This window comes from Snodgrassella sp. ESL0324 (assembly GCF_013344955.1).
Lineage (GTDB): Bacteria > Pseudomonadota > Gammaproteobacteria > Burkholderiales > Neisseriaceae > Snodgrassella > Snodgrassella alvi.
In genome coordinates this window covers 1-57,671 of the sequence record NZ_JAAEDS010000008.1, presented here as the reverse complement: position 1 = coordinate 57,671, position 57,671 = coordinate 1, and the positions used below count along the sequence as shown (strand labels likewise).

Genomic DNA, 57,671 nt, shown 5'->3' with positions numbered 1-57,671 from the left:
ACTACATCGGGAGCCTCACGCAGTGCACTTTGCATAGCATTATCCCAGCTCAGCGTATCTACGCCTACCTCGCGATGAGTAATAATGCTTTTCTTAGGTTTATGAACATATTCAATCGGATCTTCAATAGTCAGAATATGGCCGGCAGAATTAGCATTGCGATAATCCAGCATAGCAGCCATAGTAGTGGATTTACCGCTACCGGTAGGACCGGCAAGAATAATCAGCCCGCGTTTTTTCATTACCAGCTCGTCTAGCACCGGTGGGAGAAAAAGGCTTTCAGTAGTTGGAATATCGGTGGTAATCCGGCGCAGTACCATGCCTACCCGACCTTGTTCATGATAGGCATTTACCCTGAAGCGCACGCCATTTTTAGCAATAATGGAATAGTTCAGATCCAGTTCTTGGATAAACCGCTGACGTTGCGCCATGGTCATGGTTGACATAGCAATTTTGGCAGTTTCATCAGCAGTTAAAGGCTTAGTAGGCGCCGGTGTGATCTTACCATCAATTTTCCATGATGGCGGGAATCCTGGACTGATAAAGATATCAGCAGCATTTAAACGCACAGCTTCCACAGCCATTTTTTCCAGTACCGGATGAAGGTGGATAGTTTCCCGTTCCAGAGTAAGGGAAGCATGAGAACTGGCAGAAGCTGCTGCACTGATATCTGGTGTATGTGAATCTGTCATTGTGCTTGTAGGTTTTGTCATTGTATTGATTTCAGAAGTAACGGAAGTCTTTGCAGGAATACGTTCTGCAACCGGTACAGATACAGCTTTTTCAGTTTGTGATACCGCTGTAATAGCAGATTTTGTCATATTTCCGGCAGTTGCTGTTGTAGCTTTTGTATTCGGCGCTGAAATTTGGTTTGCTGTCGTTACCGTAACCTCTTTTGCAACAGCATTAGACTGCAAAACCGGTTGTTCTGTTGTCACTGTGGATGTATTGGCAGCTGTACCGGAAGCAGAAGTATCGGCAGCCCCGGTTGCTGCAGGATGTTGATAATGATTAACCATATCTGCAAGTAAATCAGATAAAGCGGATGACTCCTCAGCAGAACCTTTCAACGTACCCATATCAATACACTTTCCTATATAAAAACAACAAACAATTAGCCTACCATCTGATCCGGACTTACTGCTTTGGCACGTGCAACATCTATACTAATACGGTTTTCACGCACTAATTGCTGTAAACACTGATCGAGTGTCTGCATTCCAAATTTCTGACCAGTTTGTAAAGTAGAGTTGATCTGAGCAATTTTGTTTTCTCGAATCAGGTTACGTACTGCCGGATTACTGATCATAATTTCATGTGCTGCCACACGGCCGTTACCATCTTTGGTTTTAAGCAGAGTCTGAGAAATCACTGCCTGCAAACTTTCTGATAGCATAGAACGAACCATTTCTTTTTCGCCTGCAGGGAATACATCCACAATACGGTCAACGGTTTTAGCAGCACCTGTGGTATGCAAAGTACCAAACACCAAGTGACCTGTTTCGGCAGCAGTTAAGGCCAAACCAATCGTTTCAGGGTCACGCATTTCGCCTACCAGAATCACATCCGGATCTTCACGCAATGCCGAACGCAGGGCATTGGCGAAACTATGAGTATGCTGATGCAGTTCACGCTGATTTACCAACGATTTTTTACTTTGATGTACAAACTCAATCGGGTCTTCAATTGTTAGAATATGACCGGCATCATTATTATTGATGTAGTCGATCATTGCTGCTAGTGTAGTTGACTTACCGGAACCAGTAGGACCGGTTACCAGTACCAACCCGCGCGGCAGTTCTGCAATTTTCTGAAAAATTGCCGGAGCCCTCAGTTCTTCAAGTGTAAGAACTTTACTCGGAATGGTACGCATAACGGCTGCAGGACCGCGTTCAGTATTAAAGGCATTCACACGGAACCGCGATACATTGGGCAATTCGAACGAAAAGTCAGTTTCCAGGTTTTGCTGATATTCCTTGCGCTGATAATCGTTCATGATAGAAGCAATCATTTTGCCTACTTCTTCTGCACTCAGTTCAGGCAGATTGATACGGCGGATATCACCATTAACGCGTATCATGGGAGGCAGACCAGCACTCAGATGCAAGTCAGAAGCTTTATTTTTAACGCCGAAGGCCAATAAATCGGTTATCTGCATATTTACTCCATTATGCTTGCCTGCATGATACAGGCACAAAATATGGTTCTTATTTTAATCAAGTTGTCGTATCTTTAAAATGAAAATATTTGTCACTATGTCAAAATTTTTACAAATATACTTAGATTTAATCAGAAAAATTGAAAAACACCATTAATTATGAAAAATACAGACATCTTAATTCAACACTGGCAACAGGTACTGGCAAACATAAATGATGTCTGTCGGCAAACTGCGGCACCACAGCCGGTACAGCTGATTGCTGTCAGTAAAACCTTTCCCGCCAATGATATCATTACTTTATATGAGGCTGGTCAGCGTGATTTTGGTGAAAACTATATTCAGGAATTCAGCGAAAAAACCAGTCAGCTCGCTGAGCCGGATATTGTCTGGCACATGATAGGGCATATTCAGTCAAATAAAAGCCGAATTGTGGCAGAACGGGCACACTGGGTACACACTATTGATCGTGAAAAAATTGCCCGGCGGCTGCATGAGCAGCGTCCTGAATATTTACCGCCCCTCAATGTCTGTATTGAGGTGAATATTTCAGCAGAAAGCAATAAACATGGTATTAGCCCAAATAAAAGCGAATTACTGACACTGGCTAATATGATCAGCGAATTACCGCGTCTTAAACTGCGCGGACTTATGTGTGTAGCCAAGACCGGTAGCACAGACACTGAATTACAACAACAGTTCCATCAGATGCAAAACCTGTTACAGTACTTGCACCAGGCCGGTTTTGCTGTTGATGTATTATCAATGGGTATGAGCGCGGATTTAAGTATTGCTATAGCTTGCGGAGCTACTCATGTACGGGTAGGCAGTGCAATTTTCGGGCAGCGCAACTACACTCAAACAGAAAATAATTCTTAGAAATAAAATTATGCCGGTAAGGATTTCTTACCGGCAGCACAAAAATTATCATCATTATGATAAATATATAAATCAATCAGGCTATTTTCTCAGCCTGAAAGCGATGTGCAGGATGAGCTATTTCTTCCTGAGCAGCGACCACCTGCAACTCATACTGCCGGCGTTTCAGAGTTTCCAGCATAACGCCGTATACTGCAGCAGTAGTATGCTCAAATGACTCCAGCAAGGTCTTACCGGACAGATAGTCAGCCAGAAAAATACCACTGGTCATATCTCCCACACCTACCGGCTGCCGCTCACCAAAATCCACCAGTGGCCGGTGAATATGCCATGCTTCCTCAGCAGTGACCAGCAGCATTTCAAAACAGTCTGTCTTATAGCCGGCACGGCTCAAATGTTTCACCAGAACCACCCGCGGACCTTTATTGCATAAAGCGCGGCAGGCTGCAACTGCTTCCTCCACATTATGAATACGTTGTTTGTTGTTCAATTCTTCCAGCTCAAACAGATTCGGCGCAATCATATCACTCAGCGGCAAAGCCACATCACACAAAAATTCAGCTACGCCACCTGCCACAATACAGCCTTTTTCCGGATGTCCCATTACCGGATCACAAAAATAAATGGCTTGCGGGTTAGCTTGTTTCACTTTTCTGACAATATCAGTAATCGCATTGCCTTGCTCAGCTGAACCCATATAACCACTTAGTACAGCATCACAATTTTTTAATTCATCAATTGCAGCAATACCATCTGCAATATCCAGTAAATGTGCAGCCGGCATTACCATACCTTTCCATTGCTTGTACTGAGTATGGTTAGAAAACTGTACTGTATTTAATGGCCAGACATTGACACCTAACCGACGGATAGGAAAAACAGTAGCACTGTTACCTGCATGACCAAATACCACGTGAGACTGAATTGAAAGTATATTTTTCATAATAATGCCATTTACAATCCGGTGAGTGTTTACCCGGCGGGTTTCATAAAAACCTGATAATCAGCTAAACATGCTAAACGAAACTGATTATACTCAGATTATATTGGTTCGGATAAATCATTACTTATATCTACATCCCAGCCCGGAATCTTGCTTTTCATACCTGTATACACACTAATTACGACATAATTTGTCCGGATTTATCTCAAGTATTGCAAAAACAATACGATATAAAATTTATTTACATAATACTCAGATATTCATCTAACAGCCAAACCTTGTATTTTATTTTTCTTAATATTTATTGGTTTTATACATTCAGAATACATACTGCTTATCATGACCTGAATAATACAGATTCTGATTGCAGAATATAAACCAGACAAGAGTTGAATTGAATTAAACTAAAAACAATTATTTTTATTACTGAAATAAATTACAACCTTTAAATTACTTCAAGGGCATAAATATTTGTATTTACTAAATCTGATAATTGTAGTGAGTAAATAAGACTAATTCATAAGCAATAAAAAACGAAAAAGCCAGCTTTAAAAAACTGGCTTTTTTTGGTTATTAAACTATCCGGTTCAATAACTCTGTTTATTTTCTATTAGAAATAGAATTTAATATGCTACTGAATCATACCTTAGTTGTCTTTATCGTCCAGAGCAGCTGCCTTTCTGACTAATTTTACAAATTCAGCGCGGTAGCCCTGCTTGTCCTCACCTTTGGCATTATTTGCCCAGCTTGCTATCTGCTGATAAGATGTTTTAGACAATTCAGGATTATTACGCAATTTTTGTCCGTATGCAGCCACAGCGGCCATAAACCGTGTTTCTACTCCGGCGCTAGCAAAAGAACTGACCAGAGCTTTCTTTTCTATAGGCAGGGAAGCCAGTTCACTTTTTTGACCATGTGGTGCTTTCCAGCGTAATTTAAGAAAAGCAATTTCATTATTGTTTGCATTTATAGCTGTTGCAGATTTTTTGCTCTGATAACGTAAAGGATCAATACTTGGTTTACCACCGGCCAGCGTCAGTTCATATAAAACCGTCAGCTTTTTCCCCGCACCAATGTCACCCGCATCAACTTTATCATTATTAAAATCTTCCTGCTTTAACTGCCGTTTTTCATAACCAATCTGGCGATACTCGAGCACCTGAGCCGGGTTAAATTCGATCTGAGCTTTGACATCTTTAGCTACCGTAACCAAAGTGGCACTCATCTCCTCCTGCAATACCTTTTGTGCTTCTTCGAGGCTATCGATGTAGCTGTAATTACCATTACCTGCATCAGCAATCTGAACCATCATTGCATCATTGAAATTATCATCACCAAAACCAAGTGTAGATAATGTTATACCCTTTTCTTTTTCTCTGCTGACAAATGCTTTCAGCTCTTCTGTGCTATTAATACCAACATTAAAATCACCGTCAGTAGCCAGCAATATCCGGTTGATTCCACCGTTTACTTTGCCCCGCTCTGCCATCTTGTAAGCCAGTTGCAGCCCTTCTCCGCCAGCAGTACTGCCTCCGGCTTCAAATTTATCAATAGCAGCCAGAATTTTGGCTTTATTACTACCAGAGGTGGGTTCCAGTGCCACTCCGGCACTTCCGGCATAAGCAACAATAGAAACCTTATCTTGCGGCCGCAGTTTATTTACCAGTAATTTTAATGATTCTTTGAGCAAATCCAGTCTGTCTTCACCATACATCGAACCGGATGTATCTACCAGAAAAACAAGATTCGACGGGGGTAATTGATTAAAATTGACATCATTTGCCTTAATATTAACTCTTAACAGAACCTTATCTGTGTTCCATGGACTGGGTGCGAGCTCATAACCGGCAGAAAAAGGAGAACCTGTTATTGACGTTAATTTCTCATTCGAAGTACTTGGAAAATAATTAATAAATTCTTCTACTCTCACTGCATCAGGATGCGGCATCCAGCCATGTGCAATAAACCGTCGGCTATTTGCATAACTGGCTGTATCCATATCCAGACTGAATGTACTAACAGGTTCAGTAACTACCTGTTTTACCGGGTTATCAGAATAATTTTTATATTGCGCAGTATCCGGCTGCTGAGTTTCAAATACAGCCCTTAAGCCTGGACTCTGATAGTCTGCCCCCCTGAATCCTATTCTGGAATTATACTCCACGCTGGACGAAGATGGTTTACTCTTCCTAAGAGACAGGCTTTCCTCAGAAAACGAAGTTTTATATCCTGCTGACATGTTTGCATAGTAACCATCTGATTGATTACTGGTGCTATCCGTACTACTAACCCTATCCCTACTACTGGTGCCAGCCGTATTACAAGCACTCAGTATGCTGGTTAATAACACCAAGACTAAACTATAAGAAGCCTTACGACCTATTGCTTTTATTTTTAACATAAATATTCTTTATTTATCAGATAAAAATACATTATTAACATAACAGTCAAATTAACACCAGTAATTTTATTTGTTTCTTTTCAGCTTTAAAATCAATAAAATCAGTAGAATAAGATATTAATTAATTAATATTCAGCTGCTGAATCTGAAGATGCAATCCATATTGACTTTATCCTTTACACATTGAACCTATAATTAAGCTAATATTGAATATAAAAGTTTTTACAAACCAATATTGTTTAAATTTATTCAATTAAGACAATATTATCGATTAAGTTAATTATTTTTAATAAAAACTGAGGAAAATCTTATGAACGTATATTTTCTTGGCGGTGGCAATATGGCAACAGCTATCGTAGCCGGTATGACTCAGCAAGGCGGTTATGAGATTGAAGTAATTGACCGTAATCAGAATAAACGACAATATCTAAGCGAACGATATCAGGTACGTACTAGTGCTAAATTAACTGAACTGGCAGCCACAGATATCCTGGTACTGGCAGTTAAACCGCAAGATATGCAGCAGGCTACTACCGGTATCCGGCTTAACGGCGCGCTTGTATTAAGCATAGCAGCAGGCTTAACAATAAGTACTTTAAGTCAGTTTCTGGGTAATCACCAGCGTATTATCCGTATTATGCCCAATACCCCCTGCCAGATTGGTCAGGGAATCTCAGGTATGTATGCATCGGCAGGCATAAGTAAAGCAGACAAAACCATAGCAGAAAATATCATGCGCACAACAGGCGAAGTAGTATGGCTGGAAGAAGAAAGTGGCATTAATCGTATCGCTGGTATCAGTGGCAGTGGTCCGGCCTATGTCTTCTATTTTCTGAATGCCCTGCAACAAGCTGCCATACAACAGGGTTTCAGCCCTGACGAAGCACACCGTTTAACACTTGGTACATTCAAAGGTGCTGTAAATCTGGCAGAACAGTCTGGCACCGAATTTGCTCAACTACAAAAAAATGTAACATCTAAAGGTGGCACCACATTTGCTGCGACTTCAGTTTTTGACCAGCATCAGCTGACACAGGTTGTAATTGACGGTGTTGCTGCCAGCGTTGTGCGAGCAGAAGAAATGCAGCAACAACTTGCACCTTTTTAAAAGTTATTATTTTGATATAGAGTCACATTAATTAGATTATTTTGACCTAATTATTAAAAATTTCAAGCGTTTTTATGAAGTACATTAAAAAGTATATTTTTAACATATTCACTTATAATGTACTTCATTTATTGATATTTTATCTTGTTTATATTAAGTATTTAAAAATACTTCAATGTTAATCGACTAATCCAAATCTATATTTCTGGCTTTTACTTAACAATAATCTGTTTTACATATTTAATTTATTGGTTTTGATTAATTAGTAAAATTAAAATACTTTCTCTCTATGCAATTATTGGCACTGTATTAATCATCGATAAAAATACATCAAATATAGTAATCAGCAAAACAAATGTACTCTTGTGAAAGGTATAAAATGAATAAAATAACAATACATGATTTGATTATTAAATATAGTTAAAGTAAACCAATATTTACTCGGTGTGCAGAGGAAAAATTTTAATAGCTGCTACAGATATGCTTTAAAAGTCAAAGCAAAATTCAAAACCAAGAAAAGCTGCTCATCTCATAGCACTGCAATTCAGATTAGATTTTTAGACTATGAATTCTGCCCACAATCAATGGATTTTATTATTACAGCGGTAAACCCGACTTTAAATAAAAAAATCATATTTATCAAATATCATTATTTATCTCTTATATTGTATACAATATAATCTTAAGTCAGAATTTGTTTGTTCAAATTTTTCCATAATATAATCCGCCCGAATCTTTTTCTATAAAAAGAAAGTTCAATATCCGTCGGACATTAAAGGCAATATGTGATTAGTAAAACATTATTTTTATTAGCCAGTGCACTGAGTATTATATGCTGGGCCCGGCTTCTGTTACAGTGGGCTAAATTACCTTTTCTGCATCCTCTGGCTCAGTTTTGTGTACGCAGTACCAACTGGCTGGTACACCCTCTGCGTAAAATTATACCGCCATTGTACCAATGGGATATTGCCTGCATTCTGGCTACTGTCATTATTTATTACCTGGCATGTACGCTAAATCTGTTTATCAGCCTTAGATGGGTATTACCGGATATTCGCACTATTGCAGCCAGTCTGGCTCTTTGCATTCTGTTTTCCCTGAAAGCACTGTGCTATGTATTATTCATCGGGCTGGTAATAAGAATGTTTTTAAGTCTGAGCAAACCTTATTCAGTACTGCTATTTACCTTGCAGCGTATTTATGCTCCATTAACCCGTCCGTTTGCCTTTATGCGTATTGGTAAATATGATTTTTCTGCGACAATTATTCTGCTTGTGCTCTGGCTTTGTCTAGAATGGTGGCTGCCGCAGGCAAGCAGTAAGATTTCATACTGGCTGATATTCGGATAATGTTGTCGAATGCAAAATTATTAATAAATTATAAAAACATGCTATTATGCCCGAACTTTTTTAACAGCCTGAAATCCAGTATCTGTTATTTTCAAATCCAGATTAAGCTGTCAGTTCCTGAGCTAATTGCTTAATCGAGCTATGCAAAAGAAAGACTGTACAATGGCCAAACTCACAGAACAAGACATCCAGGCCTGGAATGGCCCTGAAGAAGAATACATGAATGAAGAACACCAAGCTTTCTTCCGTGATTTGCTGTTAAAACTCCAGGATGAGCTGATTCATAATGCCAACAATACGGCCGGACATTTACAGGAGCAGGCTACTACGCCTGATCCTGCAGACCGCGCAACACTGGAAGAAGAATATGCATTAGAACTGCGCACCCGTGACCGTGAACGTAAGTTATTAAGTAAAATTCAGGCTTCATTGCGTCAACTAGACGAAGGCGATTATGGCTTTTGTCAGGATACCGGCGAACCTATTGGTCTGAAACGACTACTCGCTCGCCCTACTGCAACTTTGTCGGTAGAAGCACAGGAACGGCGCGAACGAATTAAAAAACAGTTTGTTGATTAATTTATCTGTTATAGATTAAAAACGCTTTCCTGCCGGAAAGCGTTTTTGCATTATTGCTACATATCATCATTGCAATAATGCATGCCTCACCGCTGATTTGCCTAAATATTAACTGCTGCTAATTATTTGAAATTAATTCAATAGAAATCATAAAATGTTGATATAACAGCGATGTACAGGTTAAGCATAAAAAGTACAATCCCGCGGCTGAATAGCCTCAGAAACAGTATTTTCCCTGCGCCAGCAAAGCTTTCACAGGTGCAAAATCCTGCCGGTGCTGTGGCAGTACACCAAACTGCTGCAATGCAGCAAGATGTGCGGCTGTACCATAGCCTTTATGACGGGCAAAACCATACTGCGGATAACATTTATCCAGCTCATACATCTCTGCATCACGTGCCGTTTTGGCCAGAATAGAGGCGGCAGAAATAGCGGCTATTTTGAGATCGCCTTTAACTACTGCTTCTGCCGGCAAAGTCATATCAGCAGGTATGCGATTGCCATCTATCCACACTTTAGCCGGCTGAATATGTAAACCGGCTACAGCACGAGCCATGGCACGCATAGTTGCAAACAGAATATTAAACTGGTGTATTTCTGCCACGTCTGCTGCAGCTACAGACCATGCAGTTGCCTGCTGCTTAATTAATATTGCCAGCTCATCACGCTTTTTCTCGGACAATTTTTTTGAATCAGTAAGACCGGGTAAATCATAACCTGCCGGTAAAATAACTGCTGCTGCATATACACTGCCAACTAACGGACCACGACCGGCTTCGTCTACACCGGCATGGCTGGGTAATACCATCAGCTCTGTATTCATAATTGCCCCGTTGCATGCTGCAATACCGCCTGTGCAGACAGTTCATCAGTATTCAAACGCAGCTGCTGATGTAGTGCTGAAAAGTCTGCCTGCAAATCCTGTACTTCCTGTGGCGATTCGTACCAGTGAATCACAGCCTCTGCCAGTTTTTGTGGCGTTGCATTACTTTGCAGTAATTCAGGTACCACACTTCTGTCTAACAGAATATTAGGCAATCCAACATACGGCACTTTAATTTTATGTTTGACATATGCATAGGTTAAAGGTGAGATTTTATAGCTTATTACCATAGGGCACTGGCATAAAGCCACTTCCAGCGTGGCCGTACCGCTGGTAACCAGTGCCACATCGGCTGCCTGACAGGCCATTTCTGCATGTGCAGACATTAAACGTATCGGCAATTTTTGCCATACCGGCTGAGCCAGGATATCCTGCATACGCTGCCGTGTTGCCGCCGTAGCCAATGGTAGTAAAAACTGAGCCTGAGGATAACGCTGGTGAATAATTTCAGCAGCCTGTAAAAAAATCGGTGCCATGAAATCAATTTCACTGACCCGGCTGCCCGGCATTAAAACAAACACTGGAACCTGTTCAGACAGTTTCAGCTGCTGCCTTTTCGCCTTTCTGTCAATAACCAGTGGCAAAGTCTGAGCAAGAGGATGTCCGACAAAACGTGCCCGTCCGCCTGCCTGCCGGTATAGTTCCGGTTCCATCGGAAACAGGCATAATACCTCGTCCACCTGTTTAACAATCTTTTTTACCCGTTTACGCCGCCATGCCCAGACAGACGGACTGACATAATGTACGGTAGCAATACCGGCCTGTTTTAAACTTTCGGCAACACCCAGATTGAAATCCGGTGCATCAATACCGACAAATACCTGTGGTCTGATTTGTTTCAGTGAACGAATCAGGCCGCGACGAATGGCCAGAATTTCCGGTAGTTTTTTGACAACTTCAACAAAACCGCGTACTGCCAGTTTTTCCTGATCATAGAGACTTTGTATTCCGGCTGCCAGCATCCGCGGTCCGCCAATACCAACGAACTGTACCCGCGGATATCGTGTACGAATTGCATTCATCAAATGGGCACCCAGTAAATCACCAGATGCTTCGCCGGCACACAAGGCTATGGTTAAAATGGGAAGTTCAGTTGCAGCTTTATTCATAGCAGGATAGCAGTTTTATAAGCAACTATTATAGTAAGACGTAATAGATAGCAAGTTTAGCAGGCGATAGTGTATTCCCGAAGGGTACCATAAAAATTAAAAGCCCAAGCAAACGGCTTGGGCTTTTATATTGGGGTGGCTGATGGGGCTCGAACCCACGACAACTGGAATCACAATCCAGGGCTCTACCAACTGAGCTACAGCCACCATAAAACTTTTCAAACTTTGGTGCGCCCGACAGGAATCGAACCTGTAACCCCCGGCTTAGAAGGCCGGTGCTCTATCCGGTTGAGCTACGGGCGCGTACTCTCAAATCTATCCGGACAAGGATTCGGTCGATATGGTCGGGGTGGTGGGATTCGAACTCACGACCCTCTGCTCCCAAAGCAGATGCGCTAACCAGACTGCGCTACACCCCGACGAGAGAGGCGAACTATACAGCCATGAAAAACTATCGTCAAGAGGTAAAGTAAATTTTTTTGCCATATTTTTGAAATATGGCTGATTTATATGAATGGCTATATACAAAAGCAGATGAAACCGCTTAAAAAAAATGCGACAATGCTATTCTTGTAAATATTAGCTGACAGCTACCTGCCATCGGCATAATCTTTTTCTCTGGAATTTTCTCATGACCGCTCAACTCATTGATGGTAAAAAAATTTCTCAACAAATCCTGCAAGAATTAACCATTCGTGTACAGCAGCGTCTGGATAATCAGCTACGCCGCCCCTGTCTGGCTGTGGTTCTGGTTGGTGAAGATCCGGCCAGTACAGTATATGTACGCAATAAAAAGCGTGCCTGTGAAACCATTGGCTTTGAATCCCGCAGTTACGAGCTGCCTGTACATACCACAGAAGCCGAATTACTGGCCTTGATTGACGAAATGAATGCAGATAATGGTATAGACGGAATTCTGGTGCAATTACCACTGCCTGCACATATTGACAGTCAGCAGGTACTGGAACGGATTGTGCCTCATAAAGATGTAGATGGTTTTCATCCGTATAATGTTGGCCGGCTGGCGGTAAAAACGCCACTAATGCGTCCGTGTACACCTAAAGGGGTAATGACATTACTGGATGCCTGTCAGGTACCAGTCACCGGTAAAAAAGCTGTTGTAGTAGGCGCTTCAAATATTGTCGGCCGGCCACAGGCGTTAGAATTACTTCTGGCACGTGCAACAGTCACAATCTGTCATAGCGCCACCCGGAATCTGGCACAGGAAGTTGCTGCTGCTGATATTGTGGTTGTAGGCGTCGGCATTCCGAACTTTGTTAAAGGTGAATGGATTAAACCCGGGGCTGTAGTAATAGATGTGGGAATTAACCGTCTGGAAAACGGACAGTTGTGCGGGGATGTAGAGTTTGATGCAGCCAGAGAACGTGCTTCTATGATTACACCGGTACCGGGCGGAGTAGGCCCTATGACCATAGCTACCTTAATGGAAAACACATTGAAAGCAGCAGAAATTCACGATACAAAACAATCGTGACGTTATCGGCAAAGCTATATTGTGTATTGATTACACAATAATATCAGCCATCATACAAAACAACAAACATGTTTGCTTGGTAAAATAGACATATCAGTCTTCTGGTCTGTACTTGATTATGATGCGATAGAATGGCTGCCGATTAAAATAGCTATCCTTATTTACAACCCTAATTGTGGTATTAACCTGATGTATCAATTTTTTCTGGACGCCTGTGCTGCTCTGCGCCTGCGCTTTTATCCCAAAACACATTATCGTTACAATCCATTAATCTTCGTTACCGTTTTACTTGCGCTTGGTCTGCTGAATATGGCCAATATGTCACAGATTCTGGGACGGCAAACCGGTATAACTATCTTTGTCATTGTGTTAACAGTGGTGCGCTGGGGTGTTCTGAGCATGGCAATGGAGATCATTCTGGGCTATTACAATAAGCAGCCAGGACACTGGTATGGTTATGTACTGGCCACTGAGGTGCTGATCCTGCCTACACTGGCCACACTATACTGGCCACAGGTATTAGCCGCTCCGGGGTCTTTATGGCTGCTATGGACATTGGTAGTACAGATCTTTGGATTTGTCCGCATCAGTCAGCAAAATATATTTAAAGTATTTTTGGGATACATTATCTATTTCTTAATTACCTGTCTGGCCGGAGGCATACTGCTATTATTATTCAGCGCCATGAGCTGGGTGGATATTAACAGCATGTCAGATGCATTTCGGCAAATGCTGGAAGCACAGTCAGCTGGAACAGGTATGCGCTGATACAGATGTGGAAACAGGCCGGTTCAGCTATAATACAAGATGTTTTTGGTACGGTTTAAACCATTTCGCTCTGTACATCCCGAATTTGCCTGATTGGTTTTGTTGATTTAAAAAGGAATAAGCATGACGTTAAAAGTTGCCATTAATGGTTATGGCCGTATTGGCCGCCAGGTATTGCGTGCAATCTATGACTATAACTTGAGCAACCAGTTGGAAATTGTTGCGGTAAATGCCAGCGGTTCACTGGAAACCAGTGCCCACCTGACAAAATTTGATACGGTTCATGGCCGTTTTGCCGCAGATGTTTCATCTGATAATGATGCTTTAATTATTAATGGCGACCGCATCCGTTTTTTTTCTACCCGTAACCCGGCAGAATTACCCTGGGGTGAACTTGGTATCGATCTGGTGCTGGAATGTACCGGTGCTTTTACTACCAAAGAAAAAGCCAGCATTCATTTACAAAGTGGTGCTAAAAAAGTTCTGATTTCCGCACCCGGCGGTGCCGATGTGGATGCTACCGTGGTATACGGAGTTAATCATCAGGTATTAACACCGGAAATGACAGTAATATCCAATGGTTCTTGCACAACCAACTGTCTGGCTCCGGTGGCAAAAGCCATTAACGACGAACTGGGAATGGTAAAAGGCTTAATGACAACCATTCATTCATTTACCAATGATCAGGTACTGACTGATGTTCGCCATAAAGATTTACGCCGTGCCCGCAGTGCTGTTGAAAATCTGATTCCGACCAAAACCGGAGCAGCCAAGGCTGTAGGACTGGTATTACCGGAATTACAGGGTAAGTTTGATGGCTTTGCAGTACGTGTTCCCACAATTAATGTTTCACTGGTTGATTTAACGTTTGAAGCCGCCCGTAACACCAGTGTCGAAGAAGTTAATGCCATAGTTAAAGCAGCCAGTGAAGGCAGTATGAAACATATTCTGGGCTACAATACTCTGCCATTGGTTTCCACCGACTTTAATCATACAACTCAGGCTTCGATATTTGACAGTACATTAACTAAAGTTACCAATGGTAATATGGTAAAAGTACTGGCCTGGTACGACAATGAATGGGGTTTTAGCTGCCAGATGCTGAATACTGCACGTGCTATGTTTGGCATGGAAGTTACACCACTCGCTTAACCCGTTTTACCAGCAGAAGTACAGGCTGTCTGAATCCGCTTATACAGGCTTCAGACAGCCTGAACCTATTGTGGCAAACAGAATCAGTACCTGTTTGCCATACAAACACCAGAACAAATTCAACCAAGTTAATATTAATCTTGGCAATTTTTCTCTGACAGACAACGCTGATATTTCTTTTCCGCTTCATTGAGGCACAAATTATGCTTAACTATCATTTGCAACCCCATTCTCTGACTCAGCATCTGTGGCAAGTACGCCTTAGTTTTACACAACTGGATAATCAGAATTTCAGTCTGAGTTTACCCAGCTGGGTACCCGGTAGTTACATGATTCGTGATTTTGCCCGTCATATTGTCACTTTATCGGCCAGTTGCAACAATACACCGGTATCAGCTGAACAGATAAATAAAAATACCTGGGCTTGCAACGGACAGACAGGTAACTGGGAGATCACTTATCTGGTATATGCTTTCGATACTTCAGTGCGCGGTTCTTTTTTAAATACTGAACGAGGTTTCTTTGACGGAGCCTGTCTGTTTTTACGGCATAATCAGCGTGAACAGGAAAACTGCCAGTTAATCATTACTGGCCTGCCTGAAAACTGGGATATTGCCACTACCATGCCGCAAACATCACAGTCCCATGTCTATCAGGTAAATAATTACCGCTCTTTAATTGATTATCCGGTGGAAATGGGCTATTTGCTGCGTCTGCCATTTAGTGCAGGCGGCATTGAACATGAAATTGTTATCAGCGGCCATTTCTCATCTTTTGATCAGCAGCGTCTTGTAGATGATGTAAGCAAAATATGTGCCAGTGAAATTGCTATGTTTGCCGCACCGGCACCGTTTGACCGCTACAGCTTTTTACTTTTTGTCGGAAATGGCATTTATGGCGGACTGGAACATAAATCCTCCTCTGCCCTCATGGCCGACCGGCATGATCTGCCGCAAAAAGACGGAAAAAATACCGACGCTTATATTACATTACTGGGTTTGTTCAGCCATGAATATTTTCATGCATGGAACGTAAAATCTATTATTCCTTCTGCATTTTTAAACAGCAAACTGGATGATGAAGCTTATACACAGCTGTTGTGGGCTTTTGAAGGTATCACTTCCTATTATGATGACTGGTTTCTGGTACGCAGCGGTGTGATTACACCAGAACAGTATCTGCAATTACTGGCCAAAACCATTACCCGTGTACAACAGGGTGCCGGCCGTTTAAAGCAAAGTCTGGCAGATTCCAGCTTTACTGCATGGACAAAATATTACAAACAGAATGAAAACAGTGCCAACAGTATTGTCAGCTATTACCAGAAAGGCGCACTGGCAGCTCTGTGTCTGGATCACTATATCCGCCAGCATACCGGCCAGCAAAAAAATCTGGATGATATTATGCGTGCCCTGTATCAGGACTGGCGTCAGCGGGGTATGGGGCTGGCGGAAAATGAATGGCTGAAAATAGCCCAGCAAGCTACCGGAACAGACTTAACTCAGGTTTATCAGCAATACATTATGACCACGGCAGACTTGCCTTTGACAGAACAATTACAGCAGGCTGGTGTACAGCTCCACTGGGCTGCCTTGCCTCGCCAGCATGGTGGCGCATATGTTGAGCATTATTCCGTTGCCGAACAGCCCAGTGCAGATCTGGGTGCCCGTGTTCAGCCAGCCTCATTCGGAGTCAGCCTGCAACAAGTATTTAATCAAGGCAGTGCCGAGAATGCAGGTATGAGTGCCGGTGACCAGCTGATTGCTATTAATGATGAAATTATTACCGATTTTAATAAGCAATGGGCACGTATTCATGTTGGTGAAACAGTACGGATACATTTCATCCGTGACGGTTTACTGCGACAGACTACTTTACTGGCACAGGCAGCATTAGCTGATACTGCGTTGCTGAGTATTGATAATGCATTGCTATTACAGCGTTGGTTACAGCCACAGCCTTAAATTCATCCGCATACTTTTACCGTTATCTTTCTCTGGTTTTAGAATGACAAGAATAGCAAACATTTTTTTATGGTGCTGCGTGTGTTTCATTATCAGCAGTTGTCAGTCTTATGCTAATTCTAATCAGTTACCCGGCAATTTTTATAAAGTATCTGATAATGTATACCGATCTGAACAACCCTCTTTAAAAGAGGCTGAACAGCTTAATAAAATAGGGATTGAAACAATAATTAACTTGCGTTCATGGCATAGTGATCAGGACAAAATTGCTAATACGGACATGTCTGAAATCCGGATTGATATGCGGGCTGAGAATATAACCGATGAAAAAATCATTCAAATTCTTAAAGCTATTAAAAACTCGCCTAAACCAGTATTAATTCATTGCTGGCATGGCAGTGATCGCACAGGAGTAGTTATTGCAATGTATCGGTTAATTTTTCAGAATTGGACTAAAAAACAGGTTATCGAAGAATTAATGAAGCCGGAATTGAATCATCATTACAAGATTTATCCAAACATACAAAGATATATTGAAGATGCTGATGTTGAAAAAATTCGTCAGGCTGTATTTGAATAATTCCATGATGGAATGAATTAAAAGTATAGTATCAAATTAACAATCTGATTTGATCAAAACTCAAAGTGATATTGATTTTTATACTGGGAATATTGTGTATTCATGTCTGCCGATTTAAGTATAACTCTCGTTCTGCCGGGTTTATTATGGCCGCATCAGGAAGCTGCGGTACCTGACTTACAGCTACCAGCACTGAATACCCTGCGGCAATGGAGCAAATATACATTACAAACCATAAACAGAAGTCAGTTATATCAGCAATATCTGTGGGAAGGTTCATGGGTTCAACAGGCTCAGCAGCAATTAAACCTAAACCCGGAATATTGCTGCTTTATTGTCACACCTATAAACCAGACAGCCGGCATGCATCAGCTTCAGTATCTTGACGGAAATGCGCTTGGTCTGAATCCAGAAGAGGCAAAATCTTTCTGTGAAGTTTTGAGTACATGGTTACAGCCAGATGGCTGGCGGTTTTCTCCGGTCAGACCGGATTTATGGCTAGTTATTACGCCACAGGTACTTGATTTTACCCTGTCATCTTTACTTGATTTGTCAGGCTGCATAGACGGTACCGCCAAACCTTCGGGTAAAGATGCAACTCTGATTCTGCAACAGCAAACTGAGCTGCAAATGTTGCTGTATCAGCATCCATTGAATCAGGAGCGCAGCACACGCGGTCTGCCCACGATTAATGGTTTATGGTTTGAAAAAGACCTTATTGGCACAGCAAAGCACGACACACTACTTTATACCAATAGTTCGTGGGCATTGCATGCGCATGAATTACCGCTAAATTACGCAGCATTAATGGATACTCTGTCAGATTCAGGCCAGCAGGAAATTGTATTGTTTAATGATAGTTTATGCTTACCAGTAAATCAGGGTGATGTTTATACCTATGCACAAATAATGCATCAATGGGAACAAGACTGGTGGCAACCTTTGCTGTCAGGATTAAAAAACAGACATATCAGCCAGCTGAATATCCGATGTGAAGCCGGATTGCTTCAGATTCGCAAGCCCAGATTTCGTTTGTTCCGGACTAAAACCCAACCTTTTACCGGATTAAATTTATGAAGCCGGCACATATTATTACCCGTTCGGTAGATACTGATGCTCTGCAAACTCTGCTTGCTCAGGGTGTTGATCCTCTGCTTGCCAAACTGTATGCAACACGAGCAATTAAAAACAAAAGTGAAACTGAATACAATTTATCTGCGCTGTTACCGTTTCAGAATTTGAAAAATATTCAGGCCGCCAGTGAACGACTGGCTCAGGCAATCGAACGGCAGGAAAAAATTCTGATTGTTGCCGATTATGATGCAGACGGAGCCACAGCATGTGCCTTAGGGATGCGCGGATTACAGGCAATGGGAGCGCAAACCGATTTTTTCGTCCCCAACCGCTTTGAAAATGGTTATGGCTTAACTGAACAGATTGCTGAGCTTGCAGCTCAGGCAGGTACGAACCTGCTGCTTACCGTGGATAATGGTATCGCCAGTGTAGCCGGCGTACAACGCGCACAACAGCTAGGCATGGACGTCCTGATTACTGACCACCATCTGCCGGGTGAACAACTGCCTGAATGTATTATTGTTAATCCTAATCAACCAGATGATCAATTTCCCAGTAAAGCATTGGCTGGTGTGGGTGTGATGTTCTACGTACTAATGGCTTTGCGTTACCATCTGCGCCAGCAAAACTGGTTTAGTAAACATCCGGAACCTAATCTCGCTCAATGGCTTGATCTGGTGGCACTGGGCACCATCGCCGATGTGGTACCTCTTGATCAGAATAATCGCCTGCTGGTAACTCAGGGACTCAGACGAATTAAAGCTGATAAAATGCAAGCAGGAATACGCGCCTTGTTTGCAGTGGCCAAACGCAACCCGCAACAGGCACATGCATTTGATCTGGGTTTTGCTATCGGACCCCGTCTGAATGCTGCCGGCAGACTGGATGATATGAGTCTGGGTATAGCCTGTCTGTTGAGCGATGATATGGAAAGTGCAACCGATCTGGCCGAACAACTGAATGATCTGAACCATGAACGTCGTCAGATTCAGCGCAGCATGCAGGATGAAGCTAATCTACAACTGGCCGGCTTCAATACAGAAAACAGCTATAGCATCGTTGCTTATCATGATAACTGGCATCAGGGAGTAACCGGAATTTTAGCAGGCCGGTTACGCGAAACCTTTCATCGACCTAGTATTGTTTTTGCTCAGGCGGAAGATGGTACATTACGCGGCTCCGGCCGGTCTATTACCGGTTTACATCTGCGTGATGCACTGGATATGGTCAGTAAACGCCGGCCGGATATTATCCAGAAATTTGGCGGACATGCTATGGCTGCAGGCTTAAGTATTTCCGAAATACATCTGGCAGTTTTCCAAAATGAATTTGAGGCAGTCTGCCGGCAACTCATCCGGCCGGCGGATTTAAACTATACGTACCAGACTGATGGTTCATTAGACAATCAATATCTGAACTTAGCCACAGCACAGCAATTGGCGGCTCTGGTATGGGGCCAGAATTTTCCTGAACCCCGTTTTTGCGATGAATTTAAAGTAATCAGACAACAAATAGTGGGTACCGGCCATATTAAAGCAGTGTTACACAAGAACAACTGTGAATATGAAGTTATGTTTTTCCGCTGTACAGCCACCTTACCGGAACATATTCGCGTGGTTTACCGGCTAATTGCCAACCAGTGGCACCAGCAAATGGAATTACAGTTATATGCAGATTACTGGGAAATTTGTAATTAAACCGATATATAGGCTGTTTAAATACACAAATTCACTTATAATTAGCACAATTAAACATTAACATGAATTTACTCTGGTCTTTTATCTGATACAGGTTAGAAAAAAGTGTGCTGTATGCAGTAATATTTCAGTCAAACCTGAACAGGTACAGCATTTACCAGAATGTAAACTCAGAAGTTATGGAGACGGGAATTAATTTGTATGAGTCTTGGACTGATCAGGGTTTTATATAAGCACCAGATTATTGACGCAGAAAAAGCAGAAAAACTGCGTCAGGAACTGGAACAGAAACGTCCGGTTATACCGGCACTACTACAATCTGGAGCCATCAATGCTGATAAACTGGCCAGCTTTCTGTCCGGTGTATTCGGTATTCCTTACCTGAATCTGGAGCCATATAATCAAAGTCTGGTACCGCTGGATTTAATTAATCTGAAAATAATGCAGCAATACATTTGCGTGCCGCTATTCAAGCGCGGTAATCGACTGTTTTTAGCTGTATCTGATCCTACATCAATTCAGCATTACCAGAAAATTGCCACAGATGCCGGCTGCGTACTGAATCTGGTTATAGTCCGCGATAGTCAGTTACGCCAATTACTGGAAAATCTTGGTCAGGAATCCACCAACCTTCTGGAAGATATGGATTCAATTGGTGACTCCAGTGCTGTAGAAAATAACGCCATGTCTGCAGATGACGAAGATGGCGAAAATGGACCAATTGCAAAATTTGTTTTTAAAATACTTGGAGATGCATTAAACAGCGGCGCATCAGATATCCATTTTGAATTTTATGAAGAAATGGCACGAGTACGCTTTCGCGTTGACGGACAGTTGCGTGAAGTGGTACGTATGCCACTGAATATTCGCAGCCAGATCGCTTCACGTATTAAAGTAATGGCCAAACTGGACATTTCTGAAAAACGTATTCCTCAGGACGGACGTATTCAGATTCAGTTCCGTAAAGGTGCCAAGCCAATTGATTTCCGTGTCAGCACACTGCCCACTCTGTTCGGGGAAAAAATTGTAATGCGTATCCTGAATTCGGATGCGGCTACTCTGAATATTGAACAACTTGGTTTTGAGCCATTTCAGAAGGAATTACTGCTTGAGGCCATCCACCGGCCATATGGTATGGTGCTGGTTACTGGCCCTACCGGTTCCGGTAAAACCGTATCACTGTATACCTGCCTTAATATTCTTAATACCGACAGTGTTAACATTTCCACTGCTGAAGACCCTGCGGAAATTAACCTGCCTGGTATTAATCAGGTAAATGTTAATGATAAACAAGGACTGACATTTGCTGCAGCGTTAAAATCATTTCTGCGCCAGGATCCGGATATCATTATGGTGGGGGAAATCCGTGATTTGGAAACCGCAGATATTGCCATTAAAGCTGCACAAACCGGCCATATGGTATTTTCAACTCTGCATACCAATAATGCCCCTGCTACATTATCCCGTATGCTGAATATGGGCGTTGCTCCGTTTAATATTGCCAGCTCAGTAAATCTGATTATGGCACAGCGTCTGGTGCGGCGTTTATGTACCTGCAAGGCACCGGCAGAGCGTCCGCCTGAATTTGCACTGAAAAAAGCAGGTTTTTCAGATGAAGATCTCGCCAAAGAATGGACATTTTACCGGCCGGTCGGCTGTGAAAGGTGTAAGGGCAAAGGTTATAAAGGACGTGCCGGCGTATATGAAGTTATGCCGGTCAGTGATGAAATGCAACGTATTATCATGAATAATGGTAATGAAGTAGATATCAGCACTCAGGCGCTCAAGGAAGGTCTGGTCGATTTACGCCATGCCGGTTTACTGAAAGTGATGGAAGGCATTACGTCTCTGGACGAGATTCTTGCAAGCACTAATGATTAAAACTGATTGTTCGCCTATACAATTAAGTCAATACTGTGAGAGAACACTATGAATAAACCCGTAGCAGTATCCAAAACCAAATCCTCCGGTACCAGTTTCAGTTTTGAAGGCAAAAACCTTAAAACTGAACAGATTGTACGCGGAGAAGTTGTCGCGAAAGACGAAGCTGATGCACGCGCCAAGCTAACCCGGCGTCAAATTCGTGTAATACAGATTGCTAAGGTCAAAAAACAGCGCCAAAAGAAAATCAGTCAGGCAGATATTACCGTCTTTACCCGGCAATTATCCACCATGATGAAATCCGGTCTGCCTATGATGCAGGCTTTCGATATTGCAGCCAAAGGCCATTCCAACCCGGCAATGACCCAGCTACTGTTGCAAATCCGCTCTGATGTTGAGCAAGGTACATCTCTGGCAGAGTCTTTTGCCAAACATCCGAAATATTTCGATCATTTTTACTGTAATCTGGTGCATGCGGGTGAGGCCGGTGGTGTACTAGAGGCTATTCTTGACAAGCTGTCGGTATATAAAGAAAAAACTCAGGGTATCAAGAAAAAAGTTAAAAGTGCATTAACCTACCCAGCTGTAGTTGTAGTTGTTGCAATTGCACTGGTAATCGTCATGATGATGTTCGTATTACCTTCATTTGGTAAAGTTTACGAGGGTATGGGCGTACCATTACCTGGTTTGACTCAGTTCATGATGAATATTTCCGATTTCTTTGTACATTACGGCGTATTTGTCATCATCGCACTGATAGGTGGCGCAATTGGCTTATTTAAGTGGTATCAGAACTCAGATGATCTGAAAAAACGTTTTGACTATATGCTGTTAAAAATGCCTATTTTCGGCCAAATCGTTCGTAAAGCCACCATTGCACGCTGGTCTCGTACAACAGCAACTCTATTTGCAGCAGGCGTACCATTGGTAGAAGTTCTTGATTCAGTTGCCGGAGCCTCCGGTAATATTCGCTATGAAGAAGCTACTCAGGAAATCCGTGCCAAAGTTAATCAGGGTATTTCTCTTACCTCAGCCATGCAGGCAACAGAGTTGTTTCCGAACATGGTGATGCAAATGGCTTCAATCGGTGAAGAATCAGGTTCTTTGGATGATATGCTCAATAAGGCCGCAGAATTCTATGAAGAAGATGTAGATACTGCCGTTGCACAACTGTCTTCATTGATGGAACCGATTATTATGGTTGTACTCGGTGGTATTGTCGGGATAATTCTGGTTGCCATGTATTTACCGCTATTTAATATCGGTAATGCCGTAGGTTAATACCTGATGTTAACTGATACTCTGTTTTTTAGCGTCATTGCATTAATATCGGGATGTGCTGTTGGCAGTTTTCTGAATGTAGTAATCTATCGTTTACCTATTATGATGGAACGAAGCTGGCAGGCAGAAGCACGAATGGCATTGCAACTGCCTGCAGAACACACCAGTCGCTTTAATCTCTGTGTTCCGCATTCAGCCTGCCCGCACTGTCAGCATAAAATCCGCTGGTGGCAGAATATACCTCTTGTCAGTTATATACTGCTACGCGGACGCTGTGCTTCATGTTCAGCATCCATCAGCCCGCGCTATTTTTGTGTAGAATTATTAACCGGTATTGCATTTGCTGCAGTAGTCTGGCGTTATGATGTCACACCTGTTGCTGCGGGCGGTCTGATACTGACTGCCGCACTGATTGCACTGACTTTTATAGATGCCGAAACCCAGCTGTTGCCTGACCAAATCACCTTACCTCTACTCTGGCTGGGTTTACTGTTTAACTGGTATTGTGAATTTGTTCCCTTAGCTTCTGCTGTCTGGGGTGCTGTATCGGGCTATCTGAGTTTGTGGTCACTTTTCTGGTTATTCAAACTACTAACCGGTAAAGATGGTATGGGTTATGGTGATTTTAAACTACTGGCTGCCCTTGGTGCGTGGATGGGCGCTTCTGCATTGCCTTTAATTGTATTTATGGCAGCAATTGTCGGTATTATTGCTTCACTAGTTCTCAGAGTTGCCCGCAGCCAGCCTATGGCTTTTGGTCCGGCACTGGCCATTGCAGGCTGGATTGTGTGGATGACAAACAGTCAGATTAATCAGTTGATTCACTGGTGGCTGCGTCTTTCCGGGTTTAGTACATGACGTTCTGGATAGGTCTGTCCGGTGGCATAGGTAGTGGAAAATCTGCCGTAGCAAGCTGTTTTACTGCTCTGGGCATACCAGTACTGAATGCAGATGAAATCGCACACCAGCTTACTGCTCCTGGTGGTCTGGCGTTACCTGAAATCCGTAGACAGTGCGGGAATAATCTATTTCTTACTGACGGCAGTCTGGATCGGCCAAAACTGCGTAATTGGGTGTTTGCCGATTCACAGAATCGTATTCTGCTGGAAAATATTCTCCATCCGTTAATTCTGCAAAGTCTTCAGCAAGCAAAACAGCAAATCGTTTTGAATCAGCATTTTGGAATTATTGAAATTCCTTTACTGGCAGAAAAACCGGAATTTCAACAACTGGTACAACGTATACTCATTATCGAAGCACCGGTTAACATATGTATTCAAAGAGTTCGGCAGCGCAGTAATCTGGACGAATCAACAATCCGTGCTATCATGGCGCAGCAGGCTGACAGTAATAGCCGGAAAGCCATTGCCGATGACATCATTATCAACGATGGCAACTGGGAGGAACTTAACCGGAAAGTTATCCAGCTGCATCATTTCTATCAAGCTCTAACACCAGCCAAGTTATGACAGATATTATCCATTTCGAACATCCTTTGTCTGAGCGCGTCCGTAATTTCCTGCGCATAGCACATCTGTTCAAACACTTCCATGAAGTAGTGATACGCAGTGAAATCTGGGCACATCATTGTGCATTATTCTCACTATTCGAAATCATGGAAGCAGCAGCACGTGCCGAATTGAAACTGGATATTCTGCAAGAACTGGAACGACAAAAAAGTCTGGCCAGACAACGTGGTGAAGAAGGTAAAAATGTCCTGGTAGATATACAAACTGCAATTACAAATCTGCAAAGTGTTCAGCAAAAATTCGGACAGCATTTGCGCGAAAATGAATGGCTGATGGCAATCAAGCAGCGCATGTTCGTACCCGGCGGTACCAGCCCATATGATTTGCCTTCCTATTATTACTGGCAACAAAAAAAACCGGCAGAACGTGAATTACAGTTACGCCAGTGGATCCAAAGTCTGTTACCTACTTATGAAGCCATCAAACTGCTACTGGAAATTCTCCGTCAAAACAGTCTGTCTGTAGACTGTCTGGCAACAAGCGGAAGTTATCAGCACAACAGCCTTGGACAGAACATTCATCTACTGGGTATTAATGTTTCCCAAAATGCCACTGCACTGCCAGAAGTATCTGCTAATAAATATTTTACCCATATTCGCTTTTTACAGGCATCACAACAACAGGCACGTGGCCAGGTTTTAAATACTGATATACCATTTACTCTGGTCATGTGCAGCTTTGATCCGGTAATCAAATAATGACTGAAAAAATCACCACTGTTATTTGCCCGATATGCGGGAAAAATGTTGACTGGACTCCGTCCAATCGCTTTCGTCCGTTCTGTTCAGAGCGTTGCAAAATGATTGATCTGGGAGCATGGGCTAGTGAAAATTATAATCTGCCAGCCGATGAAGATCAGCCGCTAAGTGAAGAAATAACACCATCAAAGCATTGATAAACAGCGGCAAATATCACTTATAACCTTACAAATATTCAATTTTATGACTTCCCCTGCTCTTTGTATTAAACAAGCAGTAAAAACCTATGCTAATGGTTTTACTGCTTTAAAAGGTGTCAGCTTTAGCGTCCAGCCCGGTGAATTTTTTGGTTTACTCGGTCCTAACGGTGCCGGCAAAACTACTCTCATTTCCGCAATGGCCGGACTAAGCCGCCTGACTTCCGGACAAATCAGCATTTGTGGTCATGATGTACAACTGGAAGCAAACACTACCCGTAAACTTCTGGGTGTCGTTCCGCAGGAACTGGTTTTCGATCCTTTTTTTAACGTACGTGAAGCACTGAAATTTCAGTCCGGCTATTTTGGTCTGCGCAATAACGATGACTGGATAGATGAAATTATCTCCGGTCTCGGACTGACAGATAAAGCCGACACGAACACACGTAATCTGTCTGGCGGGATGAAACGCCGCGTTATGGTTGCTCTGGCTTTAGTACACCGGCCGCCTGTTATCGTACTGGACGAACCCACAGCCGGAGTAGACGTAGAATTACGTCAGAATCTGTGGCAGTTTATTACCCGGCTGAATACAGACGGTCATACCATTATTCTAACCACACATTATCTGGAAGAAGCACAATCATTATGTAATCGCATAGCCATGCTGAAACATGGTGAAATTGTCGCACTGGACAGCACACGCAACTTACTGGATACCGAAACAGAATTACGGCTGGCATTAACTACAGATCAAACATTACCGGATAATTTACGTCATTATCTGATTAAAGAAGATGATAATAACCATTATCTGCTCAAACTCGCTGACTACAACCAGCTAACAGCCTTATTACAAATTCTGCAGACTCAGAGAATTAACGTTATCAATCTGAATATTCTGGAAAACGATCTGGAAAACGTCTTTCTGCGCCTGACCAGTGACCATGCGAAAGGCACAAAATGAGTACAATTGGTTGCTACACCCTTTTTAAAAAAGAAGTATTGCGATTCTGGAAAGTAGGTTTTCAAACTTTATCTGCTCCTATCCTCACCGCCTTGCTGTATCAGCTGATATTTGCTCATGTAATGCAGGGGCGTCCTGATATATTACCGGGAGTCAGTTACAATGTATTTCTGATACCGGGTCTGGCTATGATGTCTATGCTGCAAAATGCTTTTGCCAACTCATCTTCCAGCCTGATTCAGTCACGGATTACCGGTAATCTGATATTTATTCTGTTGCCTCCATTGGGTACCATTGCTTTCTTTTGCGCTTATGTCGGCGCTTCCATCCTGCGCGGACTGATGGTAGGTATTGGAGTCATAGCAGTAACAGCTTTTTTCGGATTAACCATGCCACATCATATCGGCTGGATCATAACATTTGCACTGCTCGGATGTGCCATTATGGGTATGTTTGGCTTACTTGCCGGCATTGTTGCAGAAAAATTTGATCAGCTGGCCGCTTTTCAGAACTTTCTTATCATGCCTTTAACATTTCTGTCCGGTGTATTCTATTCCATCAACAGCCTGCCTGAATTCTGGCGTTCACTCAGCCATTTCAATCCGGTTTTTTATATGATTGACGGCTTCCGTTTTGGTTTTTTCGGCCAGAGTGATTCCTCTCCCTGGCTTGCACTAACGGTAGTCGGCAGCTTTGCCTTCGTTTTGTGTATTCTTGTCTGCGGCATCCTGAAATCAGGCTGGAAATTACGCAATTAGACATAGCAAAACGCTATAATAGCCGCCTTACTAATAACTATTCCGGAGCCCGTTATGTTAACACCAGAAGAAGTTAAAACCATGATTGCAAACCTTCTGCCTTGTGAATATCTTGAGGTTGAGGGCGATGGTCATCATTTCTTTGCCCGGATTGTATCCAGTGCCTTTAACGGAAAAAACCGTCTGGCACGCCATCGTATGATTAAAGACGGGCTGGCGCAGCAGATTGCAAGTAATGAATTACATGCACTATCCATTACCACTGCCGCCACTCCTGACGAATGGGCTGTCAAACAGCATTAATCCGGCAAATAGACACTATTGCCATAATTGAGAATCCATATGGAAAAATTAAAAATCCGTGCTAACGGCGCATTACACGGTGAAATTGTTATTTCCGGCGCTAAAAATGCCGCTTTACCTTTGTTATGTGCCTCCTTACTGACTCGTGATACCCTGCATCTGACCAATGTGCCCATGCTACGTGATGTTAAAACCACCCAAAAACTGTTACAAGGCATGGGAGCACGTGTACTTACAGATAATATTCAGGAATTTGAAATAAACTGTAACAGTATCAATAATACCTGTGCACCATATGATCTGGTTAAAACCATGCGTGCATCTATTCTGGTACTGGGTCCCACACTGGCACACTTTGGTGAGGCTCAGGTCAGTCTGCCGGGAGGCTGTGCCATCGGATCGAGACCGGTAGACCAGCACCTCAAAGGACTTGAAGCCATGGGGGCAGAAATCAGTATTGAGCATGGTTATGTCAAAGCCCGGGCAAAACGTCTGCAAGGTGCACATATTGTTATGGATATGGTTACCGTAACCGGTACAGAAAATCTGTTAATGGCAGCAACTCTGGCAAACGGAACAACTATTCTAGAAAATGCTGCCATGGAACCGGAAGTTACCGATCTTGCTGATTGCCTGGTTAAAATGGGTGCCAATATTCAGGGAATAGGTACACCGACTCTTACTATTACCGGAGTAGAAAAGTTACACGGATGCAGTCACCGTGTCGTTCCCGACCGCATAGAAGCTGGAACTTTTTTGTGTGCAGTGGCTATGACCGGCGGCAAAGTCGTTCTTAAACATGCTGCACCTAAAACCATGCAGGCCATTCTGGAAAAACTAAGTGAAGCCGGCGCAATTATTGAAGCCGGTGAAGACTGGATCAGCATCGACATGCAACAGCGTCCCAAAGCTATCGATATCCGCACCCTCCCCTATCCGGCATTTCCTACCGATATGCAAGCACAGTTTATGGTAATGAATAGTATTGCCAGCGGTAACAGTAAAGTAGTAGAAACCATTTTTGAAAACCGTTTTATGCATGTACCCGAACTTAATCGCATGGGTGCCCGGATATCCGCTGAAGGTAATACTGCCATTGTGGAAGGTGTGGAACAATTATCCGGTACAACTGTTATGGCTACCGATTTACGCGCTTCTGCCAGTCTGGTACTTGCCGGTCTGGTAGCCAGTGGTGAAACTACTGTTGAACGTATTTATCATCTTGATCGCGGCTATGAAAATATAGAACAGAAGCTAGGCGGTGTGGGCGCAATTATTGAACGTGTCAGCGACCACTAATCATCAGTAAATCGCACCGACATATCCGCATATATATCCGGATATGTCCTTTTATACATTACAAAGCAATTAAAATTCAATTTGTCATATTTTAAATTTCATAAATATATTAAATAAATTAAAAATAAAATTAATTATGCATAATTTTTAATAAAAAACAGATATTTACATAATAAAAAATCATATTATTTTAAAAAAAAATATAGATTATTTGATATAAATCAAATTTTATACCGGTTATACAGAGTATATATACCCTCAGATTATGATACATAAAGCTTTGATTTATAATGATTAAAACTTAAACATCATAATTAGCGCTGATTCTGACTAGTCAGCAAACTTTATTTAAGAATATAAACTTTAATCAAGGAGATTCAGGATTATGGAAACTTTAAACAATTTATACAGACAGCAAAATAATTCCCAGCCAAGAACTGAAATAAACTCTCTGAAATCAGCAGCTTTTGCAGAAAGTCCTAATTCAGCAAACACTAATGGTCTTATTCAGGGTAATGACTGGGTAAAAGACAGATACGTATTCAGAAACGGCCACGGACAACATACTATCAGTGATCAGGGATATGATAGTTCTGACTCTTATTGGCAACAACAACGCAATGATATTGTTTTTGAAAATATCAATTCCGCTGAGGCATTATTTAAACGCTCCGGTAATAATTTGATTATTTACACTAATAACTCCAGAGACTCTATTATCTTAAATGATTATTTTGACTATAATAAAAACAGCCGCGCTTTTAACTTCATTTTCAATGATAAAACGATAACCTACGAAAATCTGAAGAGTGATTATACCTTTAGTGTAAACGGTGATAATAATGACAATATCATTAATGGCTGGCAGGGTAAAGATCTACTGTATGGAGGTAATGGTAACGATACTCTTAACGGCAACGACGGCGATGATACTCTCTACGGCGATGCCGGCAATGATATCTTAAATGGTGGTAATGGTAACGACACCCTTTATGGCGGTACCGGTAATGATACTCTGAATGGAGCTGATGGCGACGATATTATCAACGGCGATGATGGAGAGGATATTCTCTATGGCGATGCCGGTAATGACCAGCTCAATGGGGGTTACGGCAACGATACCCTGAGCGGAGGTAATGGCAACGATATTCTTAATGGTGATAGTGGAGATGATATTCTCTACGGCGATGCCGGTAATGATGTGCTTAATGGCGGTTACGGCAATGATACGATAACTGGCGGCACTGGTTTTGATATTCTCAATGGTGGCTATGGTAACGATATTCTCAATGGCGGCGATTACGAAAAAGATCAGTATATCTTCCAGCGGGGACATGGGCAGGATATTATCAATGATAAAGGGGATGATTACGCCATTTCTTACTGGCAACAGAAACGCAATGATCTGGTCTTTCAGGGTGCCAATTCAGTAAATGCCCTATTTACCCGTGCCGGTAATGATCTGATTATTCGTGCCTACGGCACTACTGATTCCGTTACTTTGCCGGATTATTTTGATTTGAATAAAAGCAGCCGTGCCTTTAACTTTATCTTTGATGATAAAACCATCACTTACGAAAATCTCAAAACCGATTATGGTATTACATCCAATGGTGATGCCGGTGACAATACCCTTATCGGCTGGGTAGGTAAGGATATTATGAACGGAGGTAATGGTAATGATGTCCTGTGGGGTAGAAATGGTGATGATATCCTGAATGGCGGCGATGGCAATGACGAACTCAACGGAGAAAACGGTGACGATATTCTTAATGGCGGCTACGGTTATGACACATTAAATGGTGGTGCCGGTAATGATATTCTTAATGGCGGAGATTTTGAAAAAGATCGTTACCTGTTCCAAAAAGGGCACGGACAGGACATTATTAATGATATGAGTAAACCTAATCAGACTTCTGCAATTAATGACCTTGTCTTTCAGGGTGCGAAATCTGCGGATGCTGTCTTTACCCGCTCTGGCAATAATCTGATTATCAGTGCTTATGGCTCAAATGATTCTGTCACCTTAATTGATTATTTTGACTATATATTAGGCAGTAGCGCAAATAGTAAAATAGATAGTAGGTTAGACAGTCGCGCATTTAATTTTATCTTTGATGATACAACGATCACTTATGAATATCTCAAAAATAATTACACCTTTACTGCTAATGGCAATGATCAAAATAATATTATTAGAGGCTGGGAAGGCAAAAATATTCTGAATGGTGGTGCCGGCAACGATACATTATATGGTGATGGTAGTAATGATATTCTTATCGGCGGGACAGGTAATGACATACTCTATGGAGGAGGCGGACAAAAAGACATTTTTCAGTTCGAAAAAGGACACGGACAAGACATTATCGGTCGAGGGGTTTTTGCCAGTGATACAGCAAACAGTAATGATCTTATCTTTAAAGGAGCCTATTCAGCCAATGCTGCATTCAGCCAGTATGGAGATGATTTGATTATCCATGCCTATGGTTCTGATGACTCTGTTACTATAAATGGTTATTTTCTCGGTAGCAATAATCAGGCTTTTAATTTTATTTTTAATGATAAAACCGTTAATTATCAGTATATAGAAAATAATTATATCCTTACTGTCATAGGAGATAGTCGTAGAAACTACCTATCTGGCTGGGAAGGCAAAAATATTCTTTATGGCGGTGCCGGTAATGATGTTATATATGGAAATAAACAAGATGATATTTTAAACGGCGATGACGGCGATGACTATTTAAACGGCCAAGATGGTAACGACACTCTTAATGGTGGTGCTGGTAACGATAGATTAGATGGTGGTCATGGTTCTGATATCCTCAATGGCGGTGCCGGCAATGATATTCTTGATGGTGGCTACAATGAAAAAGACACTTATGTGTTTCAGCGCGGACACGGACAGGATATCATCCAAGAAAGTTATTATATCAATGAATCTGTAGAAGTGAATGACGTTATATTCGAGGGAGCAAATTTTGCAAATGCAGTATTTATCCGCTCTGGTGATAATCTGGTTATCCATGCCTATGGTAGCGATGACTCTGTTACTATAAATAATTATTTTTACAAAAATGGTTATCTTTATCCTAATAGTAATAGCCATGCTTATAATTTTATTTTTAATGACAAAGTAATTACGTATTCCGACCTTGTTAATAACGATTACTCTTTTACTGTTATTGGTGATAATACCAATAACAATATTTATGGCTGGGATGGTAAAAATATTCTTAGCGGCGGTGGCGGTAATGATTTTTTATATGGGCAAAACAAAGATGATGTTCTGAATGGAGATGATGGCGATGACGAACTCAACGGAGCAGATGGTGACGATATACTTAATGGTGGTGATGGCAATGACAAATTATATGGCGGTAGAGGTTCTGATGTTCTGATCGGAGGTACAGGCAATGACATCCTAAACGGTGGTTATAATGAAAAAGACACTTACCTGTTTCAGTATGGTCACGGACAGGATATTATCATTGAAGGATACAATGGTAACCAGCCAGTATATGCTAATGACGTTATTTTTGAAGATGCCTATTCTAATGATGCCTCTTTTACCCGTTCCGGAAACGATTTAATCATACATGCCTATCACTCCAATGACTCTGTCACCATAACTGATTATTTTACTAATCCACAATCTTATAATTTTATTTTTACAGATAAAACTATCGATTATGAATATCTTAAAAATAATTACACTTTTACGCCCACGGAGATTATTAATAAAACAATAACGGGTACCAATGGTGACGATATTCTGAACGGAGGTGTGGGTAATGATACTCTCTACGGGCAAAGTGGCAATGATACTCTGAACGGAAATGATGGCAACGATATTTTATGGGGCGGAGACGGCAATGATATCCTGAATGGCGGTAACGGCAATGATACCTTATGGGGCAATAGTGGTTATGACATACTGAATGGTGGCGCCGGTAATGATATCCTGAACGGAGGTGACAGAGAAAAAGACCGTTATCTGTTTCAGCGCGGACACGGACAGGACACTATCAATGATACTGGACGTACTGAATATTTAAATGAGGTTGATGATATCGTTTTTGAAGGTGCCAATTTTGCCGATGCAGTTTTTATCCGTTCGGGCAAAGATTTGATTATCCGTGCCTATAGAACTGAGGATTCTGTTACCCTGACTGATTATTTTACTAATAATTTTACTAATGCGTTCAATTTTATTTTTAACGATAAATCCATTGATTATCAATATATCAAAAATAATTTCACTTTTACTGCAGATGGTGATGATACTGATAACACAATCAAAGGCTGGAGAGACAGTAAAAATATTCTGAATGGCGGTGCCGGTAATGACATTCTGAACGGAGCAGATAAGGATGATGTTCTGAATGGCGGTGATGGCAATGATAGTTTGTATGGTAACGGCGGCAGTGACACCCTTAATGGTGGTGCCGGTAATGATTTTCTTGATGGAGGTGCTTCCGTAGATCGTTATTTATTTCAGCGCGGACACGGACAAGACACTATTAATGATAACTTTCCCTTCGATGATGTTAATGAAGTCGTTTTCCAAGGTGCTAATTTTGCTGATGCCGTATTTACCAGCTCTGGCGAAAATCTGATTATTCATGCTTACGGTTCAAATGATTCTGTCACTATTAATGATTATTTCTATAATGGCACTTATAAACCGGCCAAAGCTTATAAATTCATTTTTGAAGATAGAATTATCACCTATCAAGATTTTCAGAATTATTATACCTATATTACCTATGGTGATAGCAGTAATGACACAATTAATGGTTGGGAGGGCAAAAACATTATCAGTGGCGGTTATGGTAATGACAAGCTATATGGTCAAGACAAAGATGATATTTTGAATGGTGATGATGGAAATGATATTCTAAATGGTAAAGACGGAAATGATATTCTGAATGGCGGTGATGGTGATGATAACCTACATGGAGGCAGTGGCTTTGATATACTGAATGGCGGTGCCGGTAACGATTATCTGGATGGTGGTATGTATGAAAAAGATCGTTATCTGTTTCAGCGGGGTCACGGACAGGATATTATCGATGATAGGGGGAATGATATATCCAGTGAATATAATGATATTGTTTTTGAGGGAACAAATCTTACCAATGCTGTATTTAGCCGTTCTGGTTATGATCTGATCGTGCGGGCATATGGTACTAATGATTCTGTAACTTTGAGTAGATACTTTGATTCTAGTGCACGAGCCCATTCTTTCAACTTTATATTTGATGATAAAACCATCAGCTATCAAGATATTATTAAAGGAAATTACTTGTCTGCCCAAACCGGTAAATCCGGCTATGGTCTAACTTCAAAAAGTTTACTTAACCGTGATTTATTGACCAGAAATTCTACTCCTGTAGCAAATGAAAGTCCGGCTGTAGCCACTCAGGCTCAGCAACTGGCTTCAGCTATGTCCGGTTTTACCGCCAGACATGATAGTTCTCTTTCCGGCATGCCGGATCAGATACAACAATTTGTTCAGAAAAATAATTTTGCTGCCTATTGGGGCACTTAAATCATAGATGATTTAATTAAAGCGGCTACCGAATATCATTTCGGTAGTCGTTTTTTTATTTATTCAATATTGATTGTGATAATTTTTTTGAATTATATCTTTATTGGTATTGATAGCTTAGCTGCCATTTAATTAATCTTTTTTCTGCAGATAAAAAATACCTACGATTAATATTTACTAACTTAAAATATTTGAAATTATATAAATAAAAACACATATATAACCGAGGCAGATTTTATTCTAATTTAATTATTTAAAGGCTTTCCGAATAAAATTAATCTAACTAAATCACGTAATCCACCATCTCCGGCAATCTGAACATAGTCAACCGCTGAGGTCTGAACCATACTGTCTGAGCCGGCTGCAATGACAGCGTACGAAACTCGGCCGGCGACAGCCATACCTGTATACGCTGATTATTATCCTCCCGGCGCAACCATAACCTTATTTGTGCACCGATAGCATGTATTTTTTCTACGCATGCACTGGCAATTACATTATCCTGAATATGAGTTAATACCTGTACTTCCTGAGGCCGGATATAAACAGCTACATTCTGACGGGCTTTTTCTCCTGTGGTAATAGGTTCATGATAATGCCCCAGACACAATTGTCCGTGTTCAATACAGGCATCTTCAAATACATTAACCTCACCCAGAAACTCGGTAACAAATACATTTTCAGGATTATCATACAAAGATGAGGCAGCTCCGCTTTGCTCAACTTTTCCCTGATTCATCACTACTATCTGGTCGGCCATTTCCAGCGCCTCTTCCTGATCATGTGTAACCAGTACACTGGTAATCCCCAGCTGATGATGAATTTCCAGCAGCCACTGGCGTAATTCCTTGCGCACCTTGGCATCCAGTGCACCAAACGGCTCATCCAGCAGCAGCAGCTTTGGTCTTGTAGCCAGAGCACGTGCCAGAGCAATACGCTGGCGCTGACCTCCGGATAGTTGCTGCGGATATACTTTAGCCAGCCAGTCAAGCTGCACCAGTTGTAATAATTCATGCACCCGGGCAGCTATTTCTGCTTTATTCGGGCGAATGCGTTTAGGCAGTACCTGTAAACCAAAAGCCACATTATCAAATACGGTCATATGTCTGAATAAGGCATAGTGCTGAAACATAAATCCGACCCGGCGCTCACGCACATGCAGATTACTGACCTCATCATCAGCAAAAAACAGCTCACCTGAATCTGCGCGTTCCAGCCCGGCAATGATGCGTAACAAGGTGGTTTTTCCACAACCGGACGGACCAAGCAATGCCGTCAGTGAACCGGTTGGTACCTGCAGATTAATATTCTGCAAGGCATGATAATCACCATAATATTTATTTAATTGTTTAATACGAATACTCATAATCGCTACCCAGCACGGTACTTTACTTATTCAGTCGCTTACTGCAATCTGCTCGCGCCGTGCATCTTTGAACAAACGTGTCTGCCGCCAGTCGAGATACTTCTGTAATACCAGCGTGCATAAAGCCAGCAAGGCCAGTAAACTGGAAACAGCAAATGCCCCTACCATGTTGTATTCGTTATACATCATCTCTACCAGTAAAGGCATTGTATTGGTTTCACCGCGGATATGGCCTGAAACCATGCTGACAGCCCCGAATTCACCCATTGCACGGGCATTAGTCAGAATAATGCCGTAAACCAGAGCCCATTTCAGATTGGGTAATGTGACACGCCAGAACATTTGCCAGCCACTGGCACCCAGTATCAGTGCAGCCTGTTCTTCACTACTTCCCTGAGCCTGCATTAAAGGGATGAGCTCACGCGCCACAAAAGGGAAAGTAACAAACAGAGTCGCCAGCACCATACCCGGTACTGCAAAAATAATCTGTATTCCATGTGTTTCCATCCAGCCACCGAACCAGCTGTCACTACCGAAGAGTAAAACAAACATCAGACCCGCCACGACCGGTGAGACTGCAAATGGCAGATCCAGCAAGGTTGTCCATAACTGTTTACCACGAAATGAAAAATGGGTTAACAACCAGGCCATTGCCACACCTAGTATCACATTCACTGGCACAACAATAACAGTAATCAGCAAGGATAAACGAATGGCAGAGAGTGCCTCTTCATCAGTCAAAGCAGCCAGATACAATTGCCAGCCCTTTGCCAACGCAAAACTGAATACCGATAACAGCGGCAAAAGTAACAGCAAACCTAGACACAGCAGCGTTATGCTTATCAGCAAGTAGCGCAGCCAGCGCGGCTCGGTAAGCAACTCATTGGTTTTAACTGTGCTCATCAGTATCGCCCCTGCATACGCCGGCTCAGACGCCATTGCCACAAATTCAGCATAAACAAAATGGTAAAGGAAATTATTAGCATAAATAATGCGACTGCTGCCGCTGCAGGCAAATCAAATAATTCAAATTTACTGACAATAATCAGCGGCAGAATTTCTGATTTAAATGGCACATTACCGGCAATAAAAATTACGGAACCGTATTCTCCGGTAGCGCGTGCAAAAGCCATACCTGCCCCCATTACCAGTGCCGGCAAAACTTCCGGCAGCAGTACCCTGAATACAATGGTTAATCTGGAAGCGCCCAGAATAGCCGCAGCTTCTTCATATTCTCCTGATAATTCTGCCAGCACTGGCTGTACTGCGCGTACGACGAATGGCAGGCTTACCAGCAACAATGCCAGCCAGATACCTGCCGGTGTAAATGCTATCTGCAATCCAAACCGGGTTAATAACGCACCTATCCACCCTGTAGGTGCATATAAGGTAGCCAAAGCCACCCCTGTTACTGCAGTAGGTAAAGCAAACGGCAAATCCACCAATGCATTAACCAGATCCTTACCCCAGAAGTGGTAACGTACCAATACCCATGCCACCAAAGTTCCCAGCAGCACACTGGCCAGCATTGCCAGTAAAGACATTTTCAAAGTCAGCCATACCGCAGCAAGTGTCCTTGGTTCAGAAATGACTTGTATAAAACCATGCCAGCCCAGATCAGTAACAGTCCATACCAGCATCGTAAATGGCAACAGCACCAGTACTGACAGCGATAACACACTTATGCCGAGACTAAGCGAAAAACCGGGCAGTACAGATGGCTGTTTTAAAAACAGCATAACCTTCTCTCCCACAGACCTGGCAGGCACAAACAATACCGGTAGCTGTATCAGACACACCGGCACACATTGGAAGCATCCTGTTCGGGCTATGTTCCAAGCGCAAAATACCAACCACAACAAGAAAATGAATTAACAAGTCAAAAAAAACAGAATGTAAAAATAAATTCAATCATTCCGTTAAATCAGAATCAGCCAACAATATAAAAGGCTGTTTGGGTGATTGAGAAAGAATATATTTTTGTAACCTAAGAAGCTGAGGTTATAACTCTTATCAAATCAGTAGTATTGCCCGTACCATCACCACGTAATATCATGGACACAGGTTATTCAACATAAACACAAGTCTGCAAAAGCGAGAACACAATGCCAACATCACTTCTGGACGAGCGTAAAGATGCGCCCTTGTCGGCAGATATCAAATTCCTGACTGAAGCACTATTTAACGTCCTGCAAAATGAAACCACAGCTACTGTACAAACTGTATTGCGCCAGCTCCTCAGTGGTAATCAGCCACAAACCATCATTCAACAGGTGGTGCCTACCCTGGATTTACAACAACAGCAAGATTTGATTCGTGCATGCAGCCTGTTTGCACAAGTACTGAATATTGCCGAAGATGCCCACCATGAACGGCGGCGACAGGCATATGAAAATGACAGACAGCATCCCGGACGCACCAGTTTTACTCATGTTATCAACCAAATTCAGCAACAGCAGATTAGTGCTGCGCAACTGGAACAGATTTTGCAGCAAACCAGTATCAGTGCAGTGCTAACCGCTCATCCGACTGAAGTACAGCGCCAGTGCATTCTGTGCTTTCAGCGTCATATCCGCACTATTCTCAGTGAATATGACCATTCTGATCATCACTATAACGAACAGCTAAAGCAACAGGCTGAAGCTATTCTGCTGGCTTTATGGCAGACTGATGAAACACGCCATTTCAAAATCAGCGTAAGTGATGAAATTTATAATAGCGTTACCTATTTTCCATTAAGTTTTTTTAAAGCGGTACCAGCTCTTTACCGCAAACTGCAACAGCAGCTCACCAGCGCATATCCGCAAATAACTCTTCCTGATGTACTCAGTATCGGTGGCTGGGTTGGCGGAGATCGTGACGGTAATCCGTATGTTAATGCAGATACTTTACAGGAAGCTTTCATCTTTCAGGGTGATACTTTGTTAAAGCATTATCATCAATGTCTGGATGAGCTGCACCAGCTGCTGCCGCTTTCTTCTCGTCGCGTTCAGATTGACAGCAGCGTGTATCATATGGCCGAGCAGTCACCGGACACCGCAACGGCTCATAGCGAAGAACCATACCGCCGTGCTCTTACCTATATACAGGCACGCCTGAATGCCACCTCACGGCAACTGAATATTGCTCCACACAACCAGCATCATGGTCTGCCTCCATATAAACAACCGGCGGAACTTTTGCAGGAGCTTAATAATATAGCCAGCTCTTTACAACAAAATGGCAGTGCCCTGCTCACACAAGGCAAACTGGCGGACCTGATTCGTTCTGTTTCCCTGTTCGGTTTTCATCTGATGTCCATCGACTTGCGTCAGCATGCAGCCAAACATGCCGAAGTTGTAGCCGAGCTGTTTACACACGCCGGTCTTGAAACATTTGAGACATTAAGTGAAGCAGCCAAACAGCGCGTTCTGTTACGTGAATTAAGCACCCAGCGCCCGCTATACAGCCCTTATATTCAGTATAGTCCGCACACCATGCGTGAGCTGGCTATATTCCAGACTGCGGCGAATATTAAAAATAACTATGGTGAAAGCGCTATCAATCAGTGCATTATTTCTAACGCCGAAACCGTTAGCGATATATTGGTGGTAGCGTTATTGCTGAAAGAAACCGGTTTACTCAGCATCAGTAATGAGAAACCGACCAGCCGGATTAATATTGTTCCTCTGTTTGAGACCATTGATGCCTTGCATAATTGCATCAGTATTATGGATAAATTGTTTAATCTGCCCTGGTATCGTGCTTTTTTGCGTAGTCGTGATAACCTGCAGGAAATTATGCTGGGCTACTCCGACAGTAATAAAGATGGTGGTTATGTAACCAGCCAGTGGTCACTTTATCAGGCTGAGTCGAGACTGGTACAACTGTTTGGTCAGCACCATATCCGTCTGCGCCTGTTTCATGGCCGCGGTGGCAGTGTCGGTCGCGGTGGCGGACCTTCATTCGACGCAATCATGGCACAGCCGGCTGGCAGCGTAGCCGGACAAATACGCATTACTGAACAAGGAGAAGTTATTACCGCCAAATATGCTGATCCGACCAATGCAGAACGTAATCTTGAAGCACTCATTGCTGCTACTCTTGAAGCTACTGTTTTACCCATGCACAACAGTGAGCCTGACAGCGAACTGATGAATGCATTGTCTGCCAGCGCATTCACACATTACCGGCAATTAATTACCTTCGCGGGATTTATTGATTATTTTCTGCAAACCAGCCCGATTCAGGAAATTGCGAGCCTGAATATTGGCAGCCGCCCCGCCAGCCGGAAAACACTGGCTAAAATTCAGGACTTACGCGCCATACCATGGGTATTCTCATGGACCCAGAACCGCCTGATGCTGCCGGCCTGGTACGGTTTCGGTAGTGCAGTAGCGGAACTGATTGAACAGGACAGCACCAATCTGCAACGATTACAGCAGCAGGTTAAAAACAGTCCGTTTTTTCAAACCATGCTTTCCAACATGGATCAGGTCATGGCCAAAGCCGATCTCACTATTGCTGAGGCTTATGTAGATCTTGCCAGTGATCAGCAAGCTGCCAGAACCATTTACACCATGCTTTCTGAAGAGTTTGAACGCAGCCGGCAGGCTTTGCTTAATATTTTGCAACGTCAGCATTATCTGAGTGATAACCGCACTCTGGCACGTTCTCTGGCCTTGCGTATTCCTTATCTGAATGCACTGAACTGGTTGCAGATACATCTGCTGCAACAATTACGCCAGCAGCCGGATAATAGTGAGATACTCCAGCTCATCCATCTGACAATTAATGGTATTGCACAAGGGTTACGTAATACCGGCTAGATATCATCCTCTTTTGTGGACAGTATTTCCATTCTGTCCGCTCATCACCAGTACATATAACTTGAATTTTTCCAATGAAATATATACTTTTATATCCAAAATAAAATACTTGGATACTGATATATAAACATATTTAATTTTTATAAAAATCAGTGCATTAAAATTAATAAGTAAAAGTGATTATAAATCTGTTACAGTCGCTTGAAATCGATATACAACGACCCAATTTAATCATATAACTTACCCTTTTGCAGAGGAAAAAATATGCAACCGGAAAACAATACCGAAAACGAAACACAGGTTAACGATAATACCGAAACCACAGAACCAATCGTTGCTCCTGAAGCTACCATAGAAGAGTTACAGGAACGTGTTAGCGAACTTGAAGGGCAACTCAAAGACGAACAGTTACGTTCACTCGCCAATGAACAAAATCTGCGCAGACGTCATCAGGATGAACTGGAAAGCGCACACAAATTTGCAGGACAGAAATTTGCCAGTGCTATGTTGCCAGTTAAAGATTATCTGGAAATGGCCCTGCAAGATCAAAGCGGTAACTTTGACGCACTGAAAATGGGCGTACAAATGACGCTGACCGAATTACAAAAAGCTTTCGATCAGTCTAATATTAAAGAGATCGATCCTAAAGCCGGTGACAAACTTGATCCGCACCGTCATCAGGCCTTGCAAAGTGTAGAAAGTGAACAAGAACCCAATACAGTAGTTTCGGTAATGAAAAAAGGTTATACCCTGTCCGACCGTGTATTACGCCCTGCTATGGTAACTGTAGCTAAAGCTGCTGATACAGAATAAACTGTATTTTCTAAAAGCCGTCAGACATACTGTTGTTCTGACGGCTTTGTATATAACGATTTTATATATATTCAATAAATTAACATCTATAAAATATTTTCACTTCAGCATCGAGCTCAAAAACGCCTGTGTTCGTGCATGCTGAGGATTAGCAAAAAAGCTGCCGGCTTCACCAGCCTCAACAATCACACCTTTATCCATAAACAGCACCTTATCGGCCACCTCACGCGCAAAACCCATTTCATGAGTGACCACAACCATAGTCATTCTGTCTTCAGCCAGTTGCTGCATCGTTTTCAATACTTCGCCGGTTAATTCAGGATCAAGAGCTGAAGTAGGTTCATCAAACAGCATAATTTGCGGCTGCATAGCCAGTGCACGGGCAATAGCAACCCGCTGTTTTTGTCCGCCGGATAATTGAGACGGGTAATAATCCTGTTTATTAGCCAGACCAACCTTGCGCAACAACTCCTGTGCCAGCGGAACAATCTCATCACGCTTCATTTTTTTCACAGTTATTGGTGCTTCAATGATATTTTGTAATACGGTCATGTGCGGAAACAGATTGAACTGCTGAAAAACCATACCCATCCGAGTACAGATTTTTTTTATCAGACCTTCAGATACATAATGGGCACGATTGTGGATATTGTTCTGTACCAGAAAATCATTTTCAATGGCAATACTGCCCGCATCTATCTTTTCCAGATAATTCAGACAACGCAGTAATGTAGATTTGCCTGAACCGGAAGAACCGATAATGGCAACTACTTCTGAGCGTGCTACCTGAATATCTACACCTTTGAGTACTTCAGTATTACCAAAAGCCTTATAAATACCGCGAGCATCTATCATTAAATCAGTCGTCGTAGCGTGCATAGCGTTTCTCCATTTTCTGGAAGCCCCAGGTCAGAATCAGAGTCATAATCAGGTAGAATGCAGCCGCCACAAAAAACGGCATCAGATTAAATTCACGCTGTACCAACTGATAAGTTACCCGCATTACATCCTGTAATGCCAGCACATATACCAACGATGTATCTTTAACCAGTGTTATCGTTTCATTGCTTAACGGCGGCAGAATTTTTTTCCACATTTGTGGTAAAACAATACGACGCATGGTTTGGCCGTAGCTCATCCCTAATGTCTTTGCTGCTTCATACTGTCCCTTACCTACCCCCTGAATTCCGGCACGGAAAATCTCTGCAAAATAAGCAGCATAGTTAAGCACAAACGCTACTACCGCTGTAGTATATGCCGGCAGTAAAATATTAACTGCCGGTAAAGCAAAGTAAATAAAGAAAATCTGTAGCATCAAAGGTGTGCCGCGCATCACCCAGATATAAAAATTAACAATATAATCCAGCGCCCTGATTCCGGAAAGGCGCAATAATGCCAATACCAACCCTAACGGAATAGACAGTAATAGAGTAATGGCAAACAGGCTCAGAGTAATTTTTGCTCCTGTCCAGAGTTCAGGCAGCATATTTAACACATAATTCATGTGTATTCCTTAAAACAACAATAACGCTGCCTGAATAAATTCTATTCAGGCAGCGTTGATTCCAAAGTAAAACAACATTTATTTAATGATGTCTTTACCGAACCATTTTGTAGCAATTTTAGCAGATGTACCGTCTGCTTTCATACTATCCAGAGCCCCTTGAATTTTTTGCTCCAGAGCCTGATCATCTTTACGGAAGGCAACAGCATATTGTTCCGTACCAAAATTATCACCTAATACTTTATATTCATTAGGTTTTTTTGAAACATAATAGCGACCGACCACTTCATCTACAACCAGTGCATCTACACGTTTGGCGGATACATCCATTAATGCTGTCACATTATCTGCATATTTCTTCAATTCTTTGAATGATTTGGCTGTATTCTGATCAGCTTCTACTGCATCAACAGCACTACTGCCATCCTGAACCGCCACAATTTTACCATTCAGATCAGCTTTAGTATTAATTCCGCTATCGGGACGGACAACAATAATCTGATGATTGTCCATATACGGTTTGGATAATAATAATTGCTGCTGCCGCTGTGGAGTAATGGTTAATCCGTTCCACAGCATATCAACACGTTTACTGTTAAGCTCCGATTCTTTGGCACTCCAGTCGATTGGCTTAAGCTCAACATTCAGACCGGCACGCTTGGCTGCTTCACGAGCCATATCAATATCGAAACCAACCAACTCATTTTTTTCATTACGAAAGCCCATAGGCGGAAAGCTGTCATCCAGCCCCATTACTACCTTTTGACCTGTACTCTCACCGGAGCCGGAAGCAGTACCTGAGGCAGATTCACCACCACAGGCAGCTAACGCCACCGCAACCACAGAACCAAATAAAAAATTACGTATGGCGTTTTGCATATATAAAGTTCCTGATTTAAAGGTAATAGATAATTGTGTCATACACACTATACCGGAATTTTTTAACACTTTCATCTGCCGGCAATCAGGTACTTACTGCAAATACCAGAACACATAGCAGACAAATACCAAGTTATTATTGGTATTTTATCTCTGATTCAACATGAACCGTGCTGATACTAACCATGAAGATTCACTGCGATATTATGCGGCAGCCGAATGCAACGCATGATGATTCATACGAAAAAACAGTTTACCATCCTCTTCAATACGCCGGATGGGCCATTGATATACTTCACTCAGCAAAGCAGATTGCATAACATCCTGAGGTGTTCCTGAAGCAACTATCTGTCCTTCATTCATTAATACAATAAAATCAGAATGATTTGCTGCCATAGTTAAATCATGCAGTACCATAACAACAGAAAAATCAGCGTGATGCTCATGCAGATAATGCATCAGTTGGTGCTGATGACGAATATCCAGATGATTACATGGTTCATCAAGCAGTAGTAATGGTGCATTCTGAAGCAGCGCACGTACCACATTAGCACGCTGCTGTTCACCTCCAGATAAACTGCCTATGCGTTGCTGTGCCAGTGAGCATAAGTCGAAAACATCAAGTAACTGCTGGAGCTTTGCTGCGGGTGCCCGGGCTTTCTTAAACCAGCCACCCTGAGGAGAGCAACCAAGCTGCACATACTCAACTACCGTAAGCGGCAAATTATATTGTCCGTGCTGACCCACCCATGCAATCTGCCGGCGCTTTAAACTATTGTCAACCGGTTCTCCAAATAATTTGACACCGGCACCATGCAGGCCTAACAGTGCACGCAGTAAGGTTGACTTACCGGCGCCATTCGGCCCGATAATGCTGATATGCTGATTGGCCGGTAAATCAAGTTGTGGTACCGATAAAATACAACGGCCACGTGGTTGTACATGTACATTGCGAATGGTAAATAAATTTTCCATATCCAGATCCTAGCGACGCAATGGTTGTAAAAACAACCACAGGAAAAATGGTCCGCCAAGTAAAGAAATTACGATACCTACAGGTAAATCAACCGGATAACTCAGCCAGCGCGATACACTGTCTACCAGCAGCAAAAATATTGCTCCCAGCCAGGCAGACAACAGAATAATTTTACGCCGACTGCCGCCGCGATTACGGGCAACCACATTCGGTACCATCATACCCAGAAAACCAATAATACCGGCCATTGATACCGCTGCTCCGGTTAACAGAGCAGAGCCTATCACTGCCCATATCCGGGTACTCCCGACAGCAACACCCATACTAATGGCTGTTTCTTCTCCCAGCATCAGAATATCCAGTCGCCTGCCCACTGCCACCAGAACACACAATCCCAGCAGCATTACTACCAGCGCATACCATGGTGAAGTAAAACCGGATTCAGCCAGACTGCCAGCCAGCCAGCTAGTTGCACTGCGTAAAACCATATCATCCGACATAAACAGAATCATGCTTACCAATGCACCACAAAAGGCACTGATAACAAAACCCATCACCAGTAGCCCTAATGTTCCTCCGCCTAGTAGACGATGTACCGTCAGAATCAGAACACATACCAGCAAAGCCCCCAGAAACGCAGCCATTGGTACTGTTACAGCACCCCAGCCACCAGCCAGAACGGCAATAACCCCCAGTGCGGCACCACCGGAGGTACCTATCAAGCTCGGATCCGCCAGCGGATTATCAAATAATGCCTGCAATGCAGCACCGGAAGCAGCCAGTGCGGCACCCACTATCAGCGCTACCAGTACTCGCGGCAGCCGGATACCTAGTGTTATCTCATCCATGGATTGCGGCCATTGCCAGCCACCCATACCCAGTCCCAGACAAAACCAGCTCAACAGTAAACTGAATAATATAGCGGCGATAAACCAAACCAGTTTAGGCCAGAACGCACTTTTCACCCTATTGTGATCAGGCGTACCGGCCGTTTGCTGCACTTGCGTCATAATTATTGTGCCAGTTTATAAAGTTTAGGAATAACCTGCGGAGTATTCAGGCCATAACGAAAAATATCATTTGACGGCATAAAATAGATTTTCTGTTGTTTTGCGGCTGGAGAAGCAGCAATTTCCGGCCGTTTAATCAAACCCTGCACGCCGCCTGTCAGTTTTTGGTTACGTTCGGCAATCAGAATGATATCCGGTTTCGCGGCCAGCCATGCCTCGCGTGACATCGGTTTCATACCTTCAATAGCAGCGGCTGCATTAATACCACCAGCCCGCCTGATGAGTTCATCCGCAGCAGTACCCCGACCGGAAACATAACGACCATCATAGCTAATCAGATAGCGCTTACCGGTTTTCGGCATCTGTTTCACCTGACTGAGCCAGCGATCTGCCAATGCATTGGCTTCTTTACTCTTACCAATAAGCTGCCCAATCTGGCGAATACCGGCCGCATAGCCATTAATATCATCCTTTGGCGCAACATTCACTGCTTTAACACCTACCCGGTTCAGATTGGCGTAAATACTGGTTGGCTGAGCCATCCACGAACCCAGAACAAGAGTTGGTTTTCTGGCCGCAATCGGCTCTACACTTAAACCGTGAAACAAGCCTATACTGGGCACATTTTTTAAAGCCGGATTAGTAGAAGCCATCTCGCGCCCTACTACTTCTTTAGCACTACCCAACTCCACCACAATATCTGCCACATCAGGCGTCAGCGTAACAATACGAGCAGCAAACGCAAATGGAAAAGCAGCGCACATAGCCGCTGCCAACAGTAATTTTTTCATAATCCACCCTTTAATTACTCATATTACAATGGCAGATATCCATATTCCTAGTAATTTATGATTTCACCATAACTACAAAATGCATATCTGCCCCGGCTACTTAGCCTGCTAACAAGCCATCCATCAGCTGATGCCATGATTGCATTTCATCATTACCTTCTTCACGGCGACCAAAAATTTGCACCACAGTTTGACGATTTTTGTCGAAACCTTCTATACAAGTAACATAACCTTCACTGATCGGACGACGTACCACCCAGGTTTCCACAATATCACTATCGCGCAGATGCAAATCAAAGCCTTCTTCCGGTACTTTGGCATCCAGTACATTCAGATAGCCATGTGAGCGCACTACATTGTGTAGTTTACCAGTCTGAATCTGCACTAAACCACGATTACCGACAAATACCATAATTTCCAGATTATTTGCCTGAACATACTGCAGAACTTCTTCCCATACACTGCGATCGACCTGCTTAGTGCTGCCTGCCGGTGCATGACGGTAAGACTGCTGGCGGTCAATTTTAAAAGTCTCCAGCAAACCACCAAAATGATGTACATCTTTCAGCTCATTCCAGCGCTCCTGAAAGGCCTGCTCGCGCTCTGGTGACAATGGTTCCGGTATCGTTACATTAATTTCCGGTGCCGGCAGAAATTCCGGTTTGCCACTGGTTGCGAATTCATCAATCAGAGCCTGCCATGCGTCCAGTTTAGTTTCATCACGCATGAAAACTTTTTCAATACTCATGCCGTATTCGTCATAAAACTGAATCGAACGCATGGTTCTTTCACCAATCACCACAGTTGTAGCGATAGCATGATGCCAGTTATGCAGGAAAAAACGTAAATCCAGCCCGCCCACATTCAGCGCCAGCCCTGTACGCGCAGTCAGCGTTACATGTTCATAAACACCAACTTTTTCATGTACTGCGGCATCATTACGCACCACACTCAAAACTTCTCCCAGGGTTTCCAGCTTAAGTACCAGATCGCGAATCCGGCTGCCCAGATAAACAGAGTCCGGAGCATCTGCCATTAATGCGCCTTCACTCACACCCAGATCAGCTGCTGCCTGACGCGGAAAGTACATTCCTCCTTCGACAGTTGCCTTTTTATCCAGATATTGTTGCCATAAACTCATGTCTCGTTCCTTTACAAAGTTATTATTGATAGTGATTTAGCAAATAATTCAGCTAATTATTTTAATTTCAGATTTATTTAAAAGGTGTAGCGCAACCCTACATTAAATGTCCGTCCCGGAGCTGAATAGAAATCAGCATTGTCTCTGGTTAACTTAGTCGCATTGCCGTCGCTTTGCCCGGAAGTGCCCGACTGACTGTTTACATTCGGCATCATGTAAGCAATATCTGCCCAGTTCCAGTATTTCTTATTAAAAACATTATTCACACCAGCACGGAAACTCAGATGCTTAGTTGGTTTCCAATAGCCACCCAAATCAACCAGCGCGTAATTTCTGGACGGATTATAGTAACTTGTTCCTTTTGGAACATTTTGAATGTCGCTATCATCTTTTTTCGCCACATAGGTTAAATCAACATTGGCTCCCCACACTTCCTTATCATAGGCAAGACCAAGTTTCACTTTAACCGGCATCACTGAGTTAAGCGGTCTGTCTACGCCTTCCTGGCGAATCGAGCCACGCGAATAGGCTATTGAACCATTTACTTTCCAGTCTGGCGCGAACTTCCAGCGTGCATATGCTTCACCGCCGTAAATATGTGCCTTACTGAAATTCTGTGCCTGCAATACCAGCGTCTGTTTACTGCCCGGACGACTCCATACAGCATCAGCCGGTAGCTTCACCACATCAGAAATATTTACATAATCAATAAAGTTTTTATAGTGATTATCAAATCCGGCTATACCGTATTCAAAAACATCATTTTTACCGCGTAAACCAAGCTCAAAATTATTTGCAGTTTCCGCTTTCAGATTCGGATTACCCCAGGAACTGTAGTTTCCCGGATTCCATGAAGAAGCCAGCTGCTGAGATGATGGCGCATTAAAACCACGGGCATACTGAAAATACGGTACCAGCAATGGAGTAATCTGATACGAAATACCCAGACGAGGTGTTAATGCACTTTGATGTTTTTTGCGCAATTCACCGATTTCACCATTGATACCGGTTACAAAGCCATTGGAATTAGGCTTCATATTATAGTAAGCAGCCGATAAGCCCGGACTGACAACCAAATTGCCCCATTGCAGATCTGCATCTATATACGCACTGGCCCGAATAGTAGTGTTATCGGCATTAGGCTTCGATCTGGCATAATATCCTTGCCAGTCACTAGTTAATTCATGGTGCGCAAAACTCAGACCATAGCGCCATTCCTGACTCAGACTACCTGTATCAAAATGCGATGACCAGTCTGTTGTCAATCCCCATACTTTATCTTTATTGGTAAAGTCAAAAACGCAACGATTATTCCGGTCAGGAACCATACTGGTACAGCCTTTGACATAGTCACGCCGGGTACTTGAATCTGTTTTAGTCTGTTGCCAGTAAATCTGAGTTTTACCTGATTGAATCAATCCCTCATCACTATGATAATCATGTCCCAGTGAAAACCGTGTTTTCTTGTTGTCATCTATACCGCGTACATCAGTATAGGTACTATTTACCTGAGACAATGAATCAGTCCACTGATTGCGGCTCAAATATTCAGCAGTAAAATTCAGGGTATTTTTGTCATTAATATCAAATTCGTGCTTAGTAAGAAAATACCGGCTATTGTGATCAACAGGGTCTGATTTAGTACGCAAAGCCCCTTTGCCGCCAATATTACCCCGGTTATCCACTTCATCACCTTTACGGTAAGTACCCAGTACCATTCCGCGCCAGCGGTCACTTCTCATTGCACCGACACCTGTTACCGCTGTAGATTTATCCACACTGTTATACTGAGTATCAATATAACCACCCTGATCTTTATCCTGCAAAATCTCATCAGGGGTAAGTGTGTGCATAGCAACAACACCGCCCAAACCAAAACCACGGGCATTTTTACTGATATCAACACTACTGAGCGCGGAAACATCCATAAAATTACCACGACCGAAAATCGCATACTGTCCCGTATGCTTCATTTCATTTGCTTCAGGCAACTCAATTCCATCAATGGTCATACCAACCCGGTTACCACTTAAACCACGAATATTGACACTGTCATTACCCTGTCGTGTACCCTGAGTATCCAATACCTCTACACCCGGAACATCTTTTAATGCCGTTTTTAAATCCACCGCACCTTGTTTCTTAATAGTATCTGCCTTGACTTTAGTATCTTTGAATACACTTGGCGTAACACGTTTACCCTCAACATGAATTGTTGGCAAATGAGCTTCGCCTTCGGCATAAACTACTGCAGGAAAGCCGATATAAGCTACAGCCAGCGCAATAATCTTGGGTGAGCGGCGCATATTAAGTTAACCCCTTTTGACACAAATTAATATAAAGATGCCGCATTGTAATCAATAATGATTCTTTTATACAAGTGCAAATAGGAATTATTCTTATTAATTTTAAGTCATATTTTTCTAATACTGCTCAGCTGCTTTTTATAATATTTTTTATAAATGATCGTAAGCATAAATATGTTTTAAATCCGGACATATCGGCCTTGCAAAAATATAATTTTTTATTAATATAAAAACATCACTTCCTCATAATTATTAAAAATTACTCTTGTATAAAATTATACAAACTTTGTTTTAGGTTATTTTATATTCTGAATTTATCTTTCAGAGTAATAAAAAATTTATTTTATCAATTATATTATCAAAATAAAATTTGCTGAATTCTATATAATAAGTATCTCTCATCACCACTTACTGTCGGTTTACCACTGCATGATTCAGATTATTATTTTTTTAACATTCTAAATGTATCAATGAGAACCAGACAAATACAAAACACTTCCTGAAACCATCATATCATAATTAAAATCACACATCCGGATTACAAAACACAGCAGCCTGCTACCAGAACTTAATCAGGCTATATTACAATTATTCCATTATTTATATTGATTATCACAGACAGCCATGCAACTTGATCGTACTCTTCAGTATCAGATTCTTACCGAACTTACCGATTGTTTTCCGAATCCCTCATCGCAGGAATTTTTTGACCAGTTAGTAACACAACATAGCCTTGATCATGTACTGGGCAATCTTATCTATCTGGACGGACACGGATTAATCCGGTTAAAAATCGATCAGGGATTTAATTATAAAGAAATTCTCTGGACACTAACCGAACCAACCGTAAAGGCATTTGATTTTCTGGCAGACGATGGTGGTTTAGCAGCTATTCTGCAGACCGGAACAGAAAAACCGAATAATAAATAGGCAAATTCCTAACTTGGTCAGAAAATTTAATAAAAATGAGACATTAAAGTATATAAAATCATTTGTTTTTATGTATTCTAATGGTAGAAATGTATTTAGTTTGGTAAATTACAGATTCTGAATTATTGTTAACTGATTCATATTGCTTTTTTCTGTAAGATTACGAAAGAAAGTAATATAGCAGGTGATTATCTTGCATAAAAGTACAAACCTTCATATCTTTTCGCTCAAAGAGAAAATCTATCTTTTTTTTTCATCATTTTATTACCACTTATTAGCATTCGCCTAAACATTTACTATTATCCCTCCTCATCACAAATCCAGAGCATCAATCAGGAAATCTTTCAGCTTTCATTACAACAGCAAGAGTTACTACAGCAGCCTGAAAATTATGAGAATAACTGCAAGCGTCAGCAAATAAAGCAAGAAATTAAAAAGCATAATTTCGCACTTACATATGCCAGACCACTCGCTACCGGCGGCATAGTTAGCGGTATTATGTGTCTTTTTTCCGGAGTAGTTGCTTTATTCCTGATTCAGCATTTGGGTAGAAAAGCAGATAAATCTTTAAAACAATTGCGCATTAATTTTACTCGTGCGTCGCATATGATACAGGCAATTTTGCTGATATTGCCCATCAGTCTTATTCTGTCTTTTTTATTCGTTTTCATAATACTTACTGATGGTACAAGACCGGAGAAGGCAATCATCCCTCTGTTTGTTGTAGCAGGATTATGCTTTTTCTATTTACACAGATATAACAAACAGGATAATACAGGAACAGCCAGAGTAAGCGGTGTGCTGATCACGACTGAAACCAATCCGGAATTATGGAAATTAATTAGGGAAATTGTACAAAAGCTTGGGTTAAACGCTATGCCAAACCATATTGTACTTTGCATAGGAAATGGCTTCAGGGTAAGTAATAAAGCAGTTCGTCTGTATCCGGACAGAATAGTATTAACAGGAAATACTTTATATCTGGACAGTACTTATATTAATTATTTAACCTTAGCAGAATTATCCAGCATAATTGCGCAGAGATTAAGTCATATTGCCAGTAATGATTTAAATGTATCTGCAAATTTTAATCGTCAGATTGATAAGTTAACTGAAACAGCTAATTTTTTATACCAGAATTATTTATCCTATTCTTTATTCGAAAATTATTTATTCTACCCTCCGTATTTGCTAGCCAAATATTTTTATTGTTCGTTCAACAAAGCAATTCATTGGTGGTATCGTTCCACAGAAGCTATGGCGGATTTAAATGTTTTAAAAGTTACCCATAAAGAGCAATTTGCTTTAGCCTTAAGTAAAATGCATCTTTTGCAAACACGAATTAATCAGGCATTGGAAAATTATTACTATAAAACACATATAAACTTTCTGCCTTTAGATTATGTTACACACTATGTAGAACACTCAGAAACACCATCGCTTAGCAAATTTCTAAAAAAATCACCTTCTGTTTATGCCCGGCACCCAACTTTAGCTCAACGACTGTCTTACATTAAATATGGCGAATTAAACCGTTTGAGGGGTTTGCTCATCAACATTAGTCCAACCACGCTTCTGAAAGATTTATTTAGTAAAGAACTAAACATCCTGCAATCAGATTATCAAAATGATATACAGGAAACAGCAGAAACTAAATTAAATTATCTAAAACATATCAGTAGCCAACATCAGGAAACCATTACCTTAAAACAGGGCGGAATAATCAGATCGTTTCTGCGATCCCTGCTGGCTGGTCTGTTTATCTTAATAACATATGCTTGTATTACAACTGATAAAGCACATGATTCAGAGTGGCTGATAGGTGTCATTATCCTCTCAATGATCAGTGCTTTTTGCTTATTCAGATGCTACAAAATGTATAAAAGCATTGGTTCAGCACTACTTACCATGAAGCCACGCGGATTAATTCTTCCCTGCTTTGATAAAGCTATTCCATGGAAGCAAATAGACTCTTTTGAGATAACTGGCCAAATGTACAAAAAGCTAACTCTTTATCTCAATCCAGCATTCAAACCGGGAGAATTCAAACCATGTAACGCAAAAATAAAATATAACAAACGAAATAATCATATCCAGATAACTGCATATGAAATCAGAGGCAAATTAAAGTTACCGGATTGTGAGTCTTTAATATCAGACTACATAACAGTTGCTCATGCCCGAATAGAGCTGCAGTTATTTATGCAAAACAAAAAATAATCAGTAGATTATGGGTAAATTCATTATTATTCCTATTATTCTGCTTCTTCAGATGGCCGGCTATATATTTCTGTTTTATGAAAATAAACATGGACATGCTGATTTTCCTATTGAATGGGTCATATTTAACATTTTGGGAATTTTTAATCTGATTGTATTGGTACTGTCTTATTTTCTTTTTTTTAATTCTGAAAATAAAATTTCTTTTTGGTGGATTCCTGTAACAATAGCTGTAATTACTATTATCAAACTGATTATTCAATATATAAGATTGGCTATGGGTGAATTCTAAATTTATTAGCACAAAACGAGACAAGGAAAAGAGAAAAATTTATCTTTTGCAATAATAGAAAGAGAAGAAGGTAATATAACCGATATAAAATCTTTTATTAATTATTTAACTTTAGCAGCATAATCGCACATAAATTAAATCACATTGCCAGAAATCATTTAAATGCATAAGCAAGTTTTAATCATCAAATTGTAAGTTAACTAAAACAATTGATTTATTAAAAAATTATTTATTTTATCGAATATATCTGCCATCTAAACATTTTTTATCATTCATTTAACTGGACAATTTATCAATGGAATCGTTCCAAAGAGTTTATGGCAGATTTAGATGCTTTAAAAATGATTCCTAAATAGCACTTTACCTTAGACGTATCTTTTGCAGGAGCCAATTATTCAGGCATTGGAAAATTATTATTACAAAACAGATATAAATTATCTGACTTAGATTATGTTACATATTATGCAGGAAAGTCAGAAACACTATCACTTAGCAAACTACTTAAATAATCACCTTCTGTTTACAACCGATACCCGAATTTAGCTCAACGGCTGTCTGGTATTAAATATTACCAGCCTAAATCATTGAATATTTTACTCATTAGCATTACTCTAACCAGGCTTCCGGAAGATCCATTTAATAAGGAATTAAGCATTCTGTAATCGAATTACCAAAACGATGTACAGGAATTAGTAGAAATTAATCTAGATTATCAAAAAAGCATCATTAATGATCATCAGGAACCCATTATCCTAAAACCGGGCGGAATTATCAGATTATTTATGCGATCCCTGCTGGCAGGTCTGTTTATCTTAATAATATATGCTTGTATTACAACTGATAAAGCACATGATTCAGAGTGGCTGATAAGTGTCATTATCCTCTCAATGATCAGTGCTTTTTGCTTATTCAGATGTTACAGAATGTATAAAAGCATTGGTTCAGCACTACTTACCATGAAGCCACGAGGATTAATTCTTCCCTGCTTTGATAAAACCATTCCATATGAGCAAGTAAACACCTTTGAAATAACTGATAAGATGTACAAAAAGCTAAATCTTTATCTCAATCCAGAATTTAAACTGGGAAAATTTAAACCATGTAAAGCAAAAATAGAATATAACAAACAAAATAATCAAATCCGGATAACTGTATACGAAATCAGAGGCAAAATAAAATTACCGGAGCGTGCTTCTTTAATATCAAATTATATAAAAATTGCCAAAGCCAGAATAAAGCTGCAGTTATTTACAAAAGAAAGATAATCCGCGACATAAACGACAATAAATAGTAAGCAGAAAAAATTTATTCAATATATATTTATTGAAAACAACTGTATACTATAGTTGTCAGTATATCTTATAGCTGGTTCAATTTTTTTCTGCTAGTTGTCTGACTTTCTTTTAACCTTTACCGGTTAATTTATCCGGGGTGCCGCTGGCTGAGATTACACCCGTAGAACCTGATGCGGTTAGTACCGCCGAAGGGAGTATAAAACACGCTTTTTTTCGAATAATAAGTCTGTTTTGTTACTCCTTAATATATTATTTATTAAAGAAGCTTTTATGCCTTCGTTTCAATCATTCACAGAAGCCTGTCAGGATGAATGGAACCGCTATATTCAGCATGATTTTATCCGTCAACTTGGTAAAGGAATATTAGATAAATCGTGTTTTCAGCATTATTTAAAACAGGATTATCTTTTTTTTAATTCAGTTTGCGCGTGCATGGGGACTCGCGGTTTATAAAAACCATGATGTATTTGAAATACGCAAGGCATTAGCAGGTCTCAAAACTATTATGGATACTGAGCTGGAATTACATATACAGTATTGTAATGAATGGTGCATCAGTGAACAGAAACTTAGTACTCTGCCCGAAGCCAAAGTAAATATTGCATATTCACGCTATATACTTGATGCCGGACAACAAAGGGAATTACTGGATTTACATGTTGCACTGGTACCATACTTAATCGGAGATTAATTAATTTTATATCTAATACTGTTTTTAACCAGTCAAAAAAATGGAAAATTTTTATTGTGGGTATAAACAGTAATTCAATGATACTAAAAAAATCAATTACAATTGGTGTTAATATTTTTCTTTAATATTATATATTTTATTAATTAATATTTATAAAACTAAATGTATTGATTGTGAGAAATTAAATGGATCAAAATGAAAAGAAAGTACAATTATTGAATACTAAATCTGAGGAAAAAAATTACCAAATATCCGCTTATTTAAGTAATTATATCAAAACCAATCCGGTAAAAAGTATAACAGCAATTATTTTAGGGATTGGTGGAATACTATTACTATTTTTTTTCATGTATATCGGATTTATGCCCGATGTTACATTAAACTCTATAACATCAGTTCTCTATGCTATTTCTGCTTTAGGTATACTTACTTTTTTATCTCTTATATTTTTATTAGCACTACCGATATTATATAGCCTACATGACAAAGAAATTCAAAAAATAAATAAATGGTCTTTATTGTTTTTAAATTTTGTTGCCGTAATTGTTTGGTGTTGTTTTTTATCTTATAATTTTAAAATAATTGGTCGTACAGCTTTTTTTATTGATCTTTTAATATGTGTATGTGTGGTTATATTGACTAGAATTTCAATTCTAATTGATATTATTAAAAAAGTATATCATATATTAATAAAAAATAAAAAAGGAAATATAAAACAAGAAATTATTACTTTATTAAAAGAAATTAAAGAATTCAATAAATCATATTTAATTTTTTTTAAGTTAATATTTGTTTTAATTTTCCCAATCTTTGTATTGATTAATTTAATTTTAAATAGTCAATTAAGCAATGAAACAGAATGTACTATACTGGTATTTTTTTTAGTTTTTCTATTAATTTATTCATTTATTTCTGTTGCTATAACTACCGCTAAAGGAACCCTCTTAGACAAAATTAAAGCTAGTTTATTTTTTTCAGCTATTATATTTTTAATCATATTATTTCATTATGATAGCTTATCTTTTACATTTTTAAATACTTTTAAAAGATTAGGGTTAGGAGAGATTAATTCAGCACGAATATCAGTTACAAAAGAAACCTGTCAAGAGATTAATCAAACATTAGGAAAAAAAGTATGTGAAAATCAATCTGTTAATTCTTATGTACCAATCTGTCCAGTTAAAATTAAATCTCGTATAGGTAATCAGGTAGTTCTTGAATTTTTCTCTTTGATCGAAGTTAGTCAGAAAGAAAAAAACGACACAAATAACAACAGCACTTCTAAGAATAAATACTATTGGTTAACAAGTAAAAAGATTGATAACAGTGAAGAAAATATCAGAATGACTCAACTAGTTATTGTGGATAAAAATAAAATTAATGCTTTACAACCTCTTACCAGAATAGAAGAAAATAATTTTGAAACAATTAAAGAAATGACTATAAAACAAAATACCATGTTAAATAAGAACAATCTCGGACATACTTCTAATAGTGATGATAATCAATATTTAAAACTGGTTACATTGTATGATGCTCTACAGAATCTACGGTCGGGTGGTCAAATATCTGGTATAGACGAATTTTTACTAAATCATTGTAAAGAAATTGATGCTTCTGATAAAAATAGTGGACTTGATTAGAGTTAATAACTATATAGCTAAAACAACTGTATACTATAGTTGTCAGTACATCTTATAGCTTGTTTAATTTTTTCTGCTAGTTGTCTGACTTTCTTTTAACCTTTACCGGTTAATTTATCCGGGGTGCCGCTGGCTGAGATTACACCCGTAGAACCTGATGCGGTTAGTACCGCCGAAGGGAGTATAAAACACGCTTTTTTTCGAATAATAAGTCTGTTTTGTTACTCCTTAATATATTATTTATTAAAGGAGCTTTTATGCTTTCATTTCAATCACTCACAGAAGCCTGTCAGGATGAATGGAACCGCTATATTCAGCATGATTTTATCCGCCAGCTGGGTAAAGGAATATTAGATAAATCGTGTTTTCAGCATTATTTAAAACAGGATTATCTTTTTTT

At 41.1% G+C, this 57,671-nt stretch carries 48 protein-coding genes, 3 tRNA genes, 1 pseudogene and 2 riboswitches (1 of these 54 running past the window's edge); of the genes and pseudogenes, 32 read left to right on the top strand and 20 right to left on the bottom strand.

What is annotated here, in order from left to right:
- Positions 1 to 713 carry the 5' portion of a PilT/PilU family type 4a pilus ATPase gene (locus GYY70_RS01670; protein ID WP_174831067.1) on the bottom strand. The gene continues 517 nt to the left of window position 1, outside the view, so only the first 713 of its 1,230 coding nucleotides appear in the window; it begins with the start codon at positions 711 to 713; its stop codon lies off the left edge, out of view.
- 401 nt (positions 714 to 1,114) lie between these two features.
- Positions 1,115 to 2,158, bottom strand: a complete 1,044-nt coding sequence (locus GYY70_RS01665) for a type IV pilus twitching motility protein PilT (RefSeq protein WP_084552601.1) — start codon at positions 2,156 to 2,158, stop codon at positions 1,115 to 1,117.
- Positions 2,159 to 2,317: 159 nt separating this feature from the next.
- Here GYY70_RS01665 and GYY70_RS01660 point away from each other — a divergent pair, with 159 nt between their 5' ends.
- Entirely contained in the window at positions 2,318 to 3,037 is a 720-nt protein-coding gene (locus GYY70_RS01660; RefSeq protein ID WP_174831046.1) for a YggS family pyridoxal phosphate-dependent enzyme, read from the top strand.
- A 76-nt stretch (positions 3,038 to 3,113) separates the two neighbouring features.
- Here the strand turns inward: GYY70_RS01660 and pdxY are convergent, their stop codons facing one another.
- Both pdxY and GYY70_RS01650 read right to left on the bottom strand, forming a co-directional pair.
- Positions 3,114 to 3,980, bottom strand: a complete 867-nt coding sequence (gene pdxY / locus GYY70_RS01655; protein ID WP_174831045.1) for a pyridoxal kinase PdxY — start codon at positions 3,978 to 3,980, stop codon at positions 3,114 to 3,116.
- A gap of 646 nt (positions 3,981 to 4,626) precedes the next feature.
- Positions 4,627 to 6,381 carry a VWA domain-containing protein gene (locus GYY70_RS01650; protein ID WP_174831044.1) on the bottom strand — a complete coding sequence of 585 codons (1,755 nt, stop codon included), beginning with the start codon at positions 6,379 to 6,381 and terminating at the stop codon, positions 4,627 to 4,629.
- Between the two features lie 310 nt (positions 6,382 to 6,691).
- On the opposite strand from GYY70_RS01650, the gene proC reads away from it, so the two are divergent.
- The 3 genes from proC to dksA all read left to right on the top strand — a co-directional run bounded on the left by proC (position 6,692) and on the right by dksA (position 9,417).
- Positions 6,692 to 7,489: a pyrroline-5-carboxylate reductase gene (gene proC, locus GYY70_RS01645; RefSeq protein ID WP_174831043.1), complete on the top strand. Its 798-nt coding sequence runs from the start codon at positions 6,692 to 6,694 to the stop codon at positions 7,487 to 7,489.
- 785 nt (positions 7,490 to 8,274) lie between these two features.
- A complete protein-coding gene (locus GYY70_RS01640) occupies positions 8,275 to 8,838 on the top strand; it encodes a YggT family protein (protein ID WP_174831041.1) in 564 nt (187 codons plus the stop codon).
- Positions 8,839 to 9,000: 162 nt separating this feature from the next.
- Positions 9,001 to 9,417, top strand: coding sequence for an RNA polymerase-binding protein DksA (dksA, locus tag GYY70_RS01635; RefSeq protein ID WP_025329875.1), 417 nt, complete (start codon positions 9,001 to 9,003; stop codon positions 9,415 to 9,417).
- A 217-nt stretch (positions 9,418 to 9,634) separates the two neighbouring features.
- Here dksA and rnhB read toward each other — a convergent pair whose 3' ends face one another.
- From rnhB to GYY70_RS01610, 5 genes are all read right to left on the bottom strand, one after another.
- Positions 9,635 to 10,240, bottom strand: a complete 606-nt coding sequence (rnhB, locus tag GYY70_RS01630; protein ID WP_174831039.1) for a ribonuclease HII — start codon at positions 10,238 to 10,240, stop codon at positions 9,635 to 9,637.
- The gene (lpxB, locus tag GYY70_RS01625) at positions 10,237 to 11,409 is read right to left on the bottom strand and encodes a lipid-A-disaccharide synthase (RefSeq protein WP_174831038.1); all 1,173 of its coding nucleotides are present in this window, start codon (positions 11,407 to 11,409) and stop codon (positions 10,237 to 10,239) included. The genes rnhB and lpxB overlap by 4 nt, the downstream gene beginning before the upstream one ends.
- 131 nt (positions 11,410 to 11,540) lie before the next feature.
- Positions 11,541 to 11,616 (bottom strand) — tRNA-His (locus GYY70_RS01620).
- Between the two features lie 19 nt (positions 11,617 to 11,635).
- Positions 11,636 to 11,712: transfer RNA gene (locus GYY70_RS01615), tRNA-Arg, on the bottom strand.
- A gap of 38 nt (positions 11,713 to 11,750) precedes the next feature.
- Positions 11,751 to 11,828, bottom strand: a tRNA-Pro gene (locus GYY70_RS01610).
- Positions 11,829 to 12,040: 212 nt separating this feature from the next.
- On the opposite strand from GYY70_RS01610, the gene folD reads away from it, so the two are divergent.
- The 18 genes from folD (at position 12,041) to GYY70_RS01520 (ending at position 34,606) form a co-directional block, all read left to right on the top strand.
- Entirely contained in the window at positions 12,041 to 12,904 is an 864-nt protein-coding gene (folD, locus tag GYY70_RS01605) for a bifunctional methylenetetrahydrofolate dehydrogenase/methenyltetrahydrofolate cyclohydrolase FolD (RefSeq protein ID WP_174831036.1), read from the top strand.
- A 72-nt stretch (positions 12,905 to 12,976) separates the two neighbouring features.
- Positions 12,977 to 13,672: a hypothetical protein gene (locus tag GYY70_RS01600; RefSeq protein WP_174831034.1), complete on the top strand. Its 696-nt coding sequence runs from the start codon at positions 12,977 to 12,979 to the stop codon at positions 13,670 to 13,672.
- Positions 13,673 to 13,795: 123 nt separating this feature from the next.
- Positions 13,796 to 14,824, top strand: a complete 1,029-nt coding sequence (gap, locus tag GYY70_RS01595; RefSeq protein ID WP_037392193.1) for a type I glyceraldehyde-3-phosphate dehydrogenase — start codon at positions 13,796 to 13,798, stop codon at positions 14,822 to 14,824.
- A 203-nt stretch (positions 14,825 to 15,027) separates the two neighbouring features.
- Positions 15,028 to 16,788, top strand: coding sequence for a M61 family metallopeptidase (locus GYY70_RS01590; RefSeq protein WP_174831032.1), 1,761 nt, complete (start codon positions 15,028 to 15,030; stop codon positions 16,786 to 16,788).
- Positions 16,748 to 17,368: a tyrosine-protein phosphatase gene (locus tag GYY70_RS01585; protein WP_370521130.1), complete on the top strand. Its 621-nt coding sequence runs from the start codon at positions 16,748 to 16,750 to the stop codon at positions 17,366 to 17,368. Before GYY70_RS01590 ends, GYY70_RS01585 begins: the two co-directional genes overlap by 41 nt.
- Before the next feature lie 102 nt (positions 17,369 to 17,470).
- Entirely contained in the window at positions 17,471 to 18,445 is a 975-nt protein-coding gene (locus tag GYY70_RS01580) for a hypothetical protein (protein WP_174831028.1), read from the top strand.
- Entirely contained in the window at positions 18,442 to 20,139 is a 1,698-nt protein-coding gene (recJ, locus tag GYY70_RS01575) for a single-stranded-DNA-specific exonuclease RecJ (RefSeq protein ID WP_174831026.1), read from the top strand. The genes GYY70_RS01580 and recJ overlap by 4 nt, the downstream gene beginning before the upstream one ends.
- A 201-nt stretch (positions 20,140 to 20,340) precedes the next feature.
- Positions 20,341 to 22,020 (top strand): type IV-A pilus assembly ATPase PilB, encoded by a 1,680-nt coding sequence (pilB, locus tag GYY70_RS01570; RefSeq protein ID WP_084547380.1) that lies wholly within the window; start codon positions 20,341 to 20,343, stop codon positions 22,018 to 22,020.
- A gap of 48 nt (positions 22,021 to 22,068) precedes the next feature.
- Positions 22,069 to 23,301, top strand: a complete 1,233-nt coding sequence (locus tag GYY70_RS01565) for a type II secretion system F family protein (protein ID WP_084547381.1) — start codon at positions 22,069 to 22,071, stop codon at positions 23,299 to 23,301.
- 6 nt (positions 23,302 to 23,307) lie between these two features.
- Positions 23,308 to 24,159, top strand: coding sequence for an A24 family peptidase (locus tag GYY70_RS01560; RefSeq protein ID WP_174831024.1), 852 nt, complete (start codon positions 23,308 to 23,310; stop codon positions 24,157 to 24,159).
- Positions 24,156 to 24,770, top strand: coding sequence for a dephospho-CoA kinase (gene coaE / locus GYY70_RS01555; protein WP_174831022.1), 615 nt, complete (start codon positions 24,156 to 24,158; stop codon positions 24,768 to 24,770). The genes GYY70_RS01560 and coaE overlap by 4 nt, the downstream gene beginning before the upstream one ends.
- Before the next feature lie 5 nt (positions 24,771 to 24,775).
- The gene (gene zapD, locus GYY70_RS01550; protein ID WP_174831065.1) at positions 24,776 to 25,528 is read left to right on the top strand and encodes a cell division protein ZapD; all 753 of its coding nucleotides are present in this window, start codon (positions 24,776 to 24,778) and stop codon (positions 25,526 to 25,528) included.
- Positions 25,528 to 25,725: a DNA gyrase inhibitor YacG gene (yacG, locus tag GYY70_RS01545; protein ID WP_174831020.1), complete on the top strand. Its 198-nt coding sequence runs from the start codon at positions 25,528 to 25,530 to the stop codon at positions 25,723 to 25,725. The genes zapD and yacG overlap by 1 nt, the downstream gene beginning before the upstream one ends.
- Before the next feature lie 46 nt (positions 25,726 to 25,771).
- Positions 25,772 to 26,692: an ABC transporter ATP-binding protein gene (locus GYY70_RS01540; RefSeq protein WP_096765324.1), complete on the top strand. Its 921-nt coding sequence runs from the start codon at positions 25,772 to 25,774 to the stop codon at positions 26,690 to 26,692.
- Positions 26,689 to 27,450 carry an ABC transporter permease gene (locus tag GYY70_RS01535; protein WP_174831019.1) on the top strand — a complete coding sequence of 254 codons (762 nt, stop codon included), beginning with the start codon at positions 26,689 to 26,691 and terminating at the stop codon, positions 27,448 to 27,450. Before GYY70_RS01540 ends, GYY70_RS01535 begins: the two co-directional genes overlap by 4 nt.
- A 54-nt stretch (positions 27,451 to 27,504) precedes the next feature.
- Positions 27,505 to 27,753: a BolA family protein gene (locus tag GYY70_RS01530; RefSeq protein ID WP_025329856.1), complete on the top strand. Its 249-nt coding sequence runs from the start codon at positions 27,505 to 27,507 to the stop codon at positions 27,751 to 27,753.
- 39 nt (positions 27,754 to 27,792) lie between these two features.
- Positions 27,793 to 29,052 carry a UDP-N-acetylglucosamine 1-carboxyvinyltransferase gene (murA, locus tag GYY70_RS01525; RefSeq protein WP_174831018.1) on the top strand — a complete coding sequence of 420 codons (1,260 nt, stop codon included), beginning with the start codon at positions 27,793 to 27,795 and terminating at the stop codon, positions 29,050 to 29,052.
- Between the two features lie 385 nt (positions 29,053 to 29,437).
- The gene (locus GYY70_RS01520; RefSeq protein ID WP_174831017.1) at positions 29,438 to 34,606 is read left to right on the top strand and encodes a calcium-binding protein; all 5,169 of its coding nucleotides are present in this window, start codon (positions 29,438 to 29,440) and stop codon (positions 34,604 to 34,606) included.
- 283 nt (positions 34,607 to 34,889) lie between these two features.
- Here GYY70_RS01520 and GYY70_RS01515 read toward each other — a convergent pair whose 3' ends face one another.
- The 3 genes from GYY70_RS01515 to cysT are packed head-to-tail and all read right to left on the bottom strand — an operon-like array spanning position 34,890 to position 37,711.
- A complete protein-coding gene (locus GYY70_RS01515; protein WP_174829702.1) occupies positions 34,890 to 35,972 on the bottom strand; it encodes a sulfate/molybdate ABC transporter ATP-binding protein in 1,083 nt (360 codons plus the stop codon).
- Positions 35,973 to 36,002: 30 nt separating this feature from the next.
- The gene (cysW, locus tag GYY70_RS01510; RefSeq protein WP_174831016.1) at positions 36,003 to 36,875 is read right to left on the bottom strand and encodes a sulfate ABC transporter permease subunit CysW; all 873 of its coding nucleotides are present in this window, start codon (positions 36,873 to 36,875) and stop codon (positions 36,003 to 36,005) included.
- Entirely contained in the window at positions 36,875 to 37,711 is an 837-nt protein-coding gene (gene cysT, locus GYY70_RS01505) for a sulfate ABC transporter permease subunit CysT (protein ID WP_025329851.1), read from the bottom strand. The genes cysW and cysT overlap by 1 nt, the downstream gene beginning before the upstream one ends.
- A gap of 366 nt (positions 37,712 to 38,077) precedes the next feature.
- On the opposite strand from cysT, the gene ppc reads away from it, so the two are divergent.
- Complete coding sequence (gene ppc, locus GYY70_RS01500) at positions 38,078 to 40,780, top strand: phosphoenolpyruvate carboxylase (RefSeq protein ID WP_174831015.1); 2,703 nt, start codon at positions 38,078 to 38,080, stop codon at positions 40,778 to 40,780.
- Positions 40,781 to 41,044: 264 nt separating this feature from the next.
- Positions 41,045 to 41,593: a nucleotide exchange factor GrpE gene (gene grpE / locus GYY70_RS01495; protein WP_174831014.1), complete on the top strand. Its 549-nt coding sequence runs from the start codon at positions 41,045 to 41,047 to the stop codon at positions 41,591 to 41,593.
- A 99-nt stretch (positions 41,594 to 41,692) separates the two neighbouring features.
- Here grpE and GYY70_RS01490 read toward each other — a convergent pair whose 3' ends face one another.
- The 8 genes from GYY70_RS01490 to GYY70_RS01455 all read right to left on the bottom strand — a co-directional run bounded on the left by GYY70_RS01490 (position 41,693) and on the right by GYY70_RS01455 (position 50,200).
- Positions 41,693 to 42,448 (bottom strand): amino acid ABC transporter ATP-binding protein, encoded by a 756-nt coding sequence (locus tag GYY70_RS01490; protein ID WP_100115618.1) that lies wholly within the window; start codon positions 42,446 to 42,448, stop codon positions 41,693 to 41,695.
- A 4-nt stretch (positions 42,449 to 42,452) separates the two neighbouring features.
- On the bottom strand, positions 42,453 to 43,097 hold the full coding sequence (locus GYY70_RS01485) for an amino acid ABC transporter permease (RefSeq protein ID WP_037393149.1): 645 nt from the start codon (positions 43,095 to 43,097) through the stop codon (positions 42,453 to 42,455).
- Between the two features lie 78 nt (positions 43,098 to 43,175).
- The gene (locus tag GYY70_RS01480; protein WP_174831013.1) at positions 43,176 to 43,976 is read right to left on the bottom strand and encodes an amino acid ABC transporter substrate-binding protein; all 801 of its coding nucleotides are present in this window, start codon (positions 43,974 to 43,976) and stop codon (positions 43,176 to 43,178) included.
- A 204-nt stretch (positions 43,977 to 44,180) separates the two neighbouring features.
- Entirely contained in the window at positions 44,181 to 44,951 is a 771-nt protein-coding gene (locus tag GYY70_RS01475) for an ABC transporter ATP-binding protein (protein WP_174831012.1), read from the bottom strand.
- A gap of 9 nt (positions 44,952 to 44,960) precedes the next feature.
- Complete coding sequence (locus GYY70_RS01470; protein WP_025329844.1) at positions 44,961 to 45,962, bottom strand: iron ABC transporter permease; 1,002 nt, start codon at positions 45,960 to 45,962, stop codon at positions 44,961 to 44,963.
- A gap of 2 nt (positions 45,963 to 45,964) precedes the next feature.
- The gene (locus tag GYY70_RS01465; RefSeq protein ID WP_174831011.1) at positions 45,965 to 46,753 is read right to left on the bottom strand and encodes a hemin ABC transporter substrate-binding protein; all 789 of its coding nucleotides are present in this window, start codon (positions 46,751 to 46,753) and stop codon (positions 45,965 to 45,967) included.
- 100 nt (positions 46,754 to 46,853) lie between these two features.
- Positions 46,854 to 47,894: a ChuX/HutX family heme-like substrate-binding protein gene (locus GYY70_RS01460; protein WP_084547601.1), complete on the bottom strand. Its 1,041-nt coding sequence runs from the start codon at positions 47,892 to 47,894 to the stop codon at positions 46,854 to 46,856.
- Between the two features lie 77 nt (positions 47,895 to 47,971).
- A complete protein-coding gene (locus GYY70_RS01455; protein ID WP_174831010.1) occupies positions 47,972 to 50,200 on the bottom strand; it encodes a TonB-dependent hemoglobin/transferrin/lactoferrin family receptor in 2,229 nt (742 codons plus the stop codon).
- Between the two features lie 624 nt (positions 50,201 to 50,824).
- On the opposite strand from GYY70_RS01455, the gene GYY70_RS01450 reads away from it, so the two are divergent.
- From GYY70_RS01450 to GYY70_RS12300, 8 genes and pseudogenes are all read left to right on the top strand, one after another.
- Positions 50,825 to 51,130, top strand: coding sequence for a hypothetical protein (locus GYY70_RS01450; protein WP_037393141.1), 306 nt, complete (start codon positions 50,825 to 50,827; stop codon positions 51,128 to 51,130).
- A 606-nt stretch (positions 51,131 to 51,736) separates the two neighbouring features.
- Positions 51,737 to 53,350, top strand: a complete 1,614-nt coding sequence (locus GYY70_RS01445) for a M48 family metalloprotease (RefSeq protein ID WP_174831009.1) — start codon at positions 51,737 to 51,739, stop codon at positions 53,348 to 53,350.
- Positions 53,351 to 53,360: 10 nt separating this feature from the next.
- The gene (locus GYY70_RS01440) at positions 53,361 to 53,642 is read left to right on the top strand and encodes a hypothetical protein (RefSeq protein WP_174831008.1); all 282 of its coding nucleotides are present in this window, start codon (positions 53,361 to 53,363) and stop codon (positions 53,640 to 53,642) included.
- Positions 53,643 to 54,424: 782 nt separating this feature from the next.
- A complete protein-coding gene (locus GYY70_RS01435; RefSeq protein WP_174831007.1) occupies positions 54,425 to 54,907 on the top strand; it encodes a hypothetical protein in 483 nt (160 codons plus the stop codon).
- Between the two features lie 152 nt (positions 54,908 to 55,059).
- Positions 55,060 to 55,149: riboswitch (TPP riboswitch) on the top strand.
- Positions 55,150 to 55,207: 58 nt separating this feature from the next.
- Complete coding sequence (locus tag GYY70_RS11980; RefSeq protein WP_202984434.1) at positions 55,208 to 55,390, top strand: hypothetical protein; 183 nt, start codon at positions 55,208 to 55,210, stop codon at positions 55,388 to 55,390.
- Entirely contained in the window at positions 55,338 to 55,628 is a 291-nt protein-coding gene (locus GYY70_RS01430) for a hypothetical protein (protein ID WP_370521131.1), read from the top strand. The genes GYY70_RS11980 and GYY70_RS01430 overlap by 53 nt, the downstream gene beginning before the upstream one ends.
- Before the next feature lie 185 nt (positions 55,629 to 55,813).
- Positions 55,814 to 57,271, top strand: a complete 1,458-nt coding sequence (locus tag GYY70_RS01425; RefSeq protein ID WP_174831006.1) for a hypothetical protein — start codon at positions 55,814 to 55,816, stop codon at positions 57,269 to 57,271.
- Positions 57,272 to 57,380: 109 nt separating this feature from the next.
- Positions 57,381 to 57,470: riboswitch (TPP riboswitch) on the top strand.
- A 58-nt stretch (positions 57,471 to 57,528) separates the two neighbouring features.
- Positions 57,529 to 57,671 (top strand): annotated as a pseudogene (locus tag GYY70_RS12300) (thiaminase II); the annotation flags it as partial.

What these genes read in the sequence shown, in the direction of transcription:
- GYY70_RS01665 (WP_084552601.1), bottom strand. Translation starts at nt 2,158, where the DNA reads ATGCAGATAACCGATTTATTGGCCTTCGGCGTTAAAAATAAAGCTTCT.
- GYY70_RS01660 (WP_174831046.1), top strand. Translation starts at nt 2,318, where the DNA reads ATGAAAAATACAGACATCTTAATTCAACACTGGCAACAGGTACTGGCA.
- pdxY (WP_174831045.1), bottom strand. Translation starts at nt 3,980, where the DNA reads ATGAAAAATATACTTTCAATTCAGTCTCACGTGGTATTTGGTCATGCA.
- GYY70_RS01650 (WP_174831044.1), bottom strand. Translation starts at nt 6,381, where the DNA reads ATGTTAAAAATAAAAGCAATAGGTCGTAAGGCTTCTTATAGTTTAGTC.
- proC (WP_174831043.1), top strand. Translation starts at nt 6,692, where the DNA reads ATGAACGTATATTTTCTTGGCGGTGGCAATATGGCAACAGCTATCGTA.
- dksA (WP_025329875.1), top strand. Translation starts at nt 9,001, where the DNA reads ATGGCCAAACTCACAGAACAAGACATCCAGGCCTGGAATGGCCCTGAA.
- rnhB (WP_174831039.1), bottom strand. Translation starts at nt 10,240, where the DNA reads ATGAATACAGAGCTGATGGTATTACCCAGCCATGCCGGTGTAGACGAA.
- lpxB (WP_174831038.1), bottom strand. Translation starts at nt 11,409, where the DNA reads ATGAATAAAGCTGCAACTGAACTTCCCATTTTAACCATAGCCTTGTGT.
- folD (WP_174831036.1), top strand. Translation starts at nt 12,041, where the DNA reads ATGACCGCTCAACTCATTGATGGTAAAAAAATTTCTCAACAAATCCTG.
- gap (WP_037392193.1), top strand. Translation starts at nt 13,796, where the DNA reads ATGACGTTAAAAGTTGCCATTAATGGTTATGGCCGTATTGGCCGCCAG.
- GYY70_RS01590 (WP_174831032.1), top strand. Translation starts at nt 15,028, where the DNA reads ATGCTTAACTATCATTTGCAACCCCATTCTCTGACTCAGCATCTGTGG.
- GYY70_RS01585 (WP_370521130.1), top strand. Translation starts at nt 16,748, where the DNA reads ATGCATTGCTATTACAGCGTTGGTTACAGCCACAGCCTTAAATTCATC.
- GYY70_RS01580 (WP_174831028.1), top strand. Translation starts at nt 17,471, where the DNA reads ATGTCTGCCGATTTAAGTATAACTCTCGTTCTGCCGGGTTTATTATGG.
- recJ (WP_174831026.1), top strand. Translation starts at nt 18,442, where the DNA reads ATGAAGCCGGCACATATTATTACCCGTTCGGTAGATACTGATGCTCTG.
- pilB (WP_084547380.1), top strand. Translation starts at nt 20,341, where the DNA reads ATGAGTCTTGGACTGATCAGGGTTTTATATAAGCACCAGATTATTGAC.
- GYY70_RS01565 (WP_084547381.1), top strand. Translation starts at nt 22,069, where the DNA reads ATGAATAAACCCGTAGCAGTATCCAAAACCAAATCCTCCGGTACCAGT.
- GYY70_RS01560 (WP_174831024.1), top strand. Translation starts at nt 23,308, where the DNA reads ATGTTAACTGATACTCTGTTTTTTAGCGTCATTGCATTAATATCGGGA.
- coaE (WP_174831022.1), top strand. Translation starts at nt 24,156, where the DNA reads ATGACGTTCTGGATAGGTCTGTCCGGTGGCATAGGTAGTGGAAAATCT.
- yacG (WP_174831020.1), top strand. Translation starts at nt 25,528, where the DNA reads ATGACTGAAAAAATCACCACTGTTATTTGCCCGATATGCGGGAAAAAT.
- GYY70_RS01540 (WP_096765324.1), top strand. Translation starts at nt 25,772, where the DNA reads ATGACTTCCCCTGCTCTTTGTATTAAACAAGCAGTAAAAACCTATGCT.
- GYY70_RS01535 (WP_174831019.1), top strand. Translation starts at nt 26,689, where the DNA reads ATGAGTACAATTGGTTGCTACACCCTTTTTAAAAAAGAAGTATTGCGA.
- GYY70_RS01530 (WP_025329856.1), top strand. Translation starts at nt 27,505, where the DNA reads ATGTTAACACCAGAAGAAGTTAAAACCATGATTGCAAACCTTCTGCCT.
- murA (WP_174831018.1), top strand. Translation starts at nt 27,793, where the DNA reads ATGGAAAAATTAAAAATCCGTGCTAACGGCGCATTACACGGTGAAATT.
- GYY70_RS01520 (WP_174831017.1), top strand. Translation starts at nt 29,438, where the DNA reads ATGGAAACTTTAAACAATTTATACAGACAGCAAAATAATTCCCAGCCA.
- GYY70_RS01515 (WP_174829702.1), bottom strand. Translation starts at nt 35,972, where the DNA reads ATGAGTATTCGTATTAAACAATTAAATAAATATTATGGTGATTATCAT.
- cysW (WP_174831016.1), bottom strand. Translation starts at nt 36,875, where the DNA reads ATGAGCACAGTTAAAACCAATGAGTTGCTTACCGAGCCGCGCTGGCTG.
- cysT (WP_025329851.1), bottom strand. Translation starts at nt 37,711, where the DNA reads ATGCTGTTTTTAAAACAGCCATCTGTACTGCCCGGTTTTTCGCTTAGT.
- ppc (WP_174831015.1), top strand. Translation starts at nt 38,078, where the DNA reads ATGCCAACATCACTTCTGGACGAGCGTAAAGATGCGCCCTTGTCGGCA.
- grpE (WP_174831014.1), top strand. Translation starts at nt 41,045, where the DNA reads ATGCAACCGGAAAACAATACCGAAAACGAAACACAGGTTAACGATAAT.
- GYY70_RS01490 (WP_100115618.1), bottom strand. Translation starts at nt 42,448, where the DNA reads ATGATAGATGCTCGCGGTATTTATAAGGCTTTTGGTAATACTGAAGTA.
- GYY70_RS01485 (WP_037393149.1), bottom strand. Translation starts at nt 43,097, where the DNA reads ATGAATTATGTGTTAAATATGCTGCCTGAACTCTGGACAGGAGCAAAA.
- GYY70_RS01480 (WP_174831013.1), bottom strand. Translation starts at nt 43,976, where the DNA reads ATGCAAAACGCCATACGTAATTTTTTATTTGGTTCTGTGGTTGCGGTG.
- GYY70_RS01475 (WP_174831012.1), bottom strand. Translation starts at nt 44,951, where the DNA reads ATGGAAAATTTATTTACCATTCGCAATGTACATGTACAACCACGTGGC.
- GYY70_RS01470 (WP_025329844.1), bottom strand. Translation starts at nt 45,962, where the DNA reads ATGACGCAAGTGCAGCAAACGGCCGGTACGCCTGATCACAATAGGGTG.
- GYY70_RS01465 (WP_174831011.1), bottom strand. Translation starts at nt 46,753, where the DNA reads ATGAAAAAATTACTGTTGGCAGCGGCTATGTGCGCTGCTTTTCCATTT.
- GYY70_RS01460 (WP_084547601.1), bottom strand. Translation starts at nt 47,894, where the DNA reads ATGAGTTTATGGCAACAATATCTGGATAAAAAGGCAACTGTCGAAGGA.
- GYY70_RS01455 (WP_174831010.1), bottom strand. Translation starts at nt 50,200, where the DNA reads ATGCGCCGCTCACCCAAGATTATTGCGCTGGCTGTAGCTTATATCGGC.
- GYY70_RS01450 (WP_037393141.1), top strand. Translation starts at nt 50,825, where the DNA reads ATGCAACTTGATCGTACTCTTCAGTATCAGATTCTTACCGAACTTACC.
- GYY70_RS01445 (WP_174831009.1), top strand. Translation starts at nt 51,737, where the DNA reads ATGATACAGGCAATTTTGCTGATATTGCCCATCAGTCTTATTCTGTCT.
- GYY70_RS01440 (WP_174831008.1), top strand. Translation starts at nt 53,361, where the DNA reads ATGGGTAAATTCATTATTATTCCTATTATTCTGCTTCTTCAGATGGCC.
- GYY70_RS01435 (WP_174831007.1), top strand. Translation starts at nt 54,425, where the DNA reads ATGCGATCCCTGCTGGCAGGTCTGTTTATCTTAATAATATATGCTTGT.
- GYY70_RS11980 (WP_202984434.1), top strand. Translation starts at nt 55,208, where the DNA reads ATGCCTTCGTTTCAATCATTCACAGAAGCCTGTCAGGATGAATGGAAC.
- GYY70_RS01425 (WP_174831006.1), top strand. Translation starts at nt 55,814, where the DNA reads ATGGATCAAAATGAAAAGAAAGTACAATTATTGAATACTAAATCTGAG.